Source organism: Lentibacillus cibarius, assembly GCF_005887555.1.
Lineage (GTDB): Bacteria > Bacillota > Bacilli > Bacillales > Amphibacillaceae > Lentibacillus > Lentibacillus cibarius.
The window spans coordinates 576714-634384 of record NZ_VCIA01000001.1; the positions used below are offsets into that span (position 1 = coordinate 576714).

48 protein-coding genes, 3 rRNA genes and 2 other annotated features (1 of these 53 only partly in view) are annotated in these 57671 nt (G+C 42.6%); of the genes, 16 read left to right on the forward strand and 35 right to left on the reverse strand.

Annotated features, from left to right (window positions below):
• Positions 1-65 precede the first annotated feature (65 nt).
• The 4 genes from thiI to refZ form a co-directional block, all read right to left on the reverse strand.
• Positions 66-1268: a tRNA uracil 4-sulfurtransferase ThiI gene (gene thiI / locus FFL34_RS02950; RefSeq protein WP_138601229.1), complete on the reverse strand. Its 1203-nt coding sequence runs from the start codon at positions 1266-1268 to the stop codon at positions 66-68.
• A gap of 5 nt (positions 1269-1273) precedes the next feature.
• Complete coding sequence (locus FFL34_RS02955) at positions 1274-2413, reverse strand: cysteine desulfurase family protein (protein ID WP_138601232.1); 1140 nt, start codon at positions 2411-2413, stop codon at positions 1274-1276.
• 154 nt (positions 2414-2567) lie between these two features.
• On the reverse strand, positions 2568-4259 hold the full coding sequence (ezrA, locus tag FFL34_RS02960) for a septation ring formation regulator EzrA (protein WP_138601235.1): 1692 nt from the start codon (positions 4257-4259) through the stop codon (positions 2568-2570).
• Positions 4260-4469: 210 nt separating this feature from the next.
• The gene (gene refZ / locus FFL34_RS02965) at positions 4470-5093 is read right to left on the reverse strand and encodes a forespore capture DNA-binding protein RefZ (protein WP_138601238.1); all 624 of its coding nucleotides are present in this window, start codon (positions 5091-5093) and stop codon (positions 4470-4472) included.
• 122 nt (positions 5094-5215) lie between these two features.
• Here refZ and FFL34_RS02970 point away from each other — a divergent pair, with 122 nt between their 5' ends.
• The gene (locus FFL34_RS02970) at positions 5216-5701 is read left to right on the forward strand and encodes a GAF domain-containing protein (protein ID WP_138601241.1); all 486 of its coding nucleotides are present in this window, start codon (positions 5216-5218) and stop codon (positions 5699-5701) included.
• A 459-nt stretch (positions 5702-6160) separates the two neighbouring features.
• The gene (gene rpsD / locus FFL34_RS02975; RefSeq protein WP_138601244.1) at positions 6161-6763 is read left to right on the forward strand and encodes a 30S ribosomal protein S4; all 603 of its coding nucleotides are present in this window, start codon (positions 6161-6163) and stop codon (positions 6761-6763) included.
• Positions 6764-6936: 173 nt separating this feature from the next.
• On the opposite strand, the gene tyrS is transcribed toward rpsD, so the two are convergent.
• Entirely contained in the window at positions 6937-8208 is a 1272-nt protein-coding gene (gene tyrS, locus FFL34_RS02980; protein WP_138601247.1) for a tyrosine--tRNA ligase, read from the reverse strand.
• A 53-nt stretch (positions 8209-8261) separates the two neighbouring features.
• Positions 8262-8509 (reverse strand) — a binding site (T-box leader).
• Between the two features lie 122 nt (positions 8510-8631).
• Between tyrS and FFL34_RS02985 the strand changes: the two genes are divergently transcribed.
• The 4 genes from FFL34_RS02985 (at position 8632) to FFL34_RS03000 (ending at position 14158) form a co-directional block, all read left to right on the forward strand.
• Positions 8632-11568: a transglycosylase domain-containing protein gene (locus tag FFL34_RS02985; RefSeq protein WP_138601250.1), complete on the forward strand. Its 2937-nt coding sequence runs from the start codon at positions 8632-8634 to the stop codon at positions 11566-11568.
• 124 nt (positions 11569-11692) lie between these two features.
• On the forward strand, positions 11693-12346 hold the full coding sequence (locus FFL34_RS02990; protein WP_138601253.1) for a GNAT family N-acetyltransferase: 654 nt from the start codon (positions 11693-11695) through the stop codon (positions 12344-12346).
• Entirely contained in the window at positions 12346-12960 is a 615-nt protein-coding gene (locus FFL34_RS02995; RefSeq protein ID WP_325053265.1) for an acetoin utilization AcuB family protein, read from the forward strand. The genes FFL34_RS02990 and FFL34_RS02995 overlap by 1 nt, the downstream gene beginning before the upstream one ends.
• Before the next feature lie 31 nt (positions 12961-12991).
• A complete protein-coding gene (locus FFL34_RS03000; protein WP_138601256.1) occupies positions 12992-14158 on the forward strand; it encodes an acetoin utilization protein AcuC in 1167 nt (388 codons plus the stop codon).
• Positions 14159-14256: 98 nt separating this feature from the next.
• Here the strand turns inward: FFL34_RS03000 and motS are convergent, their stop codons facing one another.
• The 13 genes from motS to FFL34_RS03065 form a co-directional block, all read right to left on the reverse strand.
• Positions 14257-15039, reverse strand: a complete 783-nt coding sequence (gene motS / locus FFL34_RS03005) for a flagellar motor protein MotS (protein WP_138601259.1) — start codon at positions 15037-15039, stop codon at positions 14257-14259.
• The gene (motP, locus tag FFL34_RS03010) at positions 15029-15847 is read right to left on the reverse strand and encodes a flagellar motor protein MotP (protein ID WP_138601261.1); all 819 of its coding nucleotides are present in this window, start codon (positions 15845-15847) and stop codon (positions 15029-15031) included. The genes motS and motP overlap by 11 nt, the downstream gene beginning before the upstream one ends.
• Before the next feature lie 63 nt (positions 15848-15910).
• Entirely contained in the window at positions 15911-16906 is a 996-nt protein-coding gene (gene ccpA / locus FFL34_RS03015; protein WP_138601264.1) for a catabolite control protein A, read from the reverse strand.
• A 281-nt stretch (positions 16907-17187) separates the two neighbouring features.
• Positions 17188-18276 (reverse strand): bifunctional 3-deoxy-7-phosphoheptulonate synthase/chorismate mutase, encoded by a 1089-nt coding sequence (locus FFL34_RS03020; RefSeq protein WP_138601267.1) that lies wholly within the window; start codon positions 18274-18276, stop codon positions 17188-17190.
• Between the two features lie 441 nt (positions 18277-18717).
• Positions 18718-18999, reverse strand: a complete 282-nt coding sequence (locus FFL34_RS03025; protein ID WP_138601270.1) for a YtxH domain-containing protein — start codon at positions 18997-18999, stop codon at positions 18718-18720.
• Positions 19000-19017: 18 nt separating this feature from the next.
• On the reverse strand, positions 19018-19425 hold the full coding sequence (locus FFL34_RS03030; RefSeq protein ID WP_138601273.1) for a DUF948 domain-containing protein: 408 nt from the start codon (positions 19423-19425) through the stop codon (positions 19018-19020).
• 478 nt (positions 19426-19903) lie between these two features.
• The gene (gene murC, locus FFL34_RS03035; protein WP_138601276.1) at positions 19904-21226 is read right to left on the reverse strand and encodes a UDP-N-acetylmuramate--L-alanine ligase; all 1323 of its coding nucleotides are present in this window, start codon (positions 21224-21226) and stop codon (positions 19904-19906) included.
• A 129-nt stretch (positions 21227-21355) separates the two neighbouring features.
• Entirely contained in the window at positions 21356-22480 is a 1125-nt protein-coding gene (locus FFL34_RS03040) for a nicotinate phosphoribosyltransferase (protein WP_138601279.1), read from the reverse strand.
• Positions 22481-22564: 84 nt separating this feature from the next.
• Positions 22565-24739, reverse strand: a complete 2175-nt coding sequence (locus tag FFL34_RS03045) for a DNA translocase FtsK (protein ID WP_138601281.1) — start codon at positions 24737-24739, stop codon at positions 22565-22567.
• 291 nt (positions 24740-25030) lie between these two features.
• Positions 25031-25633: a YtpR family tRNA-binding protein gene (ytpR, locus tag FFL34_RS03050; RefSeq protein WP_138601284.1), complete on the reverse strand. Its 603-nt coding sequence runs from the start codon at positions 25631-25633 to the stop codon at positions 25031-25033.
• A 23-nt stretch (positions 25634-25656) separates the two neighbouring features.
• Positions 25657-26466 (reverse strand): DUF1444 domain-containing protein, encoded by an 810-nt coding sequence (locus FFL34_RS03055; protein ID WP_138601287.1) that lies wholly within the window; start codon positions 26464-26466, stop codon positions 25657-25659.
• Between the two features lie 13 nt (positions 26467-26479).
• Positions 26480-26797 (reverse strand): thioredoxin family protein, encoded by a 318-nt coding sequence (locus FFL34_RS03060; RefSeq protein WP_138601290.1) that lies wholly within the window; start codon positions 26795-26797, stop codon positions 26480-26482.
• 269 nt (positions 26798-27066) lie between these two features.
• Complete coding sequence (locus FFL34_RS03065) at positions 27067-27606, reverse strand: hypothetical protein (RefSeq protein ID WP_138601293.1); 540 nt, start codon at positions 27604-27606, stop codon at positions 27067-27069.
• Between the two features lie 317 nt (positions 27607-27923).
• Between FFL34_RS03065 and FFL34_RS03070 the strand changes: the two genes are divergently transcribed.
• The gene (locus tag FFL34_RS03070) at positions 27924-28346 is read left to right on the forward strand and encodes a YtoQ family protein (protein WP_138601296.1); all 423 of its coding nucleotides are present in this window, start codon (positions 27924-27926) and stop codon (positions 28344-28346) included.
• A 59-nt stretch (positions 28347-28405) separates the two neighbouring features.
• Here FFL34_RS03070 and FFL34_RS03075 read toward each other — a convergent pair whose 3' ends face one another.
• Complete coding sequence (locus FFL34_RS03075; protein WP_138601299.1) at positions 28406-28909, reverse strand: DUF84 family protein; 504 nt, start codon at positions 28907-28909, stop codon at positions 28406-28408.
• 14 nt (positions 28910-28923) lie between these two features.
• The gene (locus FFL34_RS03080; RefSeq protein ID WP_138601302.1) at positions 28924-29988 is read right to left on the reverse strand and encodes a M42 family metallopeptidase; all 1065 of its coding nucleotides are present in this window, start codon (positions 29986-29988) and stop codon (positions 28924-28926) included.
• Between the two features lie 159 nt (positions 29989-30147).
• Here FFL34_RS03080 and FFL34_RS03085 point away from each other — a divergent pair, with 159 nt between their 5' ends.
• Positions 30148-30462, forward strand: coding sequence for a PepSY domain-containing protein (locus tag FFL34_RS03085; protein WP_138601304.1), 315 nt, complete (start codon positions 30148-30150; stop codon positions 30460-30462).
• 223 nt (positions 30463-30685) lie between these two features.
• On the opposite strand, the gene FFL34_RS03090 is transcribed toward FFL34_RS03085, so the two are convergent.
• Complete coding sequence (locus tag FFL34_RS03090; RefSeq protein ID WP_138601307.1) at positions 30686-31540, reverse strand: YtnP family quorum-quenching lactonase; 855 nt, start codon at positions 31538-31540, stop codon at positions 30686-30688.
• A gap of 99 nt (positions 31541-31639) precedes the next feature.
• Positions 31640-32278 (reverse strand): tRNA (guanosine(46)-N7)-methyltransferase TrmB, encoded by a 639-nt coding sequence (gene trmB / locus FFL34_RS03095; RefSeq protein ID WP_138601310.1) that lies wholly within the window; start codon positions 32276-32278, stop codon positions 31640-31642.
• A gap of 72 nt (positions 32279-32350) precedes the next feature.
• On the opposite strand from trmB, the gene FFL34_RS03100 reads away from it, so the two are divergent.
• Positions 32351-32638, forward strand: coding sequence for a YtzH-like family protein (locus tag FFL34_RS03100; RefSeq protein WP_138601313.1), 288 nt, complete (start codon positions 32351-32353; stop codon positions 32636-32638).
• Here FFL34_RS03100 and FFL34_RS03105 read toward each other — a convergent pair.
• From FFL34_RS03105 to thpR, 3 genes are all read right to left on the reverse strand, one after another.
• Positions 32616-33443, reverse strand: coding sequence for a phosphotransferase family protein (locus tag FFL34_RS03105; protein ID WP_138601315.1), 828 nt, complete (start codon positions 33441-33443; stop codon positions 32616-32618). The two genes, FFL34_RS03100 and FFL34_RS03105, sit on opposite strands and share 23 nt — an antisense overlap.
• 138 nt (positions 33444-33581) lie before the next feature.
• Positions 33582-34505, reverse strand: a complete 924-nt coding sequence (locus tag FFL34_RS03110) for an NERD domain-containing protein (RefSeq protein WP_138601317.1) — start codon at positions 34503-34505, stop codon at positions 33582-33584.
• Complete coding sequence (gene thpR, locus FFL34_RS03115; RefSeq protein ID WP_138601320.1) at positions 34493-35065, reverse strand: RNA 2',3'-cyclic phosphodiesterase; 573 nt, start codon at positions 35063-35065, stop codon at positions 34493-34495. Before thpR ends, FFL34_RS03110 begins: the two co-directional genes overlap by 13 nt.
• Positions 35066-35232: 167 nt before the next feature.
• Between thpR and FFL34_RS03120 the strand changes: the two genes are divergently transcribed.
• Positions 35233-35451: a DeoR family transcriptional regulator gene (locus FFL34_RS03120; RefSeq protein ID WP_138601323.1), complete on the forward strand. Its 219-nt coding sequence runs from the start codon at positions 35233-35235 to the stop codon at positions 35449-35451.
• A gap of 121 nt (positions 35452-35572) precedes the next feature.
• On the opposite strand, the gene FFL34_RS03125 is transcribed toward FFL34_RS03120, so the two are convergent.
• Complete coding sequence (locus FFL34_RS03125) at positions 35573-36280, reverse strand: pseudouridine synthase (RefSeq protein WP_138601326.1); 708 nt, start codon at positions 36278-36280, stop codon at positions 35573-35575.
• Between the two features lie 14 nt (positions 36281-36294).
• Positions 36295-37914: a putative polysaccharide biosynthesis protein gene (locus tag FFL34_RS03130; protein ID WP_138601329.1), complete on the reverse strand. Its 1620-nt coding sequence runs from the start codon at positions 37912-37914 to the stop codon at positions 36295-36297.
• Positions 37915-38064: 150 nt separating this feature from the next.
• Here FFL34_RS03130 and FFL34_RS03135 point away from each other — a divergent pair, with 150 nt between their 5' ends.
• From FFL34_RS03135 to hemQ, 3 genes are all read left to right on the forward strand, one after another.
• Complete coding sequence (locus FFL34_RS03135) at positions 38065-39333, forward strand: BaiN/RdsA family NAD(P)/FAD-dependent oxidoreductase (RefSeq protein ID WP_138601331.1); 1269 nt, start codon at positions 38065-38067, stop codon at positions 39331-39333.
• Between the two features lie 79 nt (positions 39334-39412).
• Complete coding sequence (locus tag FFL34_RS18125; protein WP_171046250.1) at positions 39413-39571, forward strand: hypothetical protein; 159 nt, start codon at positions 39413-39415, stop codon at positions 39569-39571.
• Positions 39572-39884: 313 nt separating this feature from the next.
• Positions 39885-40625: a hydrogen peroxide-dependent heme synthase gene (gene hemQ / locus FFL34_RS03140; protein ID WP_138601334.1), complete on the forward strand. Its 741-nt coding sequence runs from the start codon at positions 39885-39887 to the stop codon at positions 40623-40625.
• 196 nt (positions 40626-40821) lie between these two features.
• Here the strand turns inward: hemQ and FFL34_RS03145 are convergent, their stop codons facing one another.
• The 4 genes from FFL34_RS03145 to FFL34_RS03160 form a co-directional block, all read right to left on the reverse strand.
• On the reverse strand, positions 40822-42015 hold the full coding sequence (locus FFL34_RS03145; protein ID WP_138601336.1) for an ISL3 family transposase: 1194 nt from the start codon (positions 42013-42015) through the stop codon (positions 40822-40824).
• 260 nt (positions 42016-42275) lie between these two features.
• Positions 42276-42391, reverse strand: a 5S ribosomal RNA gene (gene rrf, locus FFL34_RS03150).
• An 89-nt stretch (positions 42392-42480) separates the two neighbouring features.
• Positions 42481-45400 (reverse strand): 23S ribosomal RNA (locus FFL34_RS03155).
• Positions 45401-45719: 319 nt separating this feature from the next.
• Positions 45720-47285 (reverse strand): 16S ribosomal RNA (locus FFL34_RS03160).
• Together the 16S, 23S and 5S rRNA genes form the textbook arrangement of a ribosomal RNA operon.
• A gap of 832 nt (positions 47286-48117) precedes the next feature.
• Here FFL34_RS03160 and FFL34_RS03165 point away from each other — a divergent pair.
• Positions 48118-48867: a TorF family putative porin gene (locus tag FFL34_RS03165; RefSeq protein ID WP_138601339.1), complete on the forward strand. Its 750-nt coding sequence runs from the start codon at positions 48118-48120 to the stop codon at positions 48865-48867.
• A 257-nt stretch (positions 48868-49124) separates the two neighbouring features.
• On the opposite strand, the gene leuS is transcribed toward FFL34_RS03165, so the two are convergent.
• The gene (gene leuS, locus FFL34_RS03170; protein WP_138601342.1) at positions 49125-51539 is read right to left on the reverse strand and encodes a leucine--tRNA ligase; all 2415 of its coding nucleotides are present in this window, start codon (positions 51537-51539) and stop codon (positions 49125-49127) included.
• A 118-nt stretch (positions 51540-51657) separates the two neighbouring features.
• Positions 51658-51870: a binding site (T-box leader), on the reverse strand.
• Positions 51871-51999: 129 nt separating this feature from the next.
• Here leuS and FFL34_RS03175 point away from each other — a divergent pair.
• The gene (locus FFL34_RS03175; protein WP_138601345.1) at positions 52000-52569 is read left to right on the forward strand and encodes a class I SAM-dependent methyltransferase; all 570 of its coding nucleotides are present in this window, start codon (positions 52000-52002) and stop codon (positions 52567-52569) included.
• 4 nt (positions 52570-52573) lie between these two features.
• On the opposite strand, the gene FFL34_RS03180 is transcribed toward FFL34_RS03175, so the two are convergent.
• Positions 52574-53695, reverse strand: coding sequence for a tetraprenyl-beta-curcumene synthase family protein (locus tag FFL34_RS03180; RefSeq protein WP_234031412.1), 1122 nt, complete (start codon positions 53693-53695; stop codon positions 52574-52576).
• A 156-nt stretch (positions 53696-53851) separates the two neighbouring features.
• On the opposite strand from FFL34_RS03180, the gene FFL34_RS03185 reads away from it, so the two are divergent.
• The gene (locus FFL34_RS03185) at positions 53852-54379 is read left to right on the forward strand and encodes a gamma carbonic anhydrase (protein ID WP_138601348.1); all 528 of its coding nucleotides are present in this window, start codon (positions 53852-53854) and stop codon (positions 54377-54379) included.
• Between the two features lie 138 nt (positions 54380-54517).
• Here FFL34_RS03185 and asnB read toward each other — a convergent pair whose 3' ends face one another.
• Positions 54518-56434 (reverse strand): asparagine synthase (glutamine-hydrolyzing), encoded by a 1917-nt coding sequence (gene asnB / locus FFL34_RS03190; protein WP_138601350.1) that lies wholly within the window; start codon positions 56432-56434, stop codon positions 54518-54520.
• 231 nt (positions 56435-56665) lie between these two features.
• Positions 56666-57671 carry the 3' portion of a methionine adenosyltransferase gene (metK, locus tag FFL34_RS03195; protein ID WP_138601353.1) on the reverse strand. It continues 197 nt past the right edge of the window, so only the last 1006 of its 1203 coding nucleotides appear in the window; its start codon lies beyond the right edge, outside the window — the gene reads right to left on this strand; the stop codon is at positions 56666-56668.

Sequence of the window (57671 nt, forward strand, 5' to 3'; positions counted from 1 at the left end):
GTACCCTTATGTTGTGTACCGGGAGGCTTTTTTAAACTGGTAACTACTGTTAATTTGTTATCTCTTCAAAATAAATCATTAAATGCTTCCTCCATGTCCGCCTTGCCGGTCAATGTGACAACTTCAATGCCATTTACAGCTTCCTCAATTAAATCTGAAAAATTAGCCTGTGACTCGAATTGATTAACTTTCTCTCTTGAGGGCCTTGTTTTTGGTGATTTAGGAACAAAAATGGTACAGCAATCTTCATATGGCCGAATGGAAATATCGTACGTATCAATGGTTTTGGAGATCTTAATTATATCATCCTTATCCATAGCAACTAACGGCCGTAAAATCGGATAATTGGTTACTTCATTAATCGCATTCATGCTTTCCATCGTCTGACTTGCAACCTGTCCAAGGCTTTCACCGGTTGTCATTGATAAAATTGATTCATTTCTGCAAACATATTCACTGATACGCAGCATCATCCGGCGCATAATGGTCATCGCATAATTTTCTGGCATTTCTCGGAAAATGTGCTGCTGTACGTTGGTAAACGGTACAACGTGAACCTTTATCTTATTTCCGTAGTGTGTTAGTTTTTCCGCCAGATCCAACACCTTTTGCTTGGCTCTGTCACTTGTGAACGGGGGCGAATGAAAGTGGATTGCTTCTACTTGTACCCCACGTTTCATAGCCAAAAAGCCTGCAACCGGGCTGTCGATACCTCCAGATAAAAGAAGCAATGTCTTACCGGAAGATCCAACTGGCAGTCCTCCAAGCCCCTGTACGACACTGGAAGTTATATAGGTCGCTTCTTTTCGTATTTCAACACTCAGTTCCAAATCTGGTTCATGAACATCAACGGAGAAGCCGGATGTGTGACTTAATAAATATGCGCCCAGTATCCGGTTCATTTGCTGCGACCGTATTGGGAAGTCTTTATCTATTCGCTTTACCGATACTTTAAACGTACGGATATCACGTTCATTTTGCAACGCCCACAGTGCAGCCGCCTTGATTTGCTCTTCATCGTTTTGTACTTTAACAGCCAGACTCAGACTCTGGATACCAAATACATTTTGGCATTTCTTAATAATTGCATCGGGATCATGTCCGTTCAGTAAAATAAACATTCGCCCCTGTGTCCGTTTCACTGTTGTTTTCGGAAAATCTCGTAGCTGCCGTTTCAGATTGTTCTGAAGCTGTATAATAAAACTTTTTCTGTTCTTGCCTTTTAACGCCATTTCGCCATAGCGGATTAATATGTGGTCATATTGCATACTATCTACTCCAGTACTGCTTTTAATTGCTTGATAGCCTTTTCCAACTCACGTAAGAAGGTATCAATTTCAGTTTTAGTGGTGTCATACGACAGACTAATTCTTAATGCTGATGTGGAACGTTCCCCACTGTGACCGCATGCTGCAAGTATTTTACTTTCGTCCGTTTGTTTTGATGAACAAGCAGATTTCGTCGAGATATAAATCCCCTGCTCACCAAGTATATGAATCAGTACTTCCGGTTTTAAACCGGGGACCGATATATTCATGATATGCGGGGCTGCCTGTTCAGGCGTATTGATGAAGATACCATCCATTGCGCTAAGTTTTTGCCGAATAAGTGTCTGCAATTCAGACATATGCCTAATTCCGGCAGTTTCTCGTTCTTTCATTAGCCGCAGTGCTTTTACCATCGATACAACACCTGCAAGATTTTCAGTCCCCGACCGGCGCGACTGCTCTTGGCCACCACCATGAAAAAGCGGGAAAAGCGTCGTGCCTTCCCTCACATAAAGGATCCCTGTTCCTTTTAGTCCGTGCAGCTTGTGTCCTGAAATGGTACATAGGTCAATTCCACTGTCTCCGAGATCGAGCGGAACCTTACCCATTCCTTGAACATGATCAACATGAAAAAATAATTTTGGATGCTGTTTGGCAATTTCACCAATTTGCTCAACAGGTTGAATAGATCCAATCTCGTTATTCACGTGGATGACACTGATTAGAATGGTATCGTCTGTAATCGCCTTCTGTAATTCGTCGACAGATACAACACCAGTCTCGTCCACCGGCAAATACGTTACAGTAAACCCTAATTGCTCCAAGCTGTTAAACGCTTCATAAACAGACGGGTGCTCTACTTGGGTGGTGATAATGTGGCCGCCCCGCTTCCGATGTTCCAGCGATATTCCCTTGATAGCAAGGTTGTTACCCTCCGTACCTCCAGCGGTAAAAACTAGCTCATCAGGTCGAACACGCATTAGCTGTGCCGCTTGCTCCTTTGATCGCTGCAGTAATTTTTCCGCTTCCCCTCCAAGCTGATGGATACTGGAAGGATTAGCAAAAAAACGCTCGGATACCTGTTGAAAACTTTGTAACACTTGAGTGTCAGGTTTTGTCGTTGCACTGTTATCCAAATAAATCATTGACATAACTCCTTGTCCCTAGCTTATCCAAGTAGAGCTTAAAAAACGAAGCAAGGCTGGTTCAAAGTAGAAGAATAATCGTTATTCTTCCCATTGAAGGCAGCCCTCTCAGTCATTTTAAATAGTGTTGTTTCAGTAGAACTCTATGGACTTTTTAGTTAACAGCTTTCTGAAATGATTCAATCCGTTTCAGAGAACCCGGGTCTACCTCTTCTACAGCTCTAGCTGCCTGATCGAGTGCAAGATCATATTCGTACGAACGAAATAGGCGCTCTGCTTCAGATAGCTTAGCAGCAAGCGCTGGATATTGACTTCGGTACCGGTTGGCATATTGGATTACCTGTTCGGTTAAATAAGCTTGATCAAGCATAACGTCAGTCTGTTCGATTACGCCTTCAACTGCCGTTTCTGCCTCTGACAACACTTGTTGAACCTCTGTGATATCCAGCGGCTGTTTTTCAAGTGTTTTGAACACCCGGTTGTTTTTCATAGCAGCTTCTTCCATTTTGTCCCATATATAACTTGGAATTCCTGGTATATTGCTTTTCTTCAGTTTCCGATTTACATTATACAGTTCATTTTTCATTTCCGCCAGCTTTGCCTTCGCTTCCGTCTCATCTTTTCGCAAGTTATGGATACGTTCTTTGAATGCTTCGTGTTTCTCCTGCAGTGCATCAAGTTCCTGAAATCCTTTTTCAAGCTCATCACGCAATTGTGAATGTGCTGTGTTGTCTTTTTCTAGTCCGTCTGTAATTTCTTCCAGCCGATTTCGCAGCTGTACAATTGACTTGTCTAGGGATAGGTATTTCTCCATATCACTGTCTTCAACATAATAGGTCTGTTTCAATGTTTCCATATCTTCCTTGGTTAGATTGAATTTATCTTCTAATGAATACAATGCATCCCGGTAATTGGTTATCTTTGTTTCCACATAATTTTTGGCAAGGGCTTCCTTTTCGAGAAGCTGATACATTTCATCGATTCGCTCATCAATTTCCGGAATGAGTTCATTCGCCTGAGCCATATCCCCTTTTTCCAATAAATTCTTGCAGTCAATAAGACGGCGTTGATAATCATGTATTTCTTTTTCAAAACCAAGATGCTCAACCCTATAGCCGTCCTGCTTCATTTCCCTTAAGCCTTTGACAAGTTCATCAAGTTGTTCAGGCAGTTCCTTTTTACATTTGTGATAGGTGTCGGGAAATGCTTCAATTTCCGTTTGCAGTGCGTCCAGTTTCTGTTTGACGTTATCAGCTAATTCCCTAGCCTTTGAATAATCACCAGATTCAACTAGGTCATCATAGTGACTCAATTCTTCTTCAAGTTCGTCAATCTCAACCTCAAACCTTACATCCGCTTTTCCGAATGAAAAACGATTATGTATAAGGTACTTTCGCAACGATTTAATATCAGGTCCTATTTGCTCAACTTCTTTTCGTGCTGACTCCTCTGAGTTCATTAACTGATCCAGTTCTGTAAGCATATTTTCGATATCTTTCTCTATCCGTCGCAGTGTCTGCTCCGCATAACGTAATGTTTTTTTGGCACTGGAAAAACGGTACCTATCCGCCGCTTCTTCCGCATCAAACAAATACTCTTCAATATCCGGAAGTTCTTTGGCAATAATCTGCTCCCAGCGATCTCTCCACGATTCAAACTTCTCCTGTGTCTCGCCAGAAAGATTAAGCTGTTTAATCCGCCCTAATTCCGACGCAACATTCCGATTCATAATGTCCATTTTCCACGTTTCCAAGCGGTCAACGACATCATAAACCTTTTTTCGCATAATCAATCCAATAATAATTAATGCTATGACAGCCAATATAGTTCCAATAACGTATGCCATTAAAATGCCTCCTGAACAATTTCACGAAATAAGAGGATTCTTATTGTAAATAAACTAGTTTATCATTTTAGAACGAGTGTATTAATAATGCTATGATACCATGTTATTGGCATTTTTGGCTAAAAAAATCCAAATTAATTAATGATACGACAAAATTTCACCCTAATACTGATTTACGTTTACGCTATACTGTATTATAGAATATATTTCTTATCTCGCCCCTTCTTTTTTCTCCTGGACAACAAAGTCAAGCCATTTTTCCACAGTACGAGTATAATTATTCACAAATTGATGGTGGGAAAAGTCACCTACTACCTTGTCCTTCCACTCATTCTGCATCACGTATGGGGTGGTCAGCATCCCTTTAAATTGCATTAGTAAAAATTGATTTTCCAAGTTTTGTTTCTTTGGATTCGGAAAGATATTATAAAATGCGTTGCTGATTAAATAATTTTCTTTAGCAAGATAAGTAACGGTCATCTCCCTTACAAATACCGAATCAAGCGAAAGCTCGCGATGGATGAAACATGATAATTGATGGTGTTCCTGTTTGTAATGTATAATAACTTCAACAATCTTTTTCAATTTTTCAAGCGGGGGCATTGATTCATTTTCCTCGAGACACATTTCAATGGTTTCCAAATACGCTTCATAATATTGCGTAACAGCATGTTCAAGGAGCCCTTGTTTACTTTTAAAATAATAACTGATTAATGAAACGTTTACAGTGGCCTTATCAGCTATATCACGTACAGATGTTCCATGGAAACCATTCTGGAAAAATAACGATGATGCTGCATCAATCACTTTCTGTTTCGTTGAATTTTTTTTCATTCATACTCAACTCCTTACCTACTTCTTACGACGAAACAAGAAATATTCCTGCCGTTATCGCTCGACAATTGTCGCAAACTTCGTCGAATGAACGACTATTTTTAGAAAGGATGGAAATGTTTATGTTTCAGGCAACTGCCTATTCGGGTGACAAAACAAAAGATTACGAGCTCCTTATCAAACAATTACAGGCGCTTTCCGAGGGAGAAACGGATACGATTGCTATTTTATCGAATGCATCCGCACTATTAAACCAATTTCTTGATGATGTGAACTGGGTCGGCTTTTATTTATGGAAGAATGATGAATTAGTACTCGGACCATTCCAAGGTCTTCCCGCATGCATCCGGATCCCTTATGGTAAAGGCGTCTGTGGCAGTGCAATTAAAGAACAGAAGACACAAAGGGTCCCGGATGTATCAGCGTTTCCGGGTCATATTGCTTGTGACAGTGCAAGTAGGTCTGAAATTGTCGTACCATTGATTATAGATGGGACAATTTTTGGCGTCCTTGATATTGACAGCCCTAGTACCAATCGATTTGATGAAACAGACCAATTCTACTTGGACAAATTTGCAGAGTCATTGAAAAGCTACATTCGCTTGTGAAGTTGTAGTTTGTTTTCAATCATAGATAGCTACCAGTTACACACGAGATAAAATTTGGTTGATTTCAAAAATGCTTCAAACTCGCCGGTCTCATTTTTTATTGTATGGGCCGGCACTTTTCTTGCAACGTCAGATAGTATAAATGTTGGAAGACCTTATAAGCTTCGGTACTCGCTATAAGGCGAGGTGAGTGCCTGGTTTTTCTTACAAACTCAAGAAAATATGATTGACTTACTGTTTGATAGCTTATATACTAATGGTTGTGTAAAATAAAAAGGTAGCCTTTGTGAACCGACTTTGCCCCATTTTGTTCCTCTTAATATAAAGGTTCAAAAGAAAGAGGTGTATCGTGTAACTCTCTGCTGCTGGAGCGAAGATACATGAAAACAAAATGGACAATGATCAGGAACACGGTCGTTTATTTTATACAAATAAACTATATAAAGGAGGAAATGTCCTATGGCACGATTTACAGGATCAGACTGGAAAAAATCACGCCGCCTCGGCATTTCATTAACTGGAACGGGCAAGGAACTGGATAAACGTCCTTACGCTCCAGGACAGCACGGACCTAATCAGCGTAAAAAAGTCTCTGAATATGGTATGCAGCTACAAGAAAAACAAAAACTGCGCTTTATGTATGGGTTGAACGAACGTCAATTCCTCAACCTGTTTACACAAGCTGGTAAAATGAAAGGTGTTCACGGTGAGAACTTCATGATTCTACTTGAATCTCGCTTGGACAATATCGTTTACCGCCTTGGGTTGGCACGTACACGTCGTCAAGCTCGCCAACTGGTCAACCATGGTCACGTTACAGTTGATGGCGGACGCGTGGATATCCCATCTTATAGCGTGAAGCCCGGACAGGTAATTGGTCTGCGTGAACGTTCGCAAAACCTTGACATCATTGAAGAAGCAATTGAAGTAAACAACTTCGTACCTGAATATCTGACATTTGATGAAGATAAAAAAGAAGGAACATATTCACGGTACCCTGAACGTTCCGAACTACCAGCTGAAATTAATGAAGCGCTTATCGTTGAGTACTACTCCCGTTAAGACGAAAAAAGACGAGCCATTTGCTCGTCTTTTTTTGTATCTAATCAACCTTCGCACCAAGATATATAATACGACGCAACTTGGTAGAGTGTTAAACCGTCGCGGTAAAGGTAGTGCTCGTTGCTTTCCGTGCTTATTAGTCTTATATGTTCATTTCAAGCTCGAAAGTTTAATTATTTATAACTAATTAAAAAGTATTTCTTTTTCCCGCGCCGGATAATCGTGAATTTATCCCCGATACGGGCAGATGCATCTACTACACATTGTAGATCCTGTTGGCGTTCACCATTGATATAAATAGCGCCATTTTTAATATCTTCTCTTGCCTGACGTTTAGATGATGAAATCGATGCACTGACGAGGAGATCAATCAGACCAATATCCGCTTTAGCAGTTTCATACGTTGGCACATCTTTAAATCCCTGTTCAATATCACTGACAGAAAGATCTTGCAAATTACCACTAAACAGTGCATTCGTTATTTTCTGTGCTTGCTGCAAATCCTCCTTACTATGAACCATCATCGTCATTTCTTCAGCGAGTCGCCTTTGCGCCTGTCGTTTTTCCGGATGATTTTCCAGTTCTTTTTGCAGTTCATCGAGTTCGTCTTGTTCCAGAAATGTAAAGTACTGCAAAAACTTCATGACATCACGGTCATCCGTGTTGATCCAGAACTGATAAAACTCGTATGGTGTTGTTTTTTCCGGATCAAGCCATATGGCACCGCCGGCTGTTTTACCGAACTTGCTACCGTCTGCTTTTGTGATTAGTGGTACAGTCAGGCCAAATACATTGATTTCTTCCTCTTCATTTTCTCGAGAGCGACGAATGAGCTCCATACCAGCTGTAATATTGCCCCATTGGTCACTACCACCAATTTGCAAAGTGCAGTTTTCCTGTTCGTACAGTTTCATAAAATCAAGTGACTGTAAGATCATGTAGCTGAACTCCGTATAAGAGATGCCTTGTTCTATCCGAGCTGATACCGATTCTTTGCCCAGCATATAGTTAATCCCAAAATGTTTACCAGCATCCCGGAGAAAGTCAATTATTGTCATGTTACCCAGCCAGTCATGATTATTCCGTGCGCGCGCTGCATTGGATCCATTATCAAAATTAAGCAGCTTTGCCAATTGTTGTCTAATCTTTTCACTGTATCCGTGAACTACTTTTGCTTCATTTAAAGAACGCTCAGCAGAACGGCCACTCGGATCACCAATCATTCCTGTTCCCCCACCAATTAACGCAATCGGTTTATGTCCAGCTCGCTGAAACCGTTTCAACATGATAATCGGAAGTAAATGCCCAATATGCAGGCTGTCGGCTGTTGGGTCAAATCCACAGTACAAGGTCACCTGATTTTCATTTAAATGCTTTTGTAATCCTTCCCTGTCTGTTGTTTGTTGAATGAGGCCGCGTTTTTCCAAATCCTGTAAAATGTCCATTGCTTTCACTCCTATTTTATATTTGTAAAATAAAAAAACGCCCCTTGCATAAGCTAAGGGACGAGTATGTACTCGCGGTACCACCCTTGTTGCACACATATACTTGTGCCACTTTGGGATAAATAACGGTGATGCCACCGTCTTCTTCGGTAACAGTCCAATTCGACCTAGTAATCTTCCTGCTCCAAAAGAAGAAAGCTCGAGATTGTAATTCGCCTGCAAATATATACTGGCTTCCACCAACCGCCAGTTCTCTATAACAGGGATTCGCACAGCTACTCCGATCCTTCAACGCATTTGATATATTCTTATTAACTATTCATATCATATCTGTAATATAAATGCAATATTTGACCAACAAATTTTTATACAACGACTTCTGCTGCTATGCTATAATAGGCATGATTCAGGGGAGGTTATACAGTGAAATTCAAGCAATTTTTGCAAACATGTATACATAAAATTAAATCGTTTTTTAAAAAACTGCGTGAACATCCGTATTCAAAAAAAGCGATCTCGGTCTGGAAAACAGGTAAAATACAGCAATCATCACGAATTGGTTATGATGTCATCTGGAATATCGTTTTATTTTTCTTGATTATTGGTGTTATTGGTGCTTTCTTTGCAGGCGGTGTCGGTGCTGGCTATTTCGCATCACTTGTGAAAGATGAACCGATACGGGATTACGAGAACATGGAACAAAACATTTATAACTATGAGGAAACATCATCACTTTATTTTGCCAATGATAAGTATATTGGCGATGTCCGATCAGATTTATACCGCCAGGAGGTAACACTGAAGAATGTTTCAGAAAACCTTAAAAACGCCGTTATTGCTACAGAGGATGAGTATTTTAACGAGCATAATGGGATTGTACCAAAAGCAATCGTACGTGCACTTGTCCAGCAAGCAACAAACGCACCAATGCAATCCGGCGGAAGTACACTGACCCAGCAACTTGTTAAAAATCAGATATTGACAAATGAGGTATCGTTCGAGCGAAAGGCAAAAGAAATTTTAATAGCGATGCGATTAGAACGCTTTTTTGACAAAGACGAAATACTGGAAGCGTATCTGAATGTTGTCCCATATGGTCGTGACGCTTCAGGTGGCAACATTGCTGGAATTCAAACCGCTGCACAGGGAATATTTGGTATTGATGCTTCGGAAGTAAACTTAGCTCAGGCAGCATATCTGGCTGGCCTGCCGCAAAGTCCGTCCTATTACACCCCTTTCAAGAACAGTGGGGGGTTAAAAGGCGAAGAAGGTATACAGCCAGGACTTAATCGAATGAAATCAGTATTAGAGAGAATGCATGAGGCTGGGTACATAACTAAAGCCCAATTTGAAAATGCACTGAGCTATGACATTACGACAGACTTTACCGATGAATCACCATCTCCTGTTGAAAAATATCCGTATCTAACGGTTATGGCCCAACAACGTGCCAAAGGGATTATCCAAGAACACTTAGCCAAAGAAGATGGCTATACAATGGAAGACCTGCAGAATGACGATAAATTAATGGAAGATTATGCGATACGCGCCGACCGCGCTCTAAGACAGAATGGTTATGAAATCCACACAACCATTGATAAAAAAACGCATGATACATTTCAAAAGATTGTTCAGAATTACGAACATTTTGGACCGGACTGGACAGGCTATGTGACAGATAAAGAAACTGGTAGAAAGAAAAAAATTACTCAGCAAATCCAAACAGGCGGCATTCTAATTGAGAATAAAACCGGCCGGATTATCGGTTTCGTAGGCGGACGGAATTCTAATAAAGACAGTCAGTTTAATTTTGCCTTTCAATCCAAACGGTCAAACGGCAGTACCATGAAGCCAATACTCACGTACGCACCAGCCTTTGAGCAAGGTGTTATCCAACCGGGAACACCGATAGCCGACGTCAGAAAAACTTACTCCACTCCTAGTGGCGGTTACACACCACACAATTATGGCGGTGGATACCACGGGATCGTTCCAGCCCGGAAGGCACTTTATAACTCGTATAACATACCGGCCATTAAAATCTATGACAAAATCAGAGGTCAGGATCCAGTCAGCGAATTTTTGGAACCTATGGGAATAACGTCAATACGCGACAATGAATATACGCATCTTTCACTCGGTATAGGTGGAACGACTGATGGCGTGTCTGTTGAAGAAAATGTCAATGCATTTGCGACATTTGCTAATCAGGGAAAGTTTGTCGATGCTCATTTAATAGAACAAATTACCGACAAAGAAGGCAATGTCGTATTCGAGTATAATCCAGATCCAGTCGACGTATTTTCTCCGCAGACAGCCTATCTCACAGTGGATGTTATGCGTGATGTAATCGACCGCGGGACAGCGACCTACTTGCAATCACAGCTAAAATATAATCATGTTGACTGGGCAGGCAAAACCGGTACATCACAGAATTATAAAGACGCCTGGTTCGTCGGGGTAAACCCGAATGTATCCATGGGTGTCTGGATTGGTTACAGGAAAGGAAAAAATATTCGATGTCCGTCCTGCTCCTTAAGCTACAGTCAGCGTAATGAGAAGCTGTGGGCCCAATTAGTTAACGCAGCGTCTGACATAAACCCGGAACTGATGGCACCCGAGCAGAAATTTGAACGACCAGGTGGAATTGTGACACGTAGCTATTGTGCCATCTCTGGAAAGCTTCCTTCAGATCTTTGCAAAGAAGCTGGACTGATTAAAACGGATATTTTCAATGCCAAATATGTGCCAACAGAAAAAGATGACAGCCTGATAAGAGGTTCGTATGTAATTGTTGATGGAAAGGCTGTCTTAGCAGCGGAAAACACGCCTAAAGAGTTTGTTGAAGGTGATGGGATTACATTTAATCCGGAATTTCTGAAACGAAAAGGCTATGACCAGCTCAATAATCCCTCCACCTTATTCCCAAGCACTAACCGAAAAGCATGGGAAAAGATAGGCTTGCCACAATCAGATGTCAGTAACAAGGTGGTTGAAAACGATGGTAAGAAACCATCCGCTCCTGGGGCTGTTAAAGCTTCCGGCAGTAAATTAACCTGGAACCAATCAAGCAGCAGCGATGTTGTCGGCTACCGTATTTATCAGGCTAAAAAGCCAAATAGTTCCTTTAGACTTATCGGAAACACAACCGGAACAAAGTTTACCTTTACAGATAAAAAAGCGGTATACCGGGTTAAAGCGGTGGATTATTTCGGACTTGAATCAGCAGCTTCCAAAGAGGTACTTGTTGGTGACTTTTCTAAATCGGAAAACGAAAAGTCCGGTCATAGTAATAACGCCGCCGAGGGCAATAAGCAGAATGAGAATGCAAATAAAAATTCCGAATCAGAGAAGCAATAACGAAGAGAAAAATCCTCTCTTCGTTTTTTTGTTTTCTATTTTCTGTTATCACTAAAAAATGAAACGATTTTCCTGTATAATGGCAATTAAGGGCAATCAGCAACTAAATCAAGGCGGTGAACGAATGAAACACGTAAAAACCTATCACTCGGACCTACGCCATACACTTGAGGGCCCAGTTGTGATTGAAGGACCACTTTCATCCGTAACGATGAACAAGTACCATTTTCATGAACAGCTGATAGCGTTCCGGCCTGCCCCAAAACAATTCGAGGCTTTATTAAGCATTGCTGACTTGACTGAGGGCCGGATTATTATTGCCAGAACGAAAGATACTATCGTAGGTTATGTCACCTATTTACACCCGGATCCAATGGAACGTTGGTCAACATTTAATATGGATAACCTGATGGAATTGGGGGCTATTGAAGTTATTCCTGCCTACCGCGGGGCAAAAATAGCCTCAGGTCTGCTGGAAGTATCCATGATGGATGATTACATGGAAAACTATATCATCATATCTACAGAATACTACTGGCATTGGGATCTTGATGGCACCAGATTAAGTGTATGGGACTATCGTAAGGTAATGGAAAAAATGATGGCTGCAGGTGGTTTGCTTCCTGCTCCGACAGATGACCCAGAAATTATTTCTCATCCGGCAAACTGTTTAATGGTTCGAATCGGCAATAATGTACCCGAATCATCCATAAAACAATTTGACAAGTTGCGATTTTTACAACGACAGCAATACCGTAATATGAGGGAGGGGCTATAATGCTAGTTGAGGAGATAATGAAAAAAGATGTGATAACACTTTCCCCATCAGCGACAATTGCTAACGCACTGAAGCTACTGCGGGAAAATCACATCCGGCATATTCCAATAGTCAATCAGGATAATCAGGTCGTCGGTATCGTTTCTGACCGTGATGTCCGTGATGCGACCGCATCTATCTTTAATACAGCGGATAATCAGCAATATTTGCAACAAGAACTCCAATCAATTATGAGTTACCCTGTAGTTACTGCTCATCCTCTTGATTTCGTCGAGGAAGTTGCTAGGGTTTTTTACAATGAGGGGTTTGGATGCCTCCCGGTCGTCAGCGGCAACACCTTAATAGGCATCATTACCGAAAAGGAGATGCTGTATACAATGATCCTATTAACCGGTACGAATATCCAAAGCTCTCAGATTGAGGTGAAAGTACCACATAAACCAGGTATCCTGCCTGAAGTGGCAGCCGTTTTCGGTAAACGCAAAACGAACATAACGTCCGTGCTTATGTACCCGTTTAATGATGATCCGAATTACAAAATATTAGTTTTTCGCATCCAAACAATGAACCCAGTACCACTGATCCAAGATTTGCGTGATGCAGCTATGAATTGATGTGGCCAAATAATATAGCGGAGCCAAAATTATGACCTGTAAGTCTACATTTATATATACTGATAAATTCTTAGACTATCATTTTCATTCGGATCATCCTTTTAATCAACAGCGGGTATTATTAACAAAGGAATTATTGGAAGCGGTTAATCTATTGCCGAAACACTTGATTACAGCACCCCGAACGGCTACTGACGAAGAGCTTGCTCTATTTCACGCGCCTGCCTACATTAATGCCGTTAAAAAGGCGGGAACCGGCCATCTTTCAGAAGAAGAGGGGCTGGAGCATGGTCTTGGAACAGAGGATACACCGATGTTTCGTCATATGCACGAGGCTTCAAGTCACCTTGTTGGGGGAACACTCACTGCAGTGGATTCCGTTTTACTGGGGAATACAAATCATGCACTGAATTTGGGAGGTGGTCTTCACCACGGATTCAGCCGGAAAGCAAGTGGCTTCTGCATTTATAATGATGGTGCCATCGCAATTAAGTATATTCGAGAAAAGTATAATCTAAAAGTTCTTTACGTCGATACGGATGCCCATCATGGAGATGGTGTGCAATGGGCCTTTTATGATGATCCGAATGTCTGTACCCTTTCCATTCATGAAACAGGACGCTATTTGTTTCCTGGAACAGGCAATATAAGTGAGCGCGGTATCAAAGAAGGACACGGATATGCCTTTAATGTGCCAATCGATGCTTTTACGGAAGATGAGTCATTTATACAAGTATATGAATCCGTTTTCAGAAAGGTAGCAGCATTTTTTCGCCCCGATGTAATCCTGACACAGAATGGAGCTGATGCACATGTATTTGATCCACTCACACATTTATGTACAACAACAGAGACATTTGAACGCATTCCATTGATAGCTCATGAATTGGCACATCAGTACTGTGACGGGCGCTGGATTGCCCTTGGCGGAGGGGGATATGATATGTGGCGAGTTGTCCCGCGTACCTGGGCACAAATCTGGAGTGTTATGACAACAGGTGAAACACAAAAGGCGGCGCTACCGAAACCATGGCTGTCGAAATGGCAAAAGAAATCACCTGTTGAACTCCCTGACTCATGGAACGATAGCAAGGACATTGTACCCAATATTCCTAGAAAGCCCGAAATAACGGAAAAAAATGAAAGATCTTTATTAAGTGCACTTAAATATACTAAAAACAAATCAGCATATATGTAAAAAAGGCACGTGCCAAAGGCTGACTTTGAGCACGTGCCTACTCTGATCGATCATTGTTTAAAGAAGATATATCAGTTCAACTTGTTTCATTGATGATTTTATCTTGTCTCCTCCATGATTACCATTTCCACCCTCCTATTCTTTCTCCAGTTAGCTTCGGATGTATTCGGAACTACCGGTCTTGTGTCCCCGAAACCCGCCGCTGTAAACCGCTCTGGGACAAAATCATTCCGGGAAATCAGGTAACGAATCACGCTGCTCGCCCTTGCACCGGATAGTTCCCAGTTAGATGGATACCTGTAACTCGATATTGGCCGATTGTCAGTATGCCCTTCTACTCTAACATCATTCGGTATATTCTCGAGGAGGTTCCCTATTTTGTCTAAAAATGGTTTACCGGAATCAAGAACTTCCGCTTCCCCTGTTTCAAACAAAATACTTTCCTGCAGCACAAGAACAACGCCACGATCTGTTCGGTTTGCTGAAATGACATCATTCAGCTTATTGTTTTGTAAGTATTGCTCAACACTTTCTAATAGTTTATCAAGCGAATCCTTTTTTTTCTCTTCCGTATCTTCCTCAGCACGGTCTTTGTTGCCTTTCAGATCCGATGGTGTATCGAATTCATTGGTATTCTTTCCACTTTCCTCGTCACGCGTATGTTCGGTCGGATTTTCCATCGGTACCGGGGACGGATAAAAGTCAAAAATCATCCGATTTCTGAATGACTCTGAAATGGCATCGAATTTAGCAATATCGATTTGTGACATGGAAAAGAGCAAGATGAAAAAAACAAGAATCAGTGTAACCATATCTGAATAAGTAACCATCCACTTTGGCGCGCCTGAATCGTCTCGCTTTTTTATTCGCCTACGCTTCATTAACGTTTTCCCCTGTTAGTACATCGTCTTTATCCTTTTGGTTTTCCTTTTCATTGGATAAGAATGCACGCAGTTTTTCTTCAAGAATCCGAGGGTTTTGGCCGGACTGGACACCAATTACCCCTTCAATGATAATTTGCCTAGTAAACATTTCTTCTTCTGTTTTCTGTTCTAATTTATTTTTCATCGGAATAAAGACGAGGTTAGCCATAATGGTACCATACAATGTCGTCAGAAGCGCAACAGCCATTTTGGGTCCAAGTGTAGCAGGGTCTGACAAGCTGTTAAGCATTAGGACAAGGCCAACCAGCGTTCCAATCATTCCCCATGCAGGTGCATATTCTCCCGCTTTTTCAAGAATTGCTCGTCCACGATAATGCCGCTCTTCCATGGCTGTAATCTCAGCATTCATAATATCTTGGATAACCTCAGGCTCAATCCCGTCAACCGCCAGTAAAATGCCCTTTTTTAAAAATTCATCATCCACTTCGTCCATTTCATTTTCCAACGCCAAGATGCCCTCCCGGCGAGCACGCTCAGCAAGAAGAATAAACTTATCGACTAATTCCGGCATCCGCTGGTTATTTTTATGAAATGTTTCATTGATGACTTTTCCGGTCAATTTTATTTGCTCCATTTTGAAATTTATCAGGAGTGATGCCATCAATCCGCCAATGACAACAAAAATGGAGGAAATGTCCAGAAAGGAAGTGACCCCTTCTGTCCCCCCTTTTGCAAGAATTGCGAGCATAATCATGATGAATCCAAGTGTAATGCCGATTGGTGTTAGTATATCTTTTTTTCTCATAATCCTGCTCCCCTAAAACTTTCAATTACCTGAAACAGGTTACTTCTTATATCGGCATATTTATTAATTTGTTGAGTTTCTTTCGACAATCCGGTGCGGCAAAATAACTTTTTTCTCCCCTACTTCTTCTTTGTTCATATATTTTGTCAATAGACGCATGGCTACAGCACCGATATCATACATTGGCTGCACTATTGTGGAAAGTGTCGGGCGTACCATGGTTGCCAGTCTTGTATTGTCAAACCCAAAGACCTCAAGATCATCAGGAACCTGAAAACCTTTATCCTGAGCACCATGGATGACCCCTAATGCCATTTCATCCGAGGCTACAAAAACAGCAGTAGGCCTTTCATCCATTGTTAAAAGCTGCTCGGAAGCCTCCAAACCGGAATCATAAGAATAATCACCTTTAAGGATGTAGTCGTCATTCCAAGCGATGGATTTTTCTTCGAGTGCGCGCACATACCCATTATATTTCTGCTTATTAATTAACGTATCATCGACACCGGAAATGAATGCGACATTGTCATTCCCCTTATCAATTAAATAGGAAGTTGCCTCAAACGCTGCAGCTTCATAGTCAATATTCACCGATGGAATCTTATTCGTTTCATCATACGTCGCTGCCAAAACAACAGGCACGGAAGAGGTTTGGAACTGATCAACATGTTCTTCGGAGACGTCACCGCCCATAAATAAAATTCCATCGACCTGTTTCTCCAGCATGGCATTAATCAGATGTAATTCTTTGTCTTTGTTCTGATCGGAATTACTCAAAATGATATTATACTTGTACATAGTAGCAATATCTTCAATTCCCCGTGCTAATTCCGCAAAAAAGATGCTTGAAATATCCGGAATAATAGCTCCGACCGTCGTTGTCTTCTTACTAGCCAGTCCACGGGCAACCGCATTCGGACGATATCCCAGCTGCTGAATGGTTGCCAGAACCTTTTTGCGTGTTACTGGTTTTACATTCGGATTTCCGTTGACAACCCTTGAAACCGTCGCCATGGAAACGTTCGCTTCTCTTGCTACATCGTATATTGTTACATTCATAACTTTACCTCCTAGTCTGTTTACTAAAACGATTCCCTTTTTCATTATGATACTCTACAATGCCATAAAACACAAAAAATTGAAAGGGTGAATTCCTTTTGAAAGCCGCATGCTGTTTAGTTTTAAAGACGAAGCTACAGTAAAATTAATCATAAACAAAAACAGTATTATTTCATTACTATCTATCATCCAGAAGCAATTAAAATGGCACCCGTCTCGTATCCCAAGACCGGGTGCCATCTGAATTATATTAGCCACTTAAAGCGTCATTTCGCCGCCTGTTACAATACAGGTTCACCGTGTGTGCGTGCGGAGAATGATTTAAGTTCATCCATAAATTGCTCAAATGTAGGGATATCCATTTGTTGAGCAGAATCTGATAAGGCAACTGCCGGATCTGGGTGAACCTCGGCCATAACCCCATCAGCACCGATTGCTAGAGCCGCTCTTGCTGCCGGTAGTAACAGATCCCTTCGTCCAGTAGAATGAGTAACATCCACCATTACAGGCAAGTGTGTTTCTTGTTTAAGAATCGGAACTGCTGAAATATCAAGTGTATTTCTAGTAGCTTTCTCATACGTGCGGATTCCGCGTTCACATAAGATAATATTTCCGTTACCTTTTGAAATAATATATTCAGCGGCATTTAAAAATTCTGAAATAGTTGCCGACATACCACGTTTCAAAAGAACAGGCTTCGTTCCTTCTCCAGCTGCTTTAAGCAATTCGAAATTTTGCATGTTCCGTGCACCTATCTGAATCACATCAAGGTAGTCTGCTGCTTTTTCAATATCTGCCGGATTGACAATTTCACTAACCACCGCCATATCTAATTCATCGGCAACCTTTTTGAGTATCTGCAATCCTTCAAGACCAAGCCCTTGGAAATCATACGGTGATGTCCTTGGTTTGAAAGCTCCTCCACGCAGCAGCTTACCTCCTTTATTTTTTACCGCTTGGGCTACCTCTTTGACCTGTTCATAGCTTTCAACTGCACAAGGTCCCATTACATGGTGCACATTTCCGTCACCGACTTTTTCCCCTTTAATATCAATAACCGTATTGTCCGGCTTCTTCTTTCTGGAAACAAGCAATGCTTTCCGGTGGTCATCTTCCTGCAATTCAAGACTGGCTTTAAAAATTTCTTTAAAAATATGCTCAATTGTCGAATTTTCAAACGGACCTTCGTTTTTCCCAGTCAATTCATCCAGCATCTTTCGTTCCCTGACTGGGTCAAAGCGATTAATACTCTGTTTATTTTTTACCTTTCCGATTTCTTGGGCAATTTCAGCACGCTGATTGATTAAATCAAGCAGCTGTTCGTTGATGCCATCCAATTGTTGCCTCAGCTGTTCTAATTCGTTAGTCATTCAAACCCCTCCTGCTACGTTTTTATTCTGAAAATAAACCACATTTGTATAATTAGACACCATTATATCGGAAAGTCTTTTCTTTGTCACCCCTATATCCGGCAATTTTTTTACAAAAATAAAAACACTACTAACATCGATTCATTCTTCAATCACGACTCATGACTGCCAGCAAACCCCTGAGGCAACGTCCTTGGAACAGTACACGACACAGAAACTGGGACAAAAGTATGGAATCAAAAAAACCGAACGATTCAAAATGCTTCATTAGATTTCGAATCAGTTCGGATTTTTTATCGTACAATGGGCTTTTGCCTAAACCAGCTGAGGAAAGATGCTAAATTTGTCCAACCTTTCGTCTTTAGTGCTGAACGTTTTAGTTATGTCCCAACTCCTATTGCTGTATGTGTCATGTTGCCATTGTGGTTATTCTTTGTGCCCTTATCCCGCATTGATGCGAGTTAGCTCCTGTGCCTTTTGTGTAAATCTTGATGTTGTTTCCGCTGCTTTATTCTTCCATTCGGAGCCTTTGTCATAGGCGGTATTTTTCCATTCCCCGGCACGACTTTTTAATTCGGCTGCTCCTGTGTTAAGGTCTCCGCGTAACTCATTTCCTGATTTCGGAGCCAGGAGTAGCGCTGTTAAAGCGCCACCAGTCGCGCCAATAACTGAACCAATAACAAATTCTTTTCCATTAAATTTTTGATTTTCACAGTTTTCCATCCGAATTCCTCCCCTTAGTCACTTGTTCTTTTTCCGTTTCCAAAATTCAACAATCGCATTGCCCCATTTCAAAACTTCAGAGGCCTTTTCTTGATCGTATGCGGCAGTTTTTGATATATTGTCCGACAACTCCCGCAATGATCCATTAAGATCGTTTGCCGTCTTTCCAATTCCTTCTGCCCCATCAAATAAACCATTTAATTTTTCCGATTTTCGATTAACATCGTCTGCTAGTTTATTTGTTTTGTTCAACAATTCTGCTGTTTCCGTAGTTACCCCCTGTAGTTGCACTTCCAGGTTCTTCAACGTACCCTGGGCATTATTTAGTGTACGCTGCAAAGCTTTCAACGTGACTACCGTATAAATGACAAGCACTACAACGGCAGCTGCTACGATTAGTGCAGAAATGTACAGCATGAGTTCCATTAGCTAATCAGCTCCTTCAAATTTAAACAGTCAATACACAGATTAGTGGATGCTGGATAAACAAGCCGATAATGGTATAACGAACAAGAACTAGTAGTGTCCACAGATTTACATCGCTAATGATTGTCCCAATTCGGACGATTGCGCGCACACTCTATTTATCACAAATTCCCTGTTCCTAATTTTTTAAACCCATCCATAAAAATCCGTTTACGCACATCCACTTATTCTTACTATAACGAATTATTTCTTTCATTTCGACAAATATGCCGGAAATTCCTTTCAAAACACAAAAACAAGAGAACAAAGGCGCAAGCGCCCTTGCAGGCTAGGAACGCGACGTCCTGTCCGGGCGCCTGCACTAGCACGTCCTGTGCGTCGAAGCCGGACGTAGCTTAGCCTTGTAAGTAAAAGTCATATCGCTAAATTTTCTAGTTTCTAATCTTTTAAAAAAGCCTGCAGTACAGGCTTTTTTAAATCATGCATTCATTTTATCGTTTCCCACGGATATCAACTGTTTTTCATAAGCTTCTTGAAACTTCTGGATGTCCCCGGCACCCATGAAAAGCAGCACACTGGCTGTAGTATCCAGTAGCACCTCCGTATTAGACAAATCAAGGATAGAACTTCCGTCAATAAGTTCCTGTAGATCTTGAATGGTTAATTTTCCACTTTCTTCTCTTGCTGACCCGAAAATATCACACAAGTAAACCACATCAGCAAGATTTAGACTATCGGCGAATTCCTGAAGAAAGGTTTTTGTACGGGTAAATGTATGTGGCTGAAAGATAGCAGCAATTTGTTTATCCGGATACTTCTTCCGGGCAGCATCAATTGTCGCTGTAATTTCTTTAGGGTGATGTGCATAATCATCAATTAAAATCTGTTTGCCAATTCGCTTTTCCGTAAATCGCCGTTTAACACCTGTAAAACTGCTTAATTCTTTTATCGTATCTGTTTTCATATCTTCATAGTGACAAATGGCAATAACTGATAAGGCATTCAGAACATTATGATCCCCGTACATCGGGATTGCGAATGTATCATAATACGTGTTACGTACAAATACATCAAATTCGGTACCGTGCATTGTTTCCTTTACATTTTGTGCCTGGAAATCATTGGTACTGGCAAACCCGTAGTATACTACCGGAACCTTTGTCTGTATTCGCTGCAGTTGTTCATCATCACCACAAGCAATAATACCTTTTTTAACTTGATCCGCCATCATCTGAAAAGCGTAAAAAACATCATCAATACTTGTAAAATAGTCCGGATGGTCAAAGTCTATATTCGTCATGATTGCATAATCCGGTTTGTAGCTAAGGAAGTGACGTCGGTATTCACACGCCTCAAACACGAAATACTTACTGTCCACATGACCTTTCCCGGTACCATCACCAATCAAATACGAAATCGGGAACGATGAATCAAGTACATGTGCCAGCAAACCAGTTGTCGACGTTTTTCCGTGCGCACCGGTAACTGCAATACTTGTATACTGCTTCAACCATTCCCCTAAAAATTCATGATAGCGGTAGAAAGTCAATCCCTTTCTTCGTGCTTCTTTAATTTCCGGATGATTATCTGAAAAAGCATTACCTGCGATAACCGTATAACCTTCCTTAATGTTCGTTTCTGAAAAAGGGAAGATTGGAATGTTTTTTTCCTCTAATGCTTTTTGTGTAAAAAATCGTTTCTCAACGTCAGCCCCCTGCACGCTTTCCCCAGAATCATGAAGAATGTGAGCAAGTGCACTCATTCCGGTTCCCTTGATACCAATAAAATGGTAAGTTGTCATAAAAAAGAACCTCCAAAATTATGTCTGAAACAATTTCGCGTATAGCCCGAGGCTCACAGCTATTTAGCTATTATAGCAAAGAACCGTGAAGAATAAAATAGCTAAATCCCTGTCATACCGGTCGACGGTTTACTCATCATCATCCTGCGGGCAATATTCAACCTTTTCCATTCGCTGATTTGGCCGGTAGCGCCGTCCTTCTTTGGCTTCCGGAACACCGTTAAACAAAACATTATCTCCGGTAAAGCCGATCTTGATTTTCAGCAAGCTCCCCCCGACACCATACATATCAACAGGTACACCGTTTTCTTCAAAATAACTGATTCGTTCCTCCGTAAATCCGCCGCTGACCATGATATTTACATGGGAAAATCCCTCATCGTCAAGTGCTTTTCTTAAAGCAAAGACAAGTTCCGGATTCGTTCCCCTTGGATCAAAGGTGCCCATCAAGTGATGATTACGTAAAAAATATTTGTCGACAAGCGTTCTGGACGTATCGATACGAACTGCTTTTAGTTCCTCTCCGAATGCGTGGGCCACTTTTAATGAATCTGTAATCACATCATTATTGTAGTCCACCAGAGCAACGAGGTCGTCTTCGGGGTAAATTTCATGATAGGCTTTTGACGCCGCAACGACATCACCACGAAACAACTGGATCATTGCATGCGGCATCGTGCCCATCCCTTCTTTACCCCACCATTCATTCATTGCATGTGTCGCCTGGGCGGTTGATCCGCCGATAAAAGCGGCATAGCCGTCACCAGCCTGTTGCGTATAATGATCATCACGATCGCCCATGAAAATAACCGGTTTTTGTTTTCCGGATAAACTGGCAGCTTTCACGACATTATATACATTCGTAGCCACTGATGTTCTTCTTCCCAGGATGCCGTCAATAATCCCCTCCAAAAAACCGAATTGCTGATATGCACCGGAGATCGTCAGTACAGTTTCATACGGACCAATTTTGTCTCCATCTTTCAGCGAGTGGATTTCCAATTCCTCTGGTTTATCAGCAAATGTATGAACCAGCGCTATCGCTTCATCCGTACCACATAGCACGGCTTCATTATTTTTTTGAAAAAATTGCATTGTTACATGATTATTAGGCTGCATTTTTTCGGCAATTTCCTTCGTCTTTAGGAAATATACAGCAGAAAACCATCCATCTTTAATCCGTTCATCAAACTTGAACGTTTTATTCGTCAAACGTTTAATGTCGCCATTTAATTTTTTAGTAATTTCCTTCATACCGCTTCTCCTCGTAAACATAAAAGATTTTGTGACATTCATTCCCTCTTATCATATAAGAATAACTGAAACGAGACAAGCAGACTACCCTTTCCTAACTTGTGCAGCGCTCACCAACACTTCACGAGGTTTGCTCCCATTTTGTTGTGCTATAATTCCCTCGTTTTCCATGGCATCCATCAACCTGGCAGCACGGTTATAGCCAATTTTAAATTGCCTTTGTAATAAGGACGTACTTGCACGATTATGCTGCACAACGAAATCAATCGCTTCATCAAGTAACTCATCTGTCTCGTCATCCTTCGTAACTTGGGCAAGCAGTTGCTCCTGTTCAAACTGGTACTCAGGCTCAGCAATGGAACGGGCATAATCTGCGACACGATCAATTTCATCGTCAGAAACGAACGCTCCCTGAATCCGCACACTTTTACCTGATCCATTTTCTGTAAACAGCATATCTCCGTAGCCAAGCAATTTCTCAGCGCCACTCACATCGAGAATAGTTCTGGAGTCAACTTGTGACGATACACTGAAGGCAATCCGGGTTGGGATGTTTGCTTTAATCAACCCTGTAATAACATCGACGGATGGCCGCTGGGTGGCAAGCAGCAGATGAATACCACATGCTCGAGCTTTCTGAGCAATCCGGCTGATGGCATCCTCTACGTCTTGTGGTGCGGCCATCATCAAGTCAGCAAGCTCATCTATCACGATAACAATAAACGGCATTTTATCTTTGTGACGATATTCCCGTTCCATCTTTTTGTTAAATCGCTTAATGTCTCGAACACCTTCCCGCACAAACGCGTCATAGCGTTCTTCCATTTCACTAACCGCCCATTTCAAAGCAGCAGTTGCCGCTTTAACGTCCGTTATCACCGGTGATAGGAGGTGTGGAATGCCATTAAAGGGGGCCAATTCAACCATCTTTGGATCAATCATCAAAAATTTGACATCCTCATGGTTCGCTTTATATAAAAGGCTGATTAAAATGGCGTTGATACAAACACTTTTACCTGATCCGGTTGCGCCGGCGATTAGCCCATGCGGCATTTTTTGGATATCCGTTATTTGTGGTTCGCCCTCAATGTTTAATCCCAATCCAACCGTCAAAGGAGAAGTACTTGATTGAAAACGCTCCGAACTGAAAATTTCCTGCAATCCTACTTTTTGTGCATGCTGATTAGGAATTTCGATCCCAATCGTACTTTTCCCGGGAATGGGCGCTTCCATCCGAATGTCTTTAGCCGCCATATTCAATTTCAAATCGTCACTCAGGTTTTTAATTTTGCTTACTTTCACCCCGGGCTCCGGTTGTACTTCAAATCTTGTCACCGATGGACCTTGGGTTGTGCGAACGACTTTAGCCCGTACATGGAAATGTTCAAGCGTTTTTTCAAGCAGTTCTTTTTCACTGTTCATCCATAATGCATCCTGCGTGCTTTTGGGCTCAGGGTCATCCAATAAATAGTATGGTATCGTATTTGTTTCGACTGATTTATGTTTCATTGTCGAACTAACGGGCTCGGGTTTTCTAGTTTTGACAGTCTGCTTTTGTTTTAATTTGTCATTTGCTGACATCATCACATTGAATGGCAAAGGTTTACCGCTGTTCGATCCATTTTGTTGGACCTGACGTTTTCGCGGATATTGATTTTTCTCTTCCCGACGTTCATTCCTAGGTTCTTCGGCCGCATCCGCTTTCGTGTGTTCCTCCACAATCGCATCCGGTTGACTGTTTCCTTCAGGGTCATCTGTACTTTCATTCTCATTGGCTGTCAGAGTGGTATATAATACTGGTTCCGTTGACTGTTCCTGTTCTCTCACCGGTTCCGACTGTTCTTCCTGTTTTCGTTGAAATGCCGGTATTTCGGTACGTCGCTCTTCCCTTTTTTCCCGATGTTGAAAACCATAAATCGGTGACGGGACATCACTGGGGGTAAACGGCTTATCAGGATCCGGCCTATAAATCTGCCTGTCTTTCAAGTCTACCTCTTCCGGCTGTTCCTCATCCGTTTTCGCTTGATTTTCCGTTTGTTTTCTTGCAAAAGCCGGCTTATCAGAATCATCTGGTTCCTGAGAGGGGGTATCAGGGATGACAGGAAAGCGAAATGGTTTTCGTGCCGGATATTGATAGGTCATTCTCGTGCGTAATTCCCGTTTACCGTAATCCCATTCCACAGGTGCTGATTCATCATCGTTTTCTTCCGTTTTCTCAAAAAAAAGGTTGCTGAGTTTCTTCTTCCATCTATCCCACATATGTATCCACTCATTTCTATCAAATTAGCACTAGTTCCAGTTTACCAATTATTTGCTTCAAATGGGAGTATAAAAAACAACCTTTGTCAAAAAGACGCAGGTTGTTTTTTGAAAGATAAGAAACTATAAAATTTAGCGATATAACTTTTACTTGCTAGGTTAATCCACGTCCGGCTCCAGCGCCTTTGTTATATCATCTATCGGTGATTTACAATAAAAAACTTCAGCATTTTCTACAAGATGAAGTGATGCCAAGTTTTTAATAAGACAGCATAGTTAAGTTTAGGTTTATTAAAACTCAAATGGCTGACCTGTTTCGTAGGATTCATCAAGAACATAAATACCTTTCTCTTCAGGAGCGTCAGGCAGTCCGAGTTCTTTTTGCGAGCAAATCATCCCATTAGAAGGTACCCCACGTAGCTCGGTTGCTTTTATTTTCATACCACTGGGCATGACCGCACCGACTTTTGCCACAACCACTTTCTGTCCTGCTTCCACATTGGGTGCCCCACAGACAATCTGCAGCTGTTCATCACCTGTTTCAACCTGACAAACACTTAGTTTATCGGCATTTTCATGCTGTTCTTTTGTTTTAACATAGCCAACGACAAACGAGGGGCTCAAGTCAAAATCAAGTGAATCTTGCAAGTTATTTTTGGCGAAGGCTTTCTTTAGCTGGTCAAGCAGTGTTTCCGTCATCGTTATTTTTCCCTTGCCATCCAAACTAACATAGGAAGACGCGTTAAATAGATTATAGCCTAACAAATCACCTTTTTCATCCGTTATTTTCGTTACATCTCCATAATTTTCATGCATCTTATCATAACGGTTTCCTTCTTTGATTGGAATAATAAGTACATCTCCGGCAGCCTTGGGGTTGTAAAAAACATCCATTTGCTTCAGTCCTTTCTAGTGATTTATTTCTTTTCCGGTCTATTTTTAGCAAGTATGAAAACAGGTTCCAATGTCTTATCTTCATAGATAAATGGCAGGGACGTAATCGGTATACGACCTTCCGCGAAAAATTTCATCGTCATTTGCGCCAGTATATCGTAACCGGCTTTATTCTGGATATCCGCAAAAATCAGCACATCCTGATGAGGGACGGCTACAGCCAATTCCCCTTTCGCATTCGCCAGCATTTCTTCGAGGAACGCTTCGTTTAAGATTCTGCTAGCATCATAGCCATCTTGTTTGGCCACAAAGTAAAAATCATTTTCCGCCACTGTATCCTTTTTATAGTCATTCGCCAGTGACCGAACATTGAAGGATGCGATTTCATCAATCCAGCCATATGACCAGCCTTCCTGTTCAAGCATTGGTTCATCAATAAGGCGATAGGACTTGCCAAGATCCAACGCATAAAAAACACGCGTCTCTGCCGTATGTTCCTTATAGACAAGTTTCGTTCCAGCATTGGTTTCTGTCGGGAATGATGTAGCGCGGATGACTGGATAAATTTGCTTTTCCATGCCTGATAATTCATGCGTTTCATGCATAATCCTTAGCGCTTCCAGTACATGTTCCTCAAGATCGTCAACAGCAGCCTCTCCGCGTTCATTGTATTTAGCGATAACATTGGGAAGGGTGATGGTCATGCCCTGCCCAGTATCTTGCCACTCGATGCGAAACGTGTCTTTATCACGGTTGTACGATGTTCTGAATTCAGGCCTGGCAATCCGATCTTCAATCATTTTTTTCATTTTGATGCTTGTCATTTTCGACATCCTTTAACCTCCCTTAACCGTCCGCTTTTTCCATAAATGCCAGAATTTCATCTTTTGTTTTTCGATCTTTGCTGACGAACCGGTCAACTTCTTTCCCATTTTTGAATGCGATAAAGCTTGGAATACCGAACACATCGTATTCCTGACAAATATCGATAAACTGATCACGGTCAACTAAAATAAACGTGAAATTCGGATAGGCTTCTTCAATTTCCGGTAACACCGGTTCAATGACGCGACAATCCGGGCACCAGTCAGCAGAAAATACTAGAACTACATTTTTACTATTGATATGATCATTTAACTGTTCAACTGATTCAAGTGATTTCATATACATCTACCTCCATTGTAATCACTATCATATCTTTGATTGCGACTCGATTCAATTAACTTGATGTGTGAGGTAGGTCAAATTTTTAAGCAGGGCTCCGACGTATAAAACAAAGAAAGTCGCAACACATCACACAAAAAGCTAAAAGCTGCCTTTCTTTTCCAAGGGCGCCTGCACTAGCACGTCCTGTGCGTCGTAGCGACGTAACTTATCTTCTCAGAAAAAACCGGCCAAAATGAACATGCATTTCCGCCGGCAGTATCGTGTAACTATTTTTGGGTTGTTTCACTATTTTCGAGTGCTATCGACCGTGCCATTTTCATCATTGCATCTGCATCACTATCCAGTTTTCTTTTCGGTGTGTTGGTAGTAATTTTGACCCCGCCGACACCTATTTGCAATTCATACCTGTCACTCTCATTAGGAGGCATAATCCGGATATAGCCGAATTTATTTTTATCCTTAAAGGCCTTAAGAAGCAATGCCTCGTCTTTTTTTGCTGCTGCTGTATGATAGCTTAATTTGCTCTTTGGCCCCTCTAGCTCATTATAGAACACAATATAAGTTTGGTTGCCATCTTTCAAAATGACGTTACTTTCCTCTTCCTTGCTAACGTCCAATCCACGTGGCACATATATAGCAAAAGTGTCCAGCTCATGGTTGGTGTCCATTGTGTGATCTTCTTGAAAAAGCTCTTTAGCAGTATCACCAGCGTTTTGAACAGCCTCTTTCTCCGACTGCCCGATACCACAACCGGTCAAAATAACCATACTGCATAAAACGGTTATAGCATATAGTAATCTTCGCAATGTCTTCCCCACCTCTAGTACGTTTTCCCCACTATATCTTACTACGAATTTAAAATTTGACAAGGGAACCAATTTTATTAGTACCGACCTTTGTAATCAAACGAACCTTTTTGAATGCTATGTATTTAATCGTTTGTTTTTCAGTGACATAGTTGTCCGTAATGAAAGGTGATTCTCTTGCGGGAAGAAAAAGGCAGACTAAGTTCGCTTCTTTCAGGAAGTTCAAGCAATTTTTTTATTTCGAACATATTTGGTTGGCGTTAGCCGAAAAAAAAAGATAAGATAGAATTAAATTGTGTATAAATGGAGGGGTTTTTATGAAGTTAACAGTTTATTTGGCTGGTCAAATCCATGATGATTGGCGAGAACAATTAAAGGCTAAAGCCAGTGAAAAAGAACTCCCACTGACATTTGTGTCACCGCAGACAAATCATGACCGCTCAGACGACATTGGCGAAGCTGTACTAGGCGAACAGCCGGGGAAAATTTACAGAGACGATGCAGCATCTGCTATCAATAACTTCCGTACAGAAGTACTTATGCAGAAGTCAGATGTTGTTATTGCACTGTTCGGGGAAAAATATAAACAGTGGAACACAGCAATGGATGCAAGTGCTGCCATCACGATGAACAAACCGACAATCATTGTACGACCGAAGTCCCTGATTCACCCGTTGAAAGAGCTTTCCAATAAGGCAAATGTAACCGTAGAAACAATTGATCAGGCATTGGATGTATAAAGCTATATTTATGAATGATTGTAAAAGCAGCGGTTAACACAACCGCTGCTTCATTCTATCTATACGCCTGCATACTCCCACTGACCATACAGTAGCTTAACGACATGGACAAACATCTCTTTTCGTGATATACGTTCATTGGTAAAAATGCCAATAGCACCTTCTTTTTTCCGAACATCCTGACGTTTAGCATACGCATCCATTACGTCTCCAAGTTCAACTCCTTCATTCAATTCGTTCTCAATTTCAGAAGGTAGTAATATTCTAGCACCGCTCGCCGTGAAAACGTTGTTATTCTTCGTCACAAGTGCACCCCAGTTACATAAGTATAACCCGTTATCGACGTACATGACACCTCCCTCAAGTCCTACACCGATATCCCCTGACGCCTCTTGAAGGCAGTACGTAGCTCGATTGATCGCTCCTAGTCTAGTTTCAGCATCAGAAAACGGCTGTGCACTAACCTGTGATGGTGCTTGTATTCCAGTAATTTTATCCTGGGAAAAAATGTCCGTTACGGCTGCGATTTTAGCAGGGTTGTTAGAACCAACAATAATATTCATGGTCATCAATACCTTTACTTCGACTTAATTGTTTCAACTGTATTCTTATCTGTAGATTTAACAAGCTTTACTAATAGTTCTTTCGCTGCCTGATAATCGTCTACATGGATAATTGATGACGATGTATGGATGTAGCGGGAACATATCCCGATAACCGCCGATGGGACGCCTTCATTGGAAACATGTACACTTCCTGCATCCGTGCCGCCTTGTGATATAAAATATTGATACGGAATATCATTGGATTCAGCTGTATCTAGAATAAATTCTCGCATTCCACGATGCGTGATCATTGTTCGGTCAAAAATACGCAATAAAGCGCCTTGGCCCAACTGGCCGAATTCTTTTTCAGCACCTGACATGTCATTGGCAGGAGATGCATCAAGCGCATAGAAAATATCAGGTTGAATCATATTAGCAGCAACTTTGGCCCCGCGCAATCCTACTTCTTCCTGAACGGTTGCACCGGAATACAGTTGGTTTGGAAGGGTTTCTCCCTGTAGTTCCTTCAAGAGCTCAACCGACAATCCACAGCCATACCTATTATCCCATGCTTTAGCTAGAATCTTTTTCTCATTAGCCATCGGTGTGAATGGGCAAATGGGTACAATGGCCTGTCCGGGCCTAATGCCAATTTTTTCAGCATCCTCCTTGTCGTCAGCACCAATATCAATCAGCATGTCTTTGGTGTCCATCGGTTTTTTTCGCTGTTCGGGTGTTAAATTATGTGGTGGTGTCGAACCAATAACACCGATGACAGGACCGTCATCAGTCATCACTTGTACACGTTGAGCCAATAAGACCTGGCTCCACCAGCCGCCAAGTGTCTGGAAGCGAATCATGCCATTTTTTGTAATTTGGGTAACCATAAATCCTACCTCATCCATGTGGCCGGCAACCATAACACGAGGCCCATCCCCGTCTTTAACACCAAAAACACCACCGAGATTATCCTGAATCACTTTATCAGCGTATGTTTCCAGTTTGTCCCGCATAAACCTTCTTACAGGATGTTCATTTCCTGGAGCACCCTGCAACTCTGTCAAATTTTTAAACAAATCCATTGTTTCCCTGTTCATTCATATTCCCTCCCAATTATGTAATACGTTTAGTATAGCGGAAAATTGCTTTGTTTTTCCACCATTCCACCGTTTATTGTTTTTATTATGGATTTCAATCCGTTATAATGGTTAGTAGATAAGTAAGCATATAAATTCATTTCCAGAGGTGACTAAATGATGAAAGCCAGAAATGCAGTTATCGTAGCCGGTGCAGGTATTGCCGCAGGGTTTTTAGTAAAGCAGCAGCTAGATCGGTACCAGAAGATTACACCTGAAAAAGCACTAAAAAAGGCAAAAGAAGCCTTTAATAAGCAAGGACCGATTAGTGGTTCATGGATTTATATGAAACCTGAGGAATATGAAAAAAACGGACTGCTGTATAACGCCTACCGTGGTGGTATCACCCGCAATATTGACGGTGAAAACAAACAGTACGAATTTTTCATTGACGTTGACACCGGGGCTGTAATCGAATCCGCAGAAACAGCATAACTTACGAGGTTCATCGCGAAACCGGATGACATTTAGCATTTCAAATGATTAAAAGCATTAGAAATTGCAGTACAGACGCTATTTCCCAAAGAGAATAGCGTCTGTATTTTTATGTAGAGAGGTACAAATTCATTCTTCCAAGTTTTATGTGTTCATCGAAAGTTGAATAATCTGCAAAAAAGGCTTAAAGGGATATCCCAAGTAAGCCTTTTTGAAAGCACGCTTAATTATAGTCATATCGCTCCCGCTCAACTTGATCAATTCGGCTTCCTGATTCATCAAACTGAATCGCACGGTAATACGCGTCATGATAAAATGTATACCACGCTTTCTTCTTATACCCGTAATCCATCCATTTTTCTTTTTGGTGTACAGACGTTACCGGATAATCGTCATAAGCCAAAGCCCACAATTTATTTTGGTGTGCATGAGTCGGCATAATATCGGCCATATGAATCCAGGTATGATCATCATCTTCAAATAAAAGAATCGAATGCCCATCACTATGACCACCGGTATGAACCATTTTTAGCCCATTGGTAATAGTGATTTCTTGTTCAAACGGCTGAACTTGCTGCTGAATTGGCTTCCAGTTCATTTCCCAATATGTATTCACAGAACGGATGTTGGGGTTCCGCATTTCATCCCATTCAACTTGGGAAACATGTATGACAGCATTTTTAAAAACGGATTCATAACCGTTATCAGTGGGTTTCGTCAGTCCGCATGCATGGTCAAAATGCAAGTGTGTCATCAGTAAAGCATCAATATCATCAGTAGAAAGTCCTAACTCACCAAGTGACTGATCAATGGACGATTCTTCAAGGACACCGAAATTGCGAATCTGTTTGTCCGTTAACTTCCCATTACCCATACCAGAATCGATCATATAATTTTTGCCGTCAAGTTGCAGCAAAATTGGATCTGTCCGCAACTCAATTTGATTTTTGTCATTATACGGATACTTCTTTCCCCAAAGTGCTTTCGGAACAACACCAAACATAGCCCCGCCATCAAGGAAGTTTACACCTCCGTTAAGCCATGTCAGTTTAGCCCGTCCAATCTGCATCGTATCCATTGTTTCATCCTCCTTTGCCTTTACTTTTAGTGTAGCGAATCGATGCTAAAATGTAAACGATTGCAAAACTCATTTAAAAAAGAACCCGTGAGATGGGTTCTAAGCAAATTGAGCCCGACAGCGATAAATCGGCTGCCCTTTTGCCGCAAACTTTTCTTCGTATTCGGTCATGACATTTTGTTGGTCTCCCTCGCTATGCAAGTCCAAATTCACTTCTTTTAATGTTAGTCCGAATTCGGAAAAGCTGACAAGTGAATACTCGAACAGTCCTTTGTTATCCGTCTTTAACGTGACCTCCCCTTCAGGCTGTAAAATGTGCTTATATTGTTCTAAAAATGTATGGAAGGTCAACCGTCTTTTGGCGTGACGCTTTTTGGGCCACGGATCGGAAAAGTTTAAATAAATAGACGAAATCTCATTTTCATCGAAGAGTTCCTTCAAGTTAGCTGCATCCACATGTATAAGCAGCGCATTTTTCATTCCGGAGTTCTTGAGTTTCGTCCCTGCCATTACAATAATACTTTTAGCCAATTCGATTCCAATGAAATTGACTTCCGGGTTCTTTTCGGCCATCCCGGTTATAAACTGTCCTTTACCGGTTCCTATTTCCAAGTGGATTGGTCGGTCGTTTCCGAATATTTCCTGCCATCTACCTTTCTTTTCCTTTGGGTCTGCAATCACGAGATGAGGGTTATCCCGTAAGAAGTCGTCCGCCCACGGTCTATGACGTTGTCGCATCCTTTATGCACCTCCCTTTTCCTAAGCATAGATATCAAATATTTGTCCAAACTATGTGCTGAGGTGAGTACAATGACATTAACTGTACACAATCAATTACAGCTTTTACATGATATTCTGACAGAACAAACAGAAGATTGCTGTGGTGCCGCTTCTGAATATCAGCAAATCAAACGGCTCGTACAATCTTTTATGGCAGAAAATAGTATTTCGGATGAACAATTGCTGCAATTATTACCGGAAATTTACAATTATGGTCGGCAAGGAGAATTTGCCCAAAACGATGAAGAACACGTCCGTGCCAATCAAATGAACATTGAGTCGTGGGTGAATGCCATTAACGGGAATAGCCAAAAATAGCTATACCTACATGTTCATTCAAATTTCGTAGATCGGACAGGCGTTCATGGGCTTTCGCCAGTTCATTCCGTTCATAATGCCAATTCAAATAGAAAAGTGCATCCAAAATTAGGTACCAATGGATTCGCTCAATCAATTGATTATCCTTGGCTGTTCCATAACGGCGCAGCCACTCATTCCAGTCTTCTTGCGGTATATACCATTTTAAAACAAGCCCGAAATCCATGGCCGGGTCTGCAATCATTGCATTATCCCAATCCACAAGATAGAGCTGTCCTTTATCAGTTAATATAACGTTATGATGATTTAAATCACAATGGCAAACAACTTTTTGCTGATTGCGTGTGACAGGAAGCAGACGCGCTAAATAATCAATCGCTTCTCGTATCTCTTCATAAAGTTCCATTAGCCCATTCGTTTTTAATCGGGCAACTATTTCATTGAAACGCTCATCTGCTGTCACCGGTTTTTTACCCAGTCGCATGAGCATATGCAACAATTCTGATGACTGGTGGATTTTGGCTAGCAGCGCGGCCACTCGGTAATGCTGCATCTCCACCGGCTTCAGTTCCCTGCCCTCAAGCCATTCCTGGGCGGTGATGACATCACCATTTTCCATACGCTTCGTCCATACAAGCTTCGGGACAATCCCTACAGCTGATAGAACGGCCAAAAAAGGAGATGAATTCCGTTTAAGGAAAAGACGCTGATTATCCTTTTCTGCAATATAAGCATCACCTGTCAATCCACCGGCCGGAGTAATATTCCATTCTTTTCCTACTGCTTGTTGAAGCCAATTCACCATACTATACCTCAAATCATTCAAATTTTCCATCCAAAAAACAGACATGAAATTAGGTTATCGGAAATCTGTTTCATTTTCAAGCGAAAATTATCGTTCAGTTGACTTAACCGGTTTTTGCACAGAACTTACCTCTAAAGGTTAGTTATCCTCGTTTTCCCCCATTGAAAAAGAGTGGTTATCCTCTTCCCATTCCGGACGTTTCACCGAAGTCGTCTGACAGTGTTTCAGTAACAACGCTGCTGCCTTTAACTGCCTATTTTTCAAAGGGGAAATAAGCTTACGTTTTTCCGCGAACCAGTTGTCGTATTCCTTTTTCCCGACGATGTTTGTGTTAAATGGTTCTAACTGGTCGGTGATTGTGTTAGTCCGGGATAATACCACTTTGTTCACCGGAAAAGTGTCGCTTTCTTTATGCAGTATGCTTTTTATGATTTGTTCTGTTCGCTTGAGCGTGAGCACTGGACTTAATATTTTAGTTTTGTTGTTGGCTTTATTTCCCACTGTTGACCAGGTACGATCATCATCAGCAATAATGGTTGTTCCAGTATCTTGTTCCAGCAGATAAATGATATCAATGCCAATTGGACCGATCATGATAATTTCCCCATCCACCGGTGCTTTTTTTATATTAAAAATCGGGTAATACATGATTAGATACGTGTCCGGAAACCGCTGGAGAAAGTACTTCAGTATCATATCATGATCATAACTTTGTTTCATAAAAGATACATCCGTTATTGTCGATGTAGCCCATTTCAATTGTAATGGAAACACCTTATCTAAAAAATATTGTCTTAATTGTTTTTCTGTTAAAGAATTGGTTTCCTCATGTGTCGTATCCGGTTCTGGCTGCCGGCTTCTCCTTTTAAAAAATGTCCTCCAGCTGGAAAAGACGGCATTCTGTTGACTACTCTCCGTCTGTTGCATTGTTGTTTCTTCCATCCACTGGTATCGGAGTTTCTTCCAATTATCCTGTTTCATCCGTATAAACTGACTAGGATATCGATACACATTCCATTCATACCGGGATATATAGTCCTCCAGCTTTATCAGCTGTGCCACTCAGTTCCCCTCCTTGACAAATCAAACGTTTCAACGGCTGTATACTTAGGTGTTCGTCCCGGAAAAATCTTGTACACGACAACCTGATCAACATTAAAAATATGCTGCCCACTGTATTGTTCCAGCCAGCTGTTCACGTTCATTTTTCCACCATTCCACTTCTTAGCCAAGGTTATATGTGGCGCAAATGTACGGCTATCCCGCTGGAAACCAGCCTCGGTAGCTGCTCCTTCCACACAATGGTGCAGTTGAAGCAATTCTTCCTTTTTTTCCACACCAGCCCATAAAACACGTGGCTTAACGGGATTACCAAACGTGCCTAAATCCTGGGCATGTACACGAAACGCAGGAATTCCTTCGACAGCATGCAATGAATCTAATAATTTATAAAGTTGCATCTGTGAAACAGGGCCGAGAAACTTCAGTGTAATATGGAAATCCTCCTGATGTGTCCATTGCTTATACGGCAAATATTTTTGCAAACCTGATTGCCATTCCGCGAATAACCGCTTAAGGAAGCGTGGCAAAGGAATAGCAATAAAATAATGTGACAAGTTCATATTCATTCCTCATCTTTTTCTATTTTTATCGTATACTTTTAGTAAGATGTCAAGTTTTCAAAACAAACATACTTTTCGCTTTTATTCAAATGAAAACAAGTGTAAAATTAAATTAGGGTAGATTCACGAGCACCACAAGATAATGAAATTCATTAGGGAGTGGTTTTTTGAATCAAACAACATCGCGTATGCTGACGAGAGTGAAAGCTGTTTACCTTTATATCAGGGAAAAAGGGACAGTTTCAACCAAAGACATTGCGGATGAATTTGGAACAACTGACCGGACCGTCCAACGAGACTTGCATATTCTCACCTATAACGGACTTGTAGAAAGCCCTGTCCGCGGCAAATGGAAAATTACGAATAAACCTGTCAGTATATCCTGAAACAATTCCGACGACGTATTATTCTCCTACAGCGCGAGTGTTATTGGAAACCTCACCATCCTGAGGTACAACCTTTATTGAATTGAAGTGAAATAAGGCTGGCACGTTAACTGTCAGCTTTTCACTTTTGAAGCATGTCTACTTCAACGGATGTAAGTTCACGGAACGCACCAGGTTTTAAGTCTGGATCCAGTCGTAGGTTCCCCATTCGAAGCCGTTTTAAAAAACGCACTCTTTTTCCGGTTGCTTCCACCATCCTTTTTACTTGGTGATATTTTCCTTCCGTCACCGTTATTTCTGCTTCCGAAATTACCCCGGCCTGTAAAATGGTCAATACGGCTGGCTTGGTTTTATAACCATCATCCAATACAATCCCATCAGCAAACTTTTCTTTATCCACATCTGTTATGCGTCCATTGATTTCAGCATAATACGTTTTCTCAATATTTTTCTTTGGTGAAGTCAGCTGATGAGCCAGCTCTCCATCATTTGTAACGAGCAACAGTCCTTCTGTATCCTTATCAAGTCTGCCTACAGGGAATGGACTGAAAATCTGATAATCGTTCGGCAGTAGGTCAATAACCGTTTTTTCACGATCATCGACGGTTGCCGAAACATAACCTGGTGGCTTATTCATCATTAAATAAATGTACTTTCGATATTGAACCATTTCCCCATTTACGGTCACCATATCTTTTTCCGGGTCTAACTGAAATCCAGTGTCCTTCGTTATTTCTCCATTAACAGCCACTTTTTTCTTCTTAACTAGTGCTTTGACATCCTTCCTACTTCCATGCCCCATATTTGCCAACAATTTGTCAAGACGCATCCTTTTTGCCTCCTTTACTTCTGAAATAAACGATCCAACACCTTTACACGATTTCCCAACACCCGTTCAAGCAATGTGGACCGATAACTGAACCAAAGATAGATTCCAGCACCGATACCAACACCTGTTATCAGTACCAAAATTGCTGAAGCACGGCTTGTTTCATATGCTAGAAAGGTTCCGGACACCGCTTTTACACCCCAGATGGCCATACACATGATTCCGGTAAAAATGCCAATCAACAAAAATCGTTTAAACGTTTGTCTGAACGGAAATTGAATGGCTGTACGAATACGCCATAAATTCAAAGCAACCGCTGTTCCAACCGCAAGCAATGTACTGAAAATAACACCCTTTGCACCAAACATATGAATCATCTGTATGTTGAACAGCACTTTGACCAGCAGACCACCAGCTAAACTAACAATGGCAAACCGTTGTTCATTGATTCCCTGTAGAATGGACGATGTAACGGTGAATAGCGCAAACAATAACCCTGCCGGCGCATACCAGCCAAGCAAGGTCCCTGTAATATGAATGTTATCCATGCCATACAGCGATCCATATGCAACATTAGAGAGGATCGATAGCCCAGCCACTGCCGGAACAACAAGAACAAGCACAATTTGCAGCGCCTGATTAATCTGTTGATTCATTAATAATCGGTTATTCTGTGTAAATGTTTTCGTCAGTGCGGGAATAATAGCAAGAGACAGACCTGTCGCTATTGTTACTGGAATAATAACCAGTTTATGACCGTAAAAATTGATGCCCGCATTCGCTATTTCAAACAAATCCCTTTTCCCAATAGCGGTCATTGCCCGTTCAAATGTAAACTGATCAACCAATTGATATAATGGTGTTGCAACGCCGACAAGCACAAACGGACCAGCATACCGGAATAGCTCAACGAATAAACTTTTCATTGATAAATCATATGTGTAGCGTTGTTGGTGTATCTGTGTATATAAATGATTTTTGCGACGCCGCCAGTATACCCATAAGACAACACATGATGCCAGCGCACCAATAAATGCCGCAAAAGTGGAAAAACCCACTGCAATGGTTGTTGACCCATCAAGGACTACCTTAATAACAAATGCAGCAATTAGGATAAAACCAATCCGAACAATCTGCTCTACAACCTGCGAAACAGCTGTTGGCCCCATTGATTCGTGTCCCTGAAAAAAACCGCGAACAATGCTCATTGACGGAATAATTAATAGTGCGACACTTACCATTCGAATAACCATGGCTACGTCCGCAGCAGTAATACTACCTGCTTCTTCGTTGGTTATCATTTGCTCACCCAAAAAGCCGGCACTGAAAAATAATGTTAAAAAAGCAATAAAACCAGTTGCCGCCATTAACATCATGCCCGCTTTAAACATCCGCATGCCTGTTTCATAATCACCAAGAGCATTATATTTCGATACAAATTTAGAAACAGCTAGTGGTACACCTATTGTGGAAATACTAATCAAAATATTATAAGGCGTATAAGCGAACTGAAATAATGTTCCACCTGTTTCTCCAACGAGCGCATTAAATGGAATAACATAAATCATTCCTAAAAACTTCGATAAAAATGTTGCACTGGTAAGCAACATCGTTCCCTTTACGATATTCGACATTTTTTCACCTGCATCAACGTGTAAATTACATATAACATTATTTTATCATAGATCATATGGATAACGTCACTTTCAGCCTGTAAATTCCACTTGCTGTTTCACTTTATACCGGGATTCATGGTAAGATATTCGCGAAAGGAATGAGGTAAATTGTCTTACGATGTAGCTGTCATCGGCGGCGGACCCTCGGGGTTAATGGCATCCATTGCTGCTGCCGAACATGGAGCAAAAACTATACTACTTGAAAAAGGAAAAAGGCTCGGAACCAAACTTGCCATTTCCGGTGGGGGACGCTGTAACGTGACGAACAGGCTTCCCGAGGAGGAAGTGATCCGGCACATTCCCGGAAATGGAAAATTTTTATATAGTCCTTTCTCTGTCTTTAATAACTATGATATCATCAATTATTTTGAAGAGATGGGCGTGCAGCTGAAAGAGGAAGATCACGGCCGCATGTTTCCTGTTACTAATTCTGCCAAAACAGTTGTGAATGCGCTCGTCAGTAAGCTAGACAAACTAAATGTCGACGTGCGGATGAACACACCAGTGAAAGCAGTTCATTATGCTGAGGACGAGCATACTGTCATTTTGGAGGATGGGCCTAAGATTAATGCTAAATCACTGATCATTGCAGTTGGAGGCAAAGCGGTCCCACACACAGGCTCAACCGGGGATGGCTATGCATGGGCAAAAAAGGCCGGACACACCATTACCGAATTATATCCAACGGAAGTAGCACTGACATCAAATGAACCATTCATCCAACATAAACGCCTGCAGGGATTATCTCTGAGAAATGTCGCCTTATCCGTGTTAAATAAAAAGAACAAACCAATCATTACGCACCAAATGGATATGATTTTTACACACTTTGGTATTTCCGGGCCAGCTGTTCTGCGGTGTTCACAATTTGTCGTAAAAGAACTGATGAAAGGACGTGAAGCTGTACGAATGCAGCTCGATGTCTTTCCGGATTCGTCTGAACAACTGTTAGTACAGTCCTTGACACAAGCTATTGACAGTAATCCTAAAAAAACCATACGAAATGTTTTAAAAGGTACGATTCCCGAACGACTACTGGATCACATGTTTGCACAAAATGGCATTGATGGAGACCAAAAAGCTGCTATTGCCGCGAATGAAGTCATCCGTAGTCTCGTACAGCAAATGAAAAAGTTTCAATTTTACGTTCATGGCTCTCTACCGCTCCGTAAAGCATTTGTTACCGGCGGCGGTGTGTCCATTAAAGAAATCGTTCCAAAGACTATGCAGTCAAAAATCATGCATCGACTTTTTTTCTGTGGCGAAATCCTGGATATCCATGGCTATACTGGCGGCTACAACATTACTTCCGCGTTAGTCACTGGTCGTATTGCTGGAATGAATGCGGCATCAGAAGCTCGTCCAGCTGGCAGTTGATTCCGGGCATTTTTTCTGCTGATTAAGTAAAACTAATAATGTAAAGGGATTTTAATATAAAGAAAGGAATGAAGCAGTAATGCAGAACAATAATATCTGGCTTCCCCTGATTGCTTCTGTCGGGGTCGGAGCAGCAACGTATTACAGTATGACAAAAAATAATCGTAACTTCGGACAAGCTATGCAACAAATGATCCCAGTTGTTTCTCAAATGAATAAAAATAACCAGCCATTTTAAATGGGGCTGATTGGAAAGCGCATCTATAAAATAGGTGCGCTTTTTGTATCGCGATAAGTGTAACTTCAACCAGTAGGAGTTTCGACACACAGGTCGTGCTAGTACAGATGCTATCAGGAGATGCGACGAATTTAGTCTGCCGCACACAGGACCAACTTGCTAATTCGATTAGCGATGTGACGCACGAGTTATTAAAAGAACTGTTAAGTCGTCATAAATTAGTCACTTTAAAATGTGATATTTATCACAGTCCCTGTCAGTGGAAAGGAATACGATTAAATTAGATTGTTAATTCTTTAGGGAGGAATACGAAATGGCAGAATCAGTTGAAACATTTGACGGATGGTATGCATTGCATGATTTAAGGAAAATCGATTGGGAAAAATGGCAGCAAGCAACAGAAAGCCAAAAACAAGCAGCACTTGATGAATTCCATAGACTGCTCAAACAGTGGCAAGACACTGAAGATGCAGAACAAGGTAGTCATGCATTATACTCCATTGTTGGGCAAAAAGCCGACCTTATGTTTATGGTATTACGTCCAAACATGAAAGATATAAATCATTTGGAGAATCAGTTCAATAAGACAAAACTTGCTCACTATACACTGCCAACGTACTCATATGTATCCATTATAGAAAAAAGCACCTACTCCAAGCGTGAGACAGATCCATACAAAGATCCGGAAATGCTGAAAAAGTTATATCCGATGATTCCAAAAACGGACTATATTTGCTTTTATCCTATGAGTAAATCGCGCGGAGAAACAAATAATTGGTACACACTTCCAAAGGATGAACGTGCTCAGTTGATGTACGAGCATATTGCAACGTGCAAGCCATATACAGAAAATGTTAAACGTATCATAACCGGAGCCATGGGGCTTGATGATTATGAATGGGGCGTTTCCTTGTTTTGTGATGACCCGCTTCAGTTCAAAAAACTGATTTATGAAACGCGTTTTGATGAAGTAAGCGCTAAATACGGAATTTTTGGTAGTTTTTATATAGGACATTATCTATCCACGAATGAAATTAATTCTTTTTTCGCCTAAGATATTTGTTACCCCCGTTTCTGTCATAAATTCACATGACTTAGGGGGTTTTTCTGTTTTTCGCGCGAGTTTCGGGCTGGGTCGCGCGACTTTTAACCCGAGTCGTGTAACTCTGTTGTTCCTAGGTTCTCTGTCAAATGTGGTGGTGTGATTTTCACTCCACCATCTCTTTTTACTTCCTAGGCTTTGGGGCATTTTATGCCAAAGCCCTTCTAACCTCTTGTCGCCACAGTATTTTCTTTTTCAAGCGTTTAAAATCTTTAATTCCATATGACATACGTTTGGCCACTTTAATCGTGTTGTTTACACCTTCAATATATCCGTTATTGAACGGGTACATAAAGGACTGTAGAATTTCCTGCCTCCAGCGTTTAAATGTCTTCATGACTTTGTGAAATGCTTCAATATTAGAGGCTTTCATAGCCGATAAACATTCTTCAAATCCTTGGGTCGCTGTGATTTTATCACTTTCTTTAAACCATTGATCGAGCTTGTTTTTTAGTTCATATGCTTCTTTTAATCGGGGATGAATCTGTAGTAATTGATTTACTTTTTCCTTTTGTTCATCAGTTAATTTATATTGGGATTTCCACAATAATTTTTTGCTTCGCTTCATTCGGATTCGTTCATTCTTTTCAAGGTCATGTTGCACTTCTCGCCGCACACTATCCAGCGCCCAATAGACTTGTCGCATAAAGTGAAAACGATCAGCGATGATTAACGGATCACCTAAGGCTTTCTGTACTGCTTGTTTGAAGGATCTGGATAAATCCATGACTACGATTTCAACATTACTGGTGTCACAAGATTTTAAATATCTTTTAATGGTATCTACCTTTCTGTCAGGTAATACATCAATAATCTCTTTATGTTCGATATCAGCTATAACGGTTTGGAATCTTTCCCCACCAGCATCCCCTTTAAATTCATCAATGGCGATTGCACGGGGCAGCACCTTCTTGGTTTTTATGTCCCTGCGATCGAATATACGCAATAACCTGTTAGAACTCATGCCTGTTAATTGTGCAGCAGTCGTGAATGAACCCACACCTGTGTACGTTAATGCAGTTGTTTGAACCGAGCTTGTGCAACGTTGATACCGGTCCACCATTTGAAGTTTTTCATAAAAGGTATGCCGGCAATTCACACACAAATACCGCCTCTTTCTCAAAGAGATTTTCACTGGCTTATTTGATACGATTGGCCCCTGAATCTGCTGATTACGGTAACTATGGACACGCTTAGTTTTTTCCTTACAGAATGGGCACTTCTGCGTTTTCACTTTCGTATAAAGCTCTACATAAAACTTATCTGGTTCACTAGTCATATCCCAAACATCTACATGCTTATCTTTAATCCCCAGCATTTCTATGATAAAATGATTTTGCACTCTTTCCCTCTCCTTTGACCTTTTGTGTGGACAACTCTAGGTTAACAAAAGAGAGGGGATTGAGTGTATTTTTTTGTCTTCATTTGAAGTATTGATAATACTGGAGACACCACCACATTTAGTATAGAGCCTGTTCCTAACGGGATTACATTCCATCCGGCGATTATTGCTCAAGTAAAAAGTAATACTAATCGTCCGGTACAATATTATAAACCAAAAAAGCCAATGTACGAATATATTCGTACATTGGCTTTTCTTTTGCCTGGCAGCGTCCTACGCTCGCAGGGGCAAGGCCCCAACTACCATCGGCGCTGGAGAGCTTAACTGCTGTGTTCGGCATGGGAACAGGTGTGTCCTCTCCGCTATCGCCACCAGACCTTAAAGTTATGAATGGTTTTTTGAAAAAATCAAGGGGTAATTTACACCCTAAAAACTAAATAAGAGTGTGATTCAACGACTGTAGTAGTAGTTAAGTCCTCGATCGATTAGTATCCGTCAGCTCCACGTGTCACCACGCTTCCACCTCGGACCTATCAACCTCATCGTCTCTGAGGGATCTTACTCACTCGAAGTGATGGGAAGTTTCATCTTGAGGGGGGCTTCATGCTTAGATGCTTTCAGCACTTATCCTTACCACACGTAGCTACCCAGCTGTGCTCCTGGCGGAACAACTGGTACACCAGCGGTGTGTCCATCCCGGTCCTCTCGTACTAAGGACAGCTCCTCTCAAACTTCCAGCGCCCACGACGGATAGGGACCGAACTGTCTCACGACGTTCTGAACCCAGCTCGCGTACCGCTTTAATGGGCGAACAGCCCAACCCTTGGGACCGACTACAGCCCCAGGATGCGATGAGCCGACATCGAGGTGCCAAACCTCCCCGTCGATGTGAACTCTTGGGGGAGATAAGCCTGTTATCCCCGGGGTAGCTTTTATCCGTTGAGCGATGGCCCTTCCATGCGGAACCACCGGATCACTAAGCCCGACTTTCGTCCCTGCTCGACTTGTAGGTCTCGCAGTCAAGCTCCCTTGTGCCTTTACACGCCATGAATGATTTCCAACCATTCTGAGGGAACCTTTGGGCGCCTCCGTTACTTTTTGGGAGGCGACCGCCCCAGTCAAACTGCCTGCCTGAAACTGTCTCCGGGCCGGATAACGGCCCTGGGTTAGAATGTTCGTACAGCCAGGGTGGTATCCCACGGGTGCCTCCGCGTAAGCTAGCGCTCACGCTTCGACGGCTCCCACCTATCCTGTACAAGCTGTACCAACATTCAATATCAAGGTGCAGTAAAGCTCCACGGGGTCTTTCCGTCCTGTCGCGGGTAATGCGCATCTTCACGCATAGTATAATTTCACCGGGTCTCTCGTTGAGACAGTGCCCAAGTCGTTGCACCTTTCGTGCGGGTCGGAACTTACCCGACAAGGAATTTCGCTACCTTAGGACCGTTATAGTTACGGCCGCCGTTTACTGGGGCTTCGGTTCAACGCTTCGCCCGAAGGCTAACGCATCCCCTTAACCTTCCAGCACCGGGCAGGTGTCAGCCCCTATACTTCGCCTTTCGGCTTCGCAGAGACCTGTGTTTTTGGTAAACAGTCGCTTGGGCCTATTCACTGCGGCTCAGACTCAGCCTGAGCACCCCTTCTCCCTAGGTTACGGGGTCATTTTGCCGAGTTCCTTAACGAGAGTTCTCCCGATCACCTTCGGATATTCTCCGCGCCTACCTGTGTCGGTTTGCGGTACGGGCACCTGTGAACTCACTAGAGGCTTTTCTTGGCAGTGTGGAATCTGGAACTTCGGTCACAATTGACCTCCCCATCACAGCTTGGAATTATTGGACGGATTTGCCTGCCCAACTTCCTCACTGCTTGGACGCACACTTCCAATGGTGCGCTTTCCATATCCTGCTGCGTCCCCCCCATCGTTCAAACGCTCACGAGGTGGTACAGGAATATCTGCCTGTTATCCATCGCCTACGCCTTTCGGCCTCGGCTTAGGTCCCGACTAACCCTGAGCGGACGAGCCTTCCTCAGGAATCCTTAGGCATTCGGTGAAAGAGATTCTCACTCTTTTTTCGCTACTCATACCGGCATTCTCACTTCCAGGCGCTCCACCAGTCCTCACGGTCTGACTTCACAGCACCTGGAACGCTCTCCTACCATTGTTCGTAAGAACAATCCGCAGCTTCGGTGATACGTTTAGCCCCGGTACATTTTCGGCGCAGCGTCACTCGACCAGTGAGCTATTACGCACTCTTTAAATGATGGCTGCTTCTAAGCCAACATACTGGTTGTCTGGGCAACGCCACATCCTTTTCCACTTAACGTATACTTAGGGACCTTAGCTGGCGGTCCGGGCTGTTTCCCTTTCGACTATGAACCTTATCACCCATAGTCTGACTCCCAAGGTTTCACGTTGCTGGCATTCGGAGTTTGACTGAATTCGGTAACCCGATAAGGGCCCCTCGTCCAATCAGTGCTCTACCTCCAGAACGTATACCTTGAGGCTAGCCCTAAAGCTATTTCGGAGAGAACCAGCTATCTCCGTGTTCGATTGGCATTTCACCCCTACCCACACCTCATCCCCGCATTTTTCAACATACGTGGGTTCGGGCCTCCTGTCAGTGTTACCTGACCTTCACCCTGGACATGGGTAGATCACACGGTTTCGGGTCTGCGCCCGTATACTTCATCGCCCTGTTCAGACTCGCTTTCGCTGCGGCTCCGTGTCTTCCACTTAACCTTGCATACGAACGCAACTCGCCGGTCCATTCTACAAAAGGTACGCCGTCACCCATAAATGGGCTCCGACTACTTGTAGGCACACGGTTTCAGGTTCTATTTCACTCCCCTTCCGGGGTGCTTTTCACCTTTCCCTCACGGTACTGGTTCACTATCGGTCACTGGGTAGTATTTAGCCTTGGGAGATGGTCCTCCCGGATTCCGACGGAATTTCTCGTGTTCCGCCGTACTCAGGATCCACTCCGGAGGAAACTGCCTTTGGACTACAGGGCTCTTACCTTCTTTGGCCGGCCATTCCAGGCCATTTCGTCTAAGCAGTTTCTTGATAACTCCAATGGAGTGTCCTACAACCCCGAAAAGCAAGCTTTTCGGTTTGGGCTGATTCCGTTTCGCTCGCCGCTACTCAGGAAATCGCGTTTGCTTTCTCTTCCTCCGGGTACTGAGATGTTTCAGTTCCCCGGGTTTGCCTTGCGTATCCTATGTATTTAGATACGCATACTATCCCATTACGGACAGCGGGTTCCCCCATTCGGAAATCCCCGGATCACAGTTTGCTTACAACTCCCCGAGGCATATCGGTGTTAGTCCCGTCCTTCATCGGCTCCCAGTGCCAAGGCATTCACCGTGCGCCCTTGATCACTTAACTATTAATCCAGCTTCAGCTCCTAGCGGCTCGCGTCATAAGCAATGGGCACTCCAAGCACAAAAAGTCATGTGCTTTACGGCCCCTTGCTTATGCGTATCGCCGCTAAACAGTCGCTTACGCTTTTTATTTGATGTCGTTGAATACTTTACTCTTATTTAGTTTTCAAGGTGCAAATAACGCCACCATATATGGTGGGCTACAATGAGGGTTCACTCCCTCAAAACTGAACCAAACAACCGAGTATGACTTTTATAATTTAACTTCAATGCCTACCGATAGTATATCGATGACAAGAAGCTTCCGTTTATATATTCCTTAGAAAGGAGGTGATCCAGCCGCACCTTCCGATACGGCTACCTTGTTACGACTTCACCCCAATCATTGGCCCCACCTTCGGCGGCTGGCTCCAAATGGTTACCTCACCGACTTCGGGTGTTGCCAACTCTCGTGGTGTGACGGGCGGTGTGTACAAGGCCCGGGAACGTATTCACCGCGGCATGCTGATCCGCGATTACTAGCGATTCCGGCTTCATACAGGCGAGTTGCAGCCTGCAATCCGAACTGAGAATGGTTTTATGGGATTTGCTTCACCTCACGGATTCGCTTCCCTTTGTTCCATCCATTGTAGCACGTGTGTAGCCCAGGTCATAAGGGGCATGATGATTTGACGTCATCCCCGCCTTCCTCCGGTTTGTCACCGGCAGTCACCTTAGAGTGCCCAACTGAATGCTGGCAACTAAGATTAAGGGTTGCGCTCGTTACGGGACTTAACCCAACATCTCACGACACGAGCTGACGACAACCATGCACCACCTGTCACTCTGTCCCCGAAGGGAACACGGTATCTCTACCGCTGTCAGAGGATGTCAAGACCTGGTAAGGTTCTTCGCGTTGCTTCGAATTAAACCACATGCTCCACCGCTTGTGCGGGCCCCCGTCAATTCTTTTGAGTTTCAGCCTTGCGGCCGTACTCCCCAGGCGGAGTGCTTAATGCGTTAACTTCAGCACAAAGGGGCGGAAACCCCCTAACACCTAGCACTCAACGTTTACGGCGTGGACTACCAGGGTATCTAATCCTGTTCGCTACCCACGCTTTCGCGCCTCAGCGTCAGTTACAGACCAGAGAGTCGCCTTCGCCACTGGTGTTCCTCCACATCTCTACGCATTTCACCGCTACACGTGGAATTCCACTCTCCTCTTCTGCACTCAAGCCTCCCAGTTTCCAATGACCGCTCACGGTTAAGCCACGAGATTTCACATCAGACTTAAAAGACCGCCTGCGCGCGCTTTACGCCCAATAATTCCGGACAACGCTTGCCCCCTACGTATTACCGCGGCTGCTGGCACGTAGTTAGCCGGGGCTTTCTGGTCAGGTACCGTCAAGGCATCGCCCTATTCGAACAATGCTTGTTCTTCCCTGACAACAGAGTTTTACGATCCGAAGACCTTCATCACTCACGCGGCGTTGCTCCGTCAGACTTTCGTCCATTGCGGAAGATTCCCTACTGCTGCCTCCCGTAGGAGTCTGGGCCGTGTCTCAGTCCCAGTGTGGCCGATCACCCTCTCAGGTCGGCTACGCATCGTCGCCTTGGTGAGCCTTTACCTCACCAACTAACTAATGCGCCGCGGGCCCATCTGTAAGTGGCAGCTAAAAGCCGCCTTTCAGCTTTCTCCCATGCGAGAAAAAGCATCATCCGGTATTAGCTCACGTTTCCGCGAGTTATCCCGATCTTATAGGTAGGTTGCCCACGTGTTACTCACCCGTCCGCCGCTCGTTCCACAGGCGCATGCCCCGAAGGGCAATTGCCTGCTTCCCGCGCTCGACTTGCATGTATTAGGCACGCCGCCAGCGTTCGTCCTGAGCCAAGATCAAACTCTCAAAAAAAGTTTGTGATAAGACTGACACCAATCAGTCTTCATGTCTTAGCTTTAAAATTGATTCAAGGGATTGAAGTCTTCATTAAATGAAATGATTTAAAATCTGACTTCTTACCTTTGACATCTTTTTATCATACTGGCTGTTTTGTTCAGTTTTCAAAGAGCAAACTTTGTCGTTTTTTGTCGTTTCCCAACAACAAATACTATAGTATCATCAATCGTTTCATCCGTCAACAACTTTTTTTCTTTGTTATTAAAAGCAACTGATTAATGATGTGTATTTCTTTGCGCTGTTTTTCAGCAGCAAGAATTATAATACTACCGAAGCACTAAAAAGTCAACGGTATTAAAAAACAAAATTAAAATTAAGTTAGTGGTAAATAAATCCACACTCTCGTAAATGATTTTCAGCAGACTACTACATTCCAGTCCTAATCCAACATCCCACCTTCCATATTGCAAACATTGAATCCACGTTCACCTATAAAGGACACTACCATCATACTTCTGTCGCTAGAATACAACATTACACCATTATCCAGTTTAGAGAGTGGATCTTTTATAACGGTATATGTTTGGCGGTTGTTATCTTGTTATCACTCCCTGTGCCTTCTCATTATTACTAACCAACTTTTCAACTTTTTGGTGTCACATTTTACTAACATAATCCATTTTCACTCCCCTTTTAAGGGTCTGGACAACAAAACATGCTATCTTGTAACACCGATAAAAACTTATAATAAAAGCCACTAAAAGTTTCTCTTTATTCACAACATCAACTTGTATAGCGTGTTACTGTATGGAACAAACTAACATAACGAGATTCTGAGGTGAATGTAATGAAAAAAATTGTCTTTCTGCTTTTGGCTACATTACTATTGCCTGCCACTATGTTTGCAGAAAAAAATAATGAACCATCCCCGCAACAGCTTGCCATATATAAAGAGGATATAACGGGTAACGCAGAAGAAGAAACCATTGAATTAACTGGCTTACCGTTTGCGGACAACACAGGATATTATGTTGATACGTGGGCTTCTTTAGTAGGCAATGACGGAAAAAAACGAGAAATTCAGTTTAGTGGCGGATACAAACCGCAACTTCTATTCCATGATTTAAACCATGATGGCATAAAGGACATTTTATACCAAAGTGTTTCCGAAAAAACGAGCAAACTGCATCATTATCAATTGTATACGTTTGATAACGGGCATCTAAAAAAAATGCCATTTCCTGAACAAAAATTTATCAAAACCATGTTTAAGAATAACTTTACAGTGGAAGTGCAAGTAGCTCCTGATAAGGATCCAGCTATTGTCGACGTTAGTGACCACGCCACTAAGTATGTTCATCAAGGTATTTATGATGAAAATGGAAAGTTACTTGAAAAAACATCTCCAATGATTCAGCCTATTTCAAACGTTAAACCTGTTAAAATCAGTGAACAAAAGGGATATGGGCTAAAAAGTGAGCAGCCAATCAGTGGAGCATATCCGGAAGAACGGCTTGGAACAGTGGAGACACTTTGGTATTTTGAAAAAGGCCAATGGATCATTTTAAAAACCGAATGGATATCAGATGATAAATAATAGCATCAGATATCGGCATCCCTTCACAACCGGACACCTATGAACAAAGGCGCAAGTGTCTGTAGGCTAACGTCGTCACGTCCTGTGACAACGCCAGTATAGTACGTCCTGTACGTCGAATCCGGGCGTGGTTTAACTTTTCCAAAAAAAATTGTATCGCTTCACTTTATATTTTTTATTTAGTAAAAAAGGGTCTCCCCCATTTTGCAGGGAAAGATCCTTTTTTGCTAGAATAAGCACTTTACACGAGTCAAATATCAGTTGGCAACCACATTGACCAGCTTTCCGGGTACAACAATTACTTTGCGAACTGTCTTTCCTTCGAGAAATTCTTGAATCTTTTCATGTTCAAGTGCCTGTTTTTCCAATTCTTCTTTTGATATGTCTTTTGACACGTTCATTTTGGCACGGACTTTGCCCATAACCTGCAACACAACTTCCACTTCATCCTCTACAAGTTTACTTTCGTCATATTGCGGCCACTTTTCATAGCTAATGGTTTCGGTATAGCCCAGAACCTGCCACATTTCTTCAGACAGATGCGGCGCCACAGGGGAAAGCAATTTAACAAACCCTTCCACATACTTTTTCGGAATTATTTCTGCTTTGTATCCTTCGTTAATAAATACCATTAGCTGTGAAATACCTGTATTGAAATGAAGGTTTTCAAAATCCTCCGTTACCTTTTTCACTGTTTCATGATAGACCTTATCTAACGTGGAGTCCTCATTTGTATCGATAATCTTTCCGGACAGCTCCCCTTGCTCATTCACAAACAAGCGCCATACCCGATCTAAAAAGCGCCGTGCTCCATCCAGACCATTCGTCGACCAGGCAACTGCAGCATCCAACGGTCCCATGAACATTTCGTACAGCCTTAGTGTATCCGCACCATGTGTTGAAATAATATCGTCTGGATTCACGACATTACCTTTAGATTTACTCATTTTTTCATTGCCTTCTCCGAGAATCATTCCCTGATTGAAAAGCTTCATAAATGGTTCTTTGGTCGGTACTACACCAATGTCATACAAGAATTTATGCCAGAACCGTGCGTATAGGAGATGCAAGACAGCATGTTCAGCACCACCGATATAAATGTCAACCGGAAGCCATTCTTTTAAGGCTTCAGGGTCGGCGAGCTTGTCAGGATTATCTGGATCGATAAATCGTAAAAAGTACCAGCAGCTCCCTGCCCATTGTGGCATGGTGTTCGTTTCACGCCGTCCCTTCATTCCTGTTTCCGGATCGGTAACATGAACCCAGTCACTCGTTGCCAACGGTGATTCACCAGTACCTGATGGCTTAATCTCATCCATCGCCGGCAGTTCAAGCGGCAATTCATCCGCTGGTACTGCACTCATCGACCCATCTTCCCAGTGAATGATTGGAATCGTTTCTCCCCAATAACGCTGTCTCGAAAACAGCCAGTCTCTGAGCCGGTATGTTACTTTCCGTGTCCCTATGTCATTCGCTTCCAGCCAGTCGATCATTTTGACGATTGCATCCTCTGTATACAGCCCATTTAGGAAATCGGAATTAACGTGTTCCCCGTCCTCGGTATAAGCCTCTTCGGTAAGATCCCCACCTGAAACAACCTCTTTAATCGGCAATTCAAATTTTTGGGCAAATTCATAGTCACGCTCATCATGACCAGGAACTGCCATAATTGCACCGCTTCCATAGCTCATCAATACATAATCAGCAATCCAAATTGGCATTTTTTCATTATTAACCGGATTAATGGCATATGCTCCTGTAAACACGCCCGTTTTTTCCTTAGCCAAGTCTGTCCGTTCCAAATCTGATTTCGTCTCAATTTCTTTCAAATATTCATCCACTTTGGCCTGTTGATCAGGAGTTACGATTTTCTTAACAAGCGGATGCTCCGGTGCAAAAACTGCATATGTCGCACCAAACAGTGTATCAGGTCGAGTAGTAAAAACAGAAAACGTTTCGGAATGGCCATCCACGCTAAATGTGAGTTCCGCGCCCTCTGACCGGCCAATCCAGTTCCGCTGCATTTCTTTAATACTTTCCGGCCAGTCTACGTCATCTAAATCATCCAACAGCCGGTCTGCATATGCGGTAATCCGTAACATCCATTGTTTCATCGGTTTGCGTATCACCGGATGGTCGCCACGTTCACTTTTGCCGTCGATCACTTCTTCATTGGCAAGAACTGTACCAAGAGCTGGGCACCAATTGACCGGAACTTCATCCATATAAGCCAGTCCATGTTCATATAATTTAGTGAAAATCCATTGTGTCCATTTATAATAGTTCGGGTCTGTTGTATTGATTTCACGGTCCCAGTCGTAGGAAAAACCGAGTTCCTGAATCTGTCTTTTGAAAGTAGCAATATTCTCATCCGTAAATGCAGCCGGACTGTTGCCTGTATCAAGCGCATACTGTTCCGCAGGCAGTCCGAACGCATCCCACCCCATCGGATGGAGCACCTCGTAGCCTTGCATCCGTTTCATCCGGGAGTAAATATCCGTCGCTGTGTATCCTTCCGGGTGTCCGACATGCAGACCGGCACCGGATGGATAAGGGAACATATCCAGCGCATACACTTTTTCCTTATTCGAAAATGTGTCGGTTTTAAAGGTTTTATGTTCAGCCCAGTATTGCTGCCATTTTTTTTCGATTTCTTGATGATTAAAACTCATAACTATTTCCTCCTTCTATTCTTTTTTCACGGACAGCGGGAAAATATCATTGACAATAATCATATGTCAGCGGTTTCTACCAGTCATTTTATCCAATAAAAAAGCCACTCATCCCCATATAAGGGACGAGAAGCTTTCCCGCGGTACCACCCAATTTAACGCAGTCATTTGCGTTCACTTCCATCCATAACGCGGATAGACGGCATAGACTACTGCTGTTTCATCCATGCAGCTTAAAGGTGAGTTCATAAATCTTCGGGGGCAGTTCACACCAGCCACTACCTCGCTTTACCCGGGCAGATTCACTACTACTCCTTCGTTTCGCCGGTCATTATGTAAATCGAATTCTAGCCGATACACCAGGGTTTTGTCAAGAAAATCTAGTGTAGGCGACTTTCCCACTGTTTGTATTTCATGCTAAACTAATCATAGCATGTTACATAAAGGAGTACAAACAAACATGATAAAAGGAATTATCCATTTTTCACATCATCTATTGAATGAAGCTATTATTGAAGGTGACACTGTTATTGACGCCACTTGCGGCAACGGGCACGACACCGTGTTTCTTAGTCAGGCAGTTGGCTCTAGTGGGCATGTTTATGGATTTGACATCCAGGAACAAGCCATTATCAATACGAAACAGCGCCTCTCTGAGTATCAGCTGACTAACGCAACGATTATTAACGACAGTCACAGCAATTTCATCCACCATATTCCCGTAGACCGACTGACAAGGATTGGTGGGGCTATTTTTAACCTAGGCTATCTTCCCGGAAGCGACAAATCAGTGATTACCAAAAGTGAGACGACTATTTTGGCGCTGGAAGGAATACTATCCCACCTTAAACAAAACGGGCTGATTGTGCTTGTTGTTTATCATGGACATGAGGGCGGTGACCAGGAGAAAGAGAATCTCCTGCGATATGTGCAACTGTTCGACCAGAAGCTGTACCATGTTTTATATTATGGATTTATTAATCAGAAAAACGATCCACCCTTTATTATTGCCATCCAGAAACGAACTTAATCCGTCAATCTTCCCGGCTTTCCCGGCCGCTTTCATGTCCGGGAATATAAGGCCGGGCCTTTATTTTGCGAATCCAATGATACATTTTGGCATTCCAGTGAAAGAAAGACGCTGCACTCCCGCTTTCACGAAGTAACACATGAGTCATATCCATTCCACTGGATAAGCTTTTCACTTTCGGATCGCCTAAATACAATCCGACAAGACCATGGTGGACCATCTTATGAAATGACCTGTCCCTTATCTGCTCTACATGGATATCGGTCTGTCTGATAAAATAAGTCAACCGTTTTTTCATATGTTCATGACTTTCATAATAATTACAGAAGTTCAGGTCACCTTCCATTTCATCTTCCTTCTGATCGATATAATAATCCAATAAAATATGTAACCCCTGCATGTACGGGAAATAACTATCGACAATTTGTTCCGCTAATTTTTTGCTCATTGGCACGTTTAGTGAATAGGAAACCAGGCAGAAGATCCCCAACGTCGAACCGGCAGCTGCCGAGAATTCATACCAATGAAGCGGAGTTGATGCGTTCGTGTTAGCGTTAAACCAGCTTACTAACCGGTCAATACGCTCGTCCATACGAACATGTTTATGTACCTGTAGATCACTATAAAGCTGTTCTAACTCAAACAAGTAGCTTTGAATCACATCATATCCGTCCAGTTGCCGCATTGTTTTTTGACATGTGCGGACAAGATCTGCTAAATACTCTCCATCCGCTTTTTCACTACGATACGCATAATAATGTCTAATCGGTTTGGATGGACTCAGTGCATCGGTCATCGCTTTATGCAGCTGCCGAAAGTCATCAGGATCCATTGACGTACTCCTGTCACACAGATTGTCCAAATAATCACTGATTGTCTGATAGGCAACAATAAATCGGATTGCTTCCTGCCATTTATAGCCGGCGAGAAGAGCATAAACAGCACCACCTAGGCAATGGAACCGCTTTGATTCGATGCTCGCCAGTGCTTGGTTCCGCAATTCATTTTCCGGGATTTGCTTAGCACGTTTTTGCCAAAAAGTTAATTCGTTATTGACTGCAGGGAAAACTTTTCTATATACTGCCATCATTAAGGTCACCGATGTTTTCGGAACACGATATCCCAACCCATCCCCTCCAATAGCTATTGCGACAGTTCTTCGATTATTTCAAATTAAACCCTCGTTACAGAGTTTTGCACCTTGTTAAAACGTCCAGTTTGTCTGCTTCTACCTCAAACACTATACTACTTATATATCACCATATTTTTTAGGGGGATTCAAATGATACACCATTTCAAACAAACAAAGCCCGACATCCACCCTTCAGTTTTCATTGCACATGATGCTGACATCATCGGGGATGTTACCATTCAGGAAGGGTCCAGCGTGTGGTTCAAAGCCGTTATCCGGGGGGATGTTGCGCCAACTAAGATTGGTAAACGGGTCAATATTCAGGATTTGTCACTTCTGCACCAAAGTCCAGATATGCCTTTAACGATAGAGGATGATGTAACTGTCGGGCACCAAGTCACCCTTCATGCATGTACAGTCAAACGTAATGCCCTCGTCGGCATGGGGTCACTTATTCTCGATGGTGCCGAAATAGGTGAACATGCCTTCATTGGTGCGGGAAGTCTTATTCCGCCGGGCAAAAAAATACCACCCCATTCACTTGCACTGGGTCGGCCGGCAAAAGTTGTCCGCACATTGACAGATAAAGACTATGAAGAAATGGCACGCGTACGGAAGTCTTACGTTGACAAAGGGCAGTACTACAAACAGCATACTGAGCTGGGCCAGGCATTTTAACATCCTTATAATAAAAACTTTGGCTCGGCGAAGCATGCTCCTCGCGGTTACGGATCGAAAACTTTGACTGACGGCCCTTCTCATGCTAACAGGCGGTCACGCTTTTTTCACCAACGCACCGCCTGTTATTAGTCTCTATTATCTCTGGCAGGTCTTCGTTATTACCCCAAGGTCAAGCTCAGGGCGAGATAACGCTTCTTCGTCAAATTCCTTCTCTACAAAAATTTGATGCCAGAGCATAAACATAAGCACTGTCCATATCTTACGGCTGTAATCTCCCTTACCTTGGCAATGCGCATCAAGTAGATCATAAATATATGATTTATGCAGTAGATGTTCTGTCCGACTTTCATGAATAAGCCGTTTCGCCCAGTCATACAGCTCATTCTTCAGCCAGTGGCGGATTGGTACAGGGAAACCAAGCTTTTTCCGGTCCAGCACATGGTCCGGTATGATCCCTCTTGAGGCCTCACGCAAAATACTTTTAGTCGTCCCGTTAGCAATTTTCAATCCTGGCGGCAGCTGGCTTGCCACCCGGAATACCTCTTTATCCAAAAAAGGAACACGGAGCTCAAGGGAATTGGCCATCGTCGTCCGATCCGCTTTTAATAAAATATCTCCGCGCATCCACGTATGAATGTCGATATATTGCATCTGATTAACGAGCGGATCCTCGCTTACCTGATTATATAACTTTTCCGTTATTTGCCGGTAAGATATATCGTCCCGGAATGATTTCAGGAACTTTTGCTTTTCATCATCTTCAAACATTTTAGCGTTACCGATATAACGGTCGCGCAATGGGGTTGTCCCTCGCTCAAGGAAGCTCTTACCACGTACACCCTCTGGCATAACGTCAGCCACCCTTGCCAGCAAACTTTTAATAGGGGTCGGGATGTTGTCGAACAGTTTCAAGGAGTCCGGTTCCCGGTAGATATTGTAACCGCCGAACAGTTCATCAGCTCCTTCGCCGGATAAAACAACTGTGACATGTTTCCGTGCTTCCCGTGCCACAAAATATAGAGGAACACAGGCTGGATCGGCAAGTGGATCATCCATATGCCACATGATTTTTGGAAGTTTCTCCACATACTCTTCAGGAGTAATGCGGTAAGCGATATTCTCAACCCCTAGTTTGTCTGCTGTCTCCTTGGCAACATCAATTTCAGAATAACCTTCCCGTTCAAAGCCAACGGAAAATGTCTTTATATCCGGGTTGAATTCTTTTGCCATTGCCGCAATGATGGTGGAGTCAATACCACCGGACAAAAACGATCCGACCGGAACATCACTGCGCATATGCACATTGACTGAATCATACATCACATCTTGAATACGCTTCATCCAATCCTGTTTGTCCATTAGTACCGGATTGAATGATGCCTGCCAATAGCGATATTGTGTCATCTTTTCCGTCGGTTTTTTTATAAAGTAGTGCCCTGGTTCTACTTTTTGGATTCGTGTTGTCATCGTCATTGGCTCCGGGACAAATTGGAAGCTCAAATAGTGCTGCAGCGCCTCCGGGTTAACTGCTTCATTTTCCGTCATGAAGGAAATACTCTTCTTTTCAGATGCGAACACGGTTTCTTCATCCGTTTCCCGGTAAAATAACGGTTTAATGCCGAATGGATCGCGTGCACCGTAAAGTATTTCGTGTTCTTTATCCCAAACAAGAATCGAAAACATCCCACGCAAATGTTCAAATGCTTTTTCCCTGTATTTTTTAAACAAGGCTGCAATGACTTCAGTGTCCGATTCTGTTGTAAACGAAAAGCCTTCTGCTATCAGGTCACGCCGCAATTCAACATAATTATAGATTTCTCCATTGAAGACGAGCCAGATTGCTTCATCATCAAAACTTAACGGCTGCTGTCCACTATCAAGGTCGATGATGCTTAAACGTCGGAATCCAAGCGATACATACGCATCATGATAATAACCTTCATCATCAGGGCCTCTATGTGTCATCAAATTATTTCGCTGTTTAAAAGCAGTTTTTTGTTCTTCACTTGGTGTAGCTGGGTTGCTGCGTATCATGCCAATAAAACCGCACATTTTTTTGCCTCACTTTCCATCAGTTGCATCTTTCAAATTATACCACAAACCAAACAAGTATAACTACGAAAAAAGGCAAAAATCGACCTTATCGCCATATACACAGGGCATTAGAAAAACCCAATATCCGCCTTGTCTTATAGCGAATACCGAAGTTTTTATTAAGGTCATCCATATAATACTTTCTGACGTTACAGAAAAGGTGCAGACAAGATTCTGCACCTTTTTCCTTTATCGGTTTTTCACCAATGCCTGCAACTCATCTACTTTGTCGGTTTTTTCCCACGGGAATAAAACATCCGTCCGTCCAAAATGACCATATGCGGCAGTGTTTTTGAAAATTGGCTTCCGTAAGTCCAGCATGCGTATGATACCTGCCGGACGAAGGTCGAATGTTTTCCGAATGGCATCCACAAGCGTTTCCTCGTCCATCGCACTGGTGTTAAACGTATTTATAGAAATTGATACTGGCTCAGCAACACCGATTGCATAGGCAAGTTGCACTTCGCATGTTTTTGCCAAATCTGCGGCAACAATGTTTTTTGCAACATACCGTGCTGCATACGCGGCTGAGCGATCCACTTTCGTCGAATCCTTCCCACTGAATGCCCCGCCTCCATGACGTGCATAACCGCCATATGTGTCAACAATAATTTTTCTTCCCGTCAGACCTGCATCACCTTGTGGGCCGCCAATAACAAAACGCCCTGTCGGATTAATGATATAATTGGTCTCATCGTCCAGTAAATGCGCCGGAACAACCGGTTGGATAACATATTCAATCATGTCTGTTTCAACCTGTTCCGGAACAGCATCTTGATGGTGCTGTGCAGAAATGACGATAGTATCAATTCGCACCGGTTTGCCGTCTTCATCGTATTCAACCGTTACCTGTGTTTTACCATCAGGACGCAAATAGTCCAATATGCATTCGCTGCGCACATCTGCCAGCCGTTTAGCCAGTTTGTGGGCGAGCGAAATTGGCAATGGCATCAATTCCTCTGTTTCATCACAAGCATAACCGAACATCAGCCCCTGATCGCCGGCACCAATCGATGCTATTTCCTCATCACTCATTTTTCCGAGACGTGCTTCCAGTGCATTATCAACGCCACCGGCAATATCTGGCGACTGTTCATCGATGGCTGTAAGCACGGCGCAGGTTTCAGCGTCAAAACCGAATTTGGCGCGTGTATAACCTATATCTTTAATGGTCTGGCGTACAATCGCTGGAATG

Bases quoted from the DNA above. Each gene is read 5' to 3' on its own strand.
- FFL34_RS03030 (WP_138601273.1), bottom strand. From the start codon at position 19,425: ATGGAACTCATGCTGTACATTTCTGCACTAATCGTAGCAGCTGCCGTT.
- trmB (WP_138601310.1), bottom strand. From the start codon at position 32,278: ATGCGACAACGTCATAGACCGTGGGCGGACGACTTCTTACGGGATAAC.
- FFL34_RS03040 (WP_138601279.1), bottom strand. From the start codon at position 22,480: ATGAAGGAAATTACTAAAAAATTAAATGGCGACATTAAACGTTTGACG.
- FFL34_RS03090 (WP_138601307.1), bottom strand. From the start codon at position 31,540: ATGGATACGATGCAGATTGGACGGGCTAAACTGACATGGCTTAACGGA.
- FFL34_RS18125 (WP_171046250.1), top strand. From the start codon at position 39,413: ATGCAGAACAATAATATCTGGCTTCCCCTGATTGCTTCTGTCGGGGTC.
- FFL34_RS03105 (WP_138601315.1), bottom strand. From the start codon at position 33,443: ATGGTGAATTGGCTTCAACAAGCAGTAGGAAAAGAATGGAATATTACT.
- FFL34_RS03085 (WP_138601304.1), top strand. From the start codon at position 30,148: ATGAAAGCCAGAAATGCAGTTATCGTAGCCGGTGCAGGTATTGCCGCA.
- FFL34_RS02995 (WP_325053265.1), top strand. From the start codon at position 12,346: ATGCTAGTTGAGGAGATAATGAAAAAAGATGTGATAACACTTTCCCCA.
- FFL34_RS03045 (WP_138601281.1), bottom strand. From the start codon at position 24,739: ATGTGGGATAGATGGAAGAAGAAACTCAGCAACCTTTTTTTTGAGAAA.
- FFL34_RS03075 (WP_138601299.1), bottom strand. From the start codon at position 28,909: ATGAATATTATTGTTGGTTCTAACAACCCTGCTAAAATCGCAGCCGTA.
- leuS (WP_138601342.1), bottom strand. From the start codon at position 51,539: ATGAGTTTTAATCATCAAGAAATCGAAAAAAAATGGCAGCAATACTGG.
- hemQ (WP_138601334.1), top strand. From the start codon at position 39,885: ATGGCAGAATCAGTTGAAACATTTGACGGATGGTATGCATTGCATGAT.
- FFL34_RS03020 (WP_138601267.1), bottom strand. From the start codon at position 18,276: ATGACTAACGAATTAGAACAGCTGAGGCAACAATTGGATGGCATCAAC.
- FFL34_RS03080 (WP_138601302.1), bottom strand. From the start codon at position 29,988: ATGAACAGGGAAACAATGGATTTGTTTAAAAATTTGACAGAGTTGCAG.
- asnB (WP_138601350.1), bottom strand. From the start codon at position 56,434: ATGTGCGGTTTTATTGGCATGATACGCAGCAACCCAGCTACACCAAGT.
- refZ (WP_138601238.1), bottom strand. From the start codon at position 5,093: ATGAAAAAAAATTCAACGAAACAGAAAGTGATTGATGCAGCATCATCG.
- motP (WP_138601261.1), bottom strand. From the start codon at position 15,847: ATGAGAAAAAAAGATATACTAACACCAATCGGCATTACACTTGGATTC.
- motS (WP_138601259.1), bottom strand. From the start codon at position 15,039: ATGAAGCGTAGGCGAATAAAAAAGCGAGACGATTCAGGCGCGCCAAAG.
- ccpA (WP_138601264.1), bottom strand. From the start codon at position 16,906: ATGAATGTAACAATATACGATGTAGCAAGAGAAGCGAACGTTTCCATG.
- FFL34_RS03060 (WP_138601290.1), bottom strand. From the start codon at position 26,797: ATGAAATCACTTGAATCAGTTGAACAGTTAAATGATCATATCAATAGT.
- rpsD (WP_138601244.1), top strand. From the start codon at position 6,161: ATGGCACGATTTACAGGATCAGACTGGAAAAAATCACGCCGCCTCGGC.
- FFL34_RS03100 (WP_138601313.1), top strand. From the start codon at position 32,351: ATGACATTAACTGTACACAATCAATTACAGCTTTTACATGATATTCTG.
- FFL34_RS03175 (WP_138601345.1), top strand. From the start codon at position 52,000: ATGATAAAAGGAATTATCCATTTTTCACATCATCTATTGAATGAAGCT.
- FFL34_RS03125 (WP_138601326.1), bottom strand. From the start codon at position 36,280: ATGCGTCTTGACAAATTGTTGGCAAATATGGGGCATGGAAGTAGGAAG.
- thpR (WP_138601320.1), bottom strand. From the start codon at position 35,065: ATGAACTTGTCACATTATTTTATTGCTATTCCTTTGCCACGCTTCCTT.
- FFL34_RS02955 (WP_138601232.1), bottom strand. From the start codon at position 2,413: ATGATTTATTTGGATAACAGTGCAACGACAAAACCTGACACTCAAGTG.
- FFL34_RS03185 (WP_138601348.1), top strand. From the start codon at position 53,852: ATGATACACCATTTCAAACAAACAAAGCCCGACATCCACCCTTCAGTT.
- FFL34_RS03000 (WP_138601256.1), top strand. From the start codon at position 12,992: ATGACCTGTAAGTCTACATTTATATATACTGATAAATTCTTAGACTAT.
- murC (WP_138601276.1), bottom strand. From the start codon at position 21,226: ATGACAACTTACCATTTTATTGGTATCAAGGGAACCGGAATGAGTGCA.
- FFL34_RS03130 (WP_138601329.1), bottom strand. From the start codon at position 37,914: ATGTCGAATATCGTAAAGGGAACGATGTTGCTTACCAGTGCAACATTT.
- FFL34_RS03055 (WP_138601287.1), bottom strand. From the start codon at position 26,466: ATGTCGAAAATGACAAGCATCAAAATGAAAAAAATGATTGAAGATCGG.
- FFL34_RS02990 (WP_138601253.1), top strand. From the start codon at position 11,693: ATGAAACACGTAAAAACCTATCACTCGGACCTACGCCATACACTTGAG.
- thiI (WP_138601229.1), bottom strand. From the start codon at position 1,268: ATGCAATATGACCACATATTAATCCGCTATGGCGAAATGGCGTTAAAA.
- FFL34_RS02970 (WP_138601241.1), top strand. From the start codon at position 5,216: ATGTTTCAGGCAACTGCCTATTCGGGTGACAAAACAAAAGATTACGAG.
- ytpR (WP_138601284.1), bottom strand. From the start codon at position 25,633: ATGGATGTTTTTTACAACCCCAAGGCTGCCGGAGATGTACTTATTATT.
- FFL34_RS03070 (WP_138601296.1), top strand. From the start codon at position 27,924: ATGAAGTTAACAGTTTATTTGGCTGGTCAAATCCATGATGATTGGCGA.
- ezrA (WP_138601235.1), bottom strand. From the start codon at position 4,259: ATGGCATACGTTATTGGAACTATATTGGCTGTCATAGCATTAATTATT.
- tyrS (WP_138601247.1), bottom strand. From the start codon at position 8,208: ATGGACATTTTACAGGATTTGGAAAAACGCGGCCTCATTCAACAAACA.
- FFL34_RS03165 (WP_138601339.1), top strand. From the start codon at position 48,118: ATGAAAAAAATTGTCTTTCTGCTTTTGGCTACATTACTATTGCCTGCC.
- FFL34_RS03025 (WP_138601270.1), bottom strand. From the start codon at position 18,999: ATGGAAAACTGTGAAAATCAAAAATTTAATGGAAAAGAATTTGTTATT.